Source organism: Caballeronia sp. EK (assembly GCF_014384845.1).
Lineage (GTDB): Bacteria > Pseudomonadota > Gammaproteobacteria > Burkholderiales > Burkholderiaceae > Caballeronia > Caballeronia jiangsuensis.
Genome location: NZ_JACSUE010000010.1, coordinates 114,251 through 171,921, shown reverse-complemented (window position 1 = coordinate 171,921; position 57,671 = coordinate 114,251). Strand labels below are relative to the sequence as shown.

The following is a 57,671-nucleotide window of genomic DNA, read 5'->3' as shown; positions in this document are numbered from 1 at the left end:
TTGGACTATGCGCAGTCGAGCGGTGTCGCGATTGAATTCGGCCCGGATTGGGTGCTTGAGTCATCGCTTTAGAAGTCGAACAAAAAGAACGATTCGATGACAGGACCCAGGTGGGTATGCCTGCGAGAATAGGGACCTAAAAACCTGTGGCACCGTCCTGGCAAGGCCGCGGAACCGCTAACTATGCCCAACCAACTTGGAGCGCCCCCTGCGCTGGTTCTCGAGGTTGCTGATCGCTGTTTCGGCGACTGGTAAGTGGTCGGTGCATCGCGGGATAGATCGATCTGTCAATCAGACTGGAGCGCAGACGTTTAAGCGTCGGCTCGCATGCGACACCGGAGATTCGCACATTGATTGTCGCAGGCAGAAGATCTTCTGAATTAAGGTATTCATGTAGCACGAGTGTACTGACCCTGGGAGGTCAACTTCTCACCAGGTCGCCGGCGCGTCCCGATCAGTATTCGCCAAGTTACGAAAGGGCGCTGCGTTATTCAGATACTTCAAAGTTCCCATCGCCACGTGCTTGTCCACACTTTCCCGAGGCGGGCGCCAGAGCGCGTGACAAGGCGCGCTGACTCGCGGATGATGAAGCCGAATGGACAGCAGAGATTCAGCGATGACTGACGATCTGGCGACATGGTTGGCGCAGATTGGCCTCGGCGCTCATGCTGCGAAGTTCATCTCGCAAGGGATCGACTGGGATGTGCTTGGGGATCTTTCCGAGTGCGACCTGAGGGAACTCGGCCTTACGCTCGGCGATCGCAAGCGGCTCGCGAAAGGGCTTGCGAGTCTGACGGACATCCACGCGCATGCGCCCGGAAAGGTCAAGGAGTGCGCACGCTCATCCGGTTCTGCGGAACGTAAGGCCATCCAGGCTGAGAGACGGCAGGTCACAGTGATGTTCGTCGATCTCATCGACTCGACGGCGCTCGCCGAGCGCTTCGATCCCGAGGACCTGCGACGCCTTCTGGGCGCTTACCATCAAGCCTGTGCGCGCGCAATCGAAGCTCATGAAGGCCATATCGCGCTGTATATCGGCGATGGCCTGCTCGTCTATTTCGGTTACCCGAATGCGCACGAGGACGATTCCGTGCGCGCGGTGCTCGCCGCGCTCGCCGCCATAGCGGCGCTGCGCGAGGCGAACGATCGCATCGAGAGCGAGTGTGGCGTTCGCCTGCGGGTGCGGATCGGAATTGAAGCAGGGCTGGTCGTCGCTGGTGCGGTGGGCGCGGGATCGTCGTTGGATCAGCAGGCGATCGTCGGAGAAGCGCCTATCATCGCCGCAAGGCTGCAGGCCATCGCTCCGCCCGATGCGATCGTCGTGGGGCCGACCGCGCAACACCTGATAGAAGGATCGTTCAAGCTCGAAGACCTGGGCTGCCGGGAATTGAAAGGGATCACCGGGCCGGTCCGGGTCCAGCGCATTCTCGCGCAGGCCGACGCAATCGATCGCTTCGAAATCAGGGCGGTCCACGGCATCACCCCGCTAATCGGCCGGGCTGCAGAACTCGACATGATCCGGCAGCGCTGGAAGCAGGGCGTCGAAGGCGAAATGCGCTCCCTGCTGCTAACTGGCGAGCCGGGAATCGGAAAATCCCGCGTGCTTCGGGCGCTTTGCGACAGCATCAGTGACGAGTCGCATGCGATCGTCTCGCTTCACTGCTCTGCTTACTATCGCAACAGTCCTTTCTGGCCCGTGCTGCGCTGGCTGCAGCGCACGTTCGGCGTCGGCCCGGATGTGGCGCATCGGTCGAGCGCTATGGATAGTGAACGGCTCAAGGCAGGAATCGCAAGCCTCGGAGTCGATGCGGACGAGGCACTTCTCGTTCTTGCGAACTTGCTCGGCATACCCGCAGCCACGTGCGATCCGGCCGTTGACACCTCGTCGTCTTCCTTCAAGCGGCGGACGTTGGACGTGCTCGTTTCCATGCTCGAAGCCTCAACGCGCGTTCAGCCGGTGCTCTTCGTTGTCGAAGATGCGCACTGGATCGACCCCTCGTCATTCGAATTCGTTCGACTGGTGGTCGAACGGCTGATTTCCTCGAGACTTCTCGTCCTGCTCACGGCACGTCCGGAGTTCGAATCGGGACGGATGTTTCCGCATCTCGTACAGATCAATCTCGATCGGCTGTCGCGCCGCGACTGCGTGGCGATGATCGAACGGCTGACGGGCGGCAAGCGCTTTCCCGCGCTCGTGCTCGATCAGATCGTCTCCAAGACGGACGGCGTGCCGCTCTTCGTGGAAGAACTGACCAAGGCCGTTCTTCAGGGCGATCTGTTGCGGGATGCCGGAATGAGCTACGAGTTGAAAGGCGCGGCGCAAGCGATCGCGATTCCCGACACGCTGCAGGGCTCGCTGCTGTCGCGACTCGACCGGCTCGACCCAGCCGTCAAGGAAACCGCGCAGCTCGCGGCCACAGTAGGACGGGAGTTCGACGCAAAGCTGCTGGGCCTGATCGCGTCTACGTCGGAGAACGAACTGCAGGAAGAGCTCGATCGCCTGATTGCAGCCGAAATCATCGTTCCAGCCCCGGGCAAACGCGCTGACGACGATGCCTATATGTTTCGACACGCATTGATCCAGGAGATCGCATACCAGTCGCTCCTGCTCGCGCGCCGGCGACACTATCACGCGCGCATTGCCGCCGCTCTCGAGGAACATTATCCGGACGTCGCCGAGCGGCAACCCGAACTGATCGCGCAGAACTTCGCCGCGAGCGATCTGCCGGAGCGCGCGATCGGCTACTGGCAGCGTGCCGGCGAGCGTGCGCTCGCAGGCGCGGCCTACGACGAGGCCATCGCCCATGCGCAGCGCGGACTCGAACTCGTCGAGCGATGCTCTTGCGACGAGCCTGACCGGGCAACCCGCATCCTGCCATTACTGCTGACAAGAGGCAGGGCAGAACTCCGGTTGGCACAACGCGAGGCGATTGCGACCTTCCGCGAAGCGGCTCGAATTGCCCGCGAACAGAAGCTGACGTCATATCTCGTGCAGGCAGCATTGGAGTTCGACACCGCCGAGACGTTCCTCGAAGGCTCCGGAAATGCCTCGCTTGCGTTGCTGGAGGAGGCGCTCGCCGAGACTGGCGCCGAGGAATCGGTCGAGCGCTGCCGCCTGTTGAGTCGGCTCGTACGCACCGTTCATATGACAGGAGCAGGCGGACAAAGCGGCGAATTCGCACTGCAGGCGGTCGCGTTCGCCCGACGCCTGAACGATCTGCCGAGCCTTTTCGACGCATTGGCGTGCGAGTTGATGCATGTCGGCGCGCTACCGTTGTCTGCGGACAGCTTTGTGCAGCGCGCAAACGTGTTGCTGGAACTGAGGCACATTGCGGAGACGCTGGGCGATGTGCACACCATCGGCCATGCATGCGCTCGATGTCTTGCCGGGTATCTGGAGATCGGCGAGGTCGAACAGTTCGAAAGCGCGCTGGAGCGGTATCGGGAAATTGCCGCTAGTGGGCAGCACTTCGTCGACAAGTGGTGCGTGACCGGGGCGCAGGCGATGCGGGCTATTCTTGTCGGTGATTTCGCCGAGGCGGAACGAAAGACGCGCGTCTCGCTGCAGATGGCGCAGAGCGCCGACGCGAATCTGGCAACCGGCGTCTACGGCATGCAGATGTTCTCGATTCGCCGTGAACAGGGCCGGCTCGCGGAGGTAGCGCCGATCTTCAAGCGCTTTATCGACGATGCGGATTCCGAGGATGCGACTTGGCGGCCAGGTTTCATGTTGATATGCAGCGATCTCGGCTTCGAAGCGCAGGCACGCGACAATCTCGACCGGCTTTCGGAATCGGCATACGGTGTCCCTATGGACAGCAAGCGGCTGGTCACGCTCGCTTATTTGGCAGAAGTGGCCGCACGCCTGCGCGATGTCGGGCATGCCGAACGGATCTACGCTCTTCTCCTGCCATTCCGCGACCAGGCCGTCACGGTTCCAGTCTTTACGCTTTGCTGCGGCTCGGCGGCACGGTTTCTTGGCATGCTGGCCCACGCGCTCGGCGACTGGTCGAGCGCCGAGCAGCATTTCGACTATGCGCTGCACATGGACGAACGCTTGCATGCGTGGCCTTGGCTCGCGCATAGCAGGCACGAATACGCACTCATGCTGACGGCGCGCAATCGCATCGAAGACAAGGCACGAGCGCAAGAGCTGCTTGCGCTTGCGGCGGCCGAAGCCAGGAGACTAAGAATGTTCGCTCTCGTCGAGCGCATTGGCGGGGCGAAGACCGGCGCAGGGACCAGAAACTAGCGCGGGATAGCGCGCGGTTCGACGTGCGAGGCGCTGTCTTATATCGAGGAGGATGCCATGCCACGGTTCATGATTGAACGCAATTTTGCGGAGCAACTCGAGGTGACGAGCGACAGCGCAGCCACTGTGAAGCGAATCAACGACGAGGAAGGCGTCGAGTGGCTCTTTTCGTTTCTCAGCGCGGACAAGAAAAAGACTTATTGCCTGTATGAGGCACCCAATCCCGAGGCCATCCGCGCCGCGGCACGCCGGGCAAATCTGCCGGCTGATGTGATCATCGAGGTCAGCGACTTGCGGCCGGAAATGTTCAACTAGGCGTCTACTGAATTGCTGCAAGAAGTCGTCAGGCCGCTGGAGCGCTTGCGCCTCGAATAACGGACGTGCGGGCGGGTTCAATGCTGGAGGTCGCGGACAACTTCCGCGCCCGCGGGCCCACGTGGCGATGCGCAGTAGCGTTGGCCTGGGGACCCTGCGACCGGACACCCCTTATCCCGTGCCAAAGCGTAACCGATGAATCCTAGGATCAGCGACGCAAGTAAGAGCCGAGACAGGACTGCAACGGACAAAAGCAGCATTTCTGCGACTGATGAATGCATGATTGCTCGCCGAAGACGTTGGCGTGAGGCAAACAATGGTGCTGAAAAGCAGCATGTCAGCCGAACAGCATCACCCTTTGCTTGCCGTTGGCCCAGCTTCGCTAATAGGCGGCGCACGCTCAGTTGAGTGGAAACAGCAGGCGGACCGTGACGCTCGTGTAGCGATACGACGAGCCGCCGACCGCGAAGCCGGACGCGCGGTTGTTGGTCGTTTCGAAGGCGACTTGCCACTGGACGGTCCGGCTGCGGTGATTCTGTACGCCGCCACGTACACTCCAGATGTTGCTTGCAGTGTCTGGTAAATTCTGGCACCCGGCGTCAGCGTTCACGAAAAAGATGGCCTTTTCGCCGATCGCAGTCCGCCACGAGACACCACCCGAAGCCTCATTCAGCCAGCGCGGAGAGAAATAGCTGCCCTGATCGGGGTTGCTGTCGTAATAAATCCGAGTTTGATGTATGCGTTAAGCCCGCTGTTTGCCACCACTTCGTAGTTCCATCGTGTGCGTAAGAGGGGACGTGTGTTGTCGTCCGAGAACCACAGCGCGCCAACCGCGATTCCGACGCTGAACCGTGACGTGAACTGGTGATCGAACACGAGCAGCAGGCTGTTGTAGGTCAGGCCTTTCTCGATTCCGGGTGCCGAATCGACAACGTCGCGCCACGCGCTCACGCCTAGCCCCGTGTCGGTAGTGATGTGCCGCAGGTAGTCCAATTGCCCGGCCCCTCGTCAGATTGAGCGCGTGCGGGCGCGAGCGCGCTAAGCGCGAGTGCGCCGGCGATAGCGAGCACGAGGTCGTCCGCGCAGCGAGGTACATGCATCAAAAGTTCCTTTTTACGTGTTCGGGTTATTTCGTGCCCCAGCGCTTGGTACGCGTCACGAACTCTTGCACATACCCAACCACGCAGGCTGGCTGTAGCACCAACCCATAGAACAGGCTATAGCCGATGAAGCCGAGCCAGTTTCGGCGTACCTTCAGATTCTGTGCGGTGAACATGCGGGACTGGATGCGGTACATGACTCCGTTGATGACCAACGCCATCGGCAGAACGAACAGTGTCATCGGCCCGGCGATCCAATAGATACCGAACAGCGCCAAAACAAGGCCTGGGACGAAAGCGAGTGTGTAGACGACATCCATGAACGGGAACAGCAGATTCCACCAGATGAAGACCGTCGTCATGCGCAGTTGGAACAGCATCTGCCAATGTTCCTTGAACGCTTCGATCAGTCCACGTGACCACCGCTGACGCTGAGGGATGAACTGCCGCATCGTGGTTGGCGCGTTGGTGAACAGGCAGGCGTTTTCGGCAAAACCAACGCGATATCCCGCTTTCAGGATCGCCCACGTGAGAACGATGTCTTCGCCGACCGAGTGAGGCCAACCACCGACGTGACGCACCACTTCGGTGTCGTAGACGGAGAAGGCGTCCTGCGCGACCAGCGTTCCCTGTTAGAGACTCTGCACCCGCTTGATGGCAGCGATGCCATGGAAGTAGTCCCACTCCTGAATCTGCGTGACCAGATTGGTCCGCGAGTTACGCAGCAGCACCGCGCCCGCAACCGCTTTCGTATTCGGCGGATCGCTCAGGTAGCGGCGCGTGAGATTTTCCAGTGCGTGGCAATACAGGTAGGAGTCGCCGTCCACGGTTATGGTCAGCTTGTGACGCACCCGCTTCAGGCCCTCGTTGAGCGCGCCCGCCTTGCCCATGTTGCGGGGAAGGTGGATGACCTCGAGCCACAGATAGTGCAAGCGATCTAGCTTTTAGCATCAAGAGTCGTCAGCTAGGGCCGGTGGCCCTTGATTAGTCGAAACCTAATCAGACAAAGACAAGACTGGATCCGCCAGGGCTCGCGGCGAAGGAACGTTGACTCGCGATCAGGTCAAGGTCGTGTTCGCGTCCGAGGCACTACGCGCGTCTGTGTAGCGCAGGTGCAACGGCCGGTATATCTTGAAGGTGACAGTTTCGGAAGGTCGGTCCCGCGAGCCGTGCTTCTCGATGACGCCGGCGTGTTCGTGCTTAAGAACGCTTTCGCAGATACCGCGCCAGTCGACGAGGCGACTCGCATCTTTGAAGAGATAATCCGGCAGGAACGCGAATCCGGGACGCAGGCCGCGGACCATTTCGCGAACGCGGGTGCGAACGACCGCATCTGGAACGCTCAAGAAAAACTCTGTCTGCAGGCGCCGTCCGTATTTGCGCGCTATTTTTCAAACGCATTCATCACATACGTTGCGCAGGCATGGCTCGGCCCTGGCTTTCAGATGACTACCCAAGTCAATGTGGTTCGTCCCGGCGGAGCCGCACAACAAGCGCACCGTGATTTCCATCTTGGTTCCAGGCAGTAGAAGAGGTGCAGCGCTTCCCGGCGCACGTTCATACAATGTCGCCGTTTTTGACGCTTCAAGGTGCCGTCGCGCACAGCGACATGCCAATCGAAAGTGGTCCCACGAAGCTACTTCCGTTCTCGCAGCGCTATGCGAAGGGTTACCTTGCGTGGCAACGTCCCGACTTTCGCAACTACTTCGAAGCGCATTGCGCGCAGTTGCCACTGTCGAAAGGCGATGCCTTGTTTTTCAATCCAGCGCTATTTCATGCGGCCGGGGCGAACCGCACGCCGGGACGTGCAGCGCATGGTGAATCTGTTGCAAGTGTCTTCAGCCCACGGGCGCGCAATGGAAGCGGTCAATCGGATGCGCATGTGCGAGACCGTCTATCCCTTGCTGCTCGAATACAAGGCCAGCGGCCGACTAAGCGCGACCGAAATCGAACTCTGTCATCGCATCGACAGCGGAAGGATACGCGTTTCCGACCAATCTCGATCGCGATCCACCCGTAGGCGGCCTGGCGCCTGCAAGTCAGCAAACTCTTCTGCTTTGCGCACTTGAACAAGCGTGGCCCCAAGCGACCTTGCGCGAGGCGCTTCAACTTCAGGCGTGGAAACGGACGAGCTGAACTGCCGTCGAGGTTTGAAGCTTAGGCGCCGTCCAAAGGCGCGTGGAGGCGGCCAAGCATCTCCTGCTGAAAGGTCAACCGTTGCGGCACGTGGCGGCGCCGGCCGCGCCCGAGGTCCGTTGCCGTCTCCATGCGAGGATTAATCATAGATTCTTCGGCCAGCAATGACTGATTTGCTCGGACGGCGCTTGCGCCTAGGAATCGTCGGGGGCGGCCCGGGGTCGCTCATCGGCGAAACACATCGAATCGCCGCGCGCCTGGACGGAAACAGCGCGGCATCACGCAGGTGGTGGTGGGCTTGCTGGCGAATACCTGCATCGAGGTCACGGCGCGATATGCAACGGAACTTAGGTACCACGTAACGCTCGTCAAGGACGCCACGGCGGCGTTCAGCAGCGAGATGATGCACGCGGCCCATGAACTGAACGGGCCGACGTACGCGCACAGCATCGTTGATACACGTGAACTCGTTGAGGCGCTGTCAAAGACCTGAGCAGTCGCGCCGGGTGAACGTCAGCCATGCTCTTTGCGGCATAACCTACGCCGATGTTCATCCGCAGACTGTTATCGAAAGAATAAATAATGTAGTGACGAAATTGTTATCCACCGAGATAACCCGGGGCGGCACTCGCCGGCAGGTCTTCCTGATGGCTGCCAATTGCGCGCTTGCCGTCTCGGCGATTTACTACCGCCAGCGGTTGTTGCTGCAGACCGCGTCGACGTTCGGCGTAACAGCGACGCATGAGAACCTTATTGCCACGCTGATTCAGCTCGGGTATGCAGCGGACCTGCTGCTCGTCGTGCTGCTCGTCGTGCTGCTCGTCGTGCTGCTCGTCGTGCTGCTCGTCGTGCCGCTCGCTGACGCCGGGCAGCCGCGCAAACTGGCTTGTATCGCGATTTTCGCAAATGCGGTTGCGCTAATCGCATGCGCAGCAGCACCGACTCTTCCTGTCGCCCGTCTACTTTCTCACTTCCAAGGCCCGTGCAAGACGAATCGCGGAATGCCAAGTAGGACGTCGGTGCGTTGACATTCCAAATGACGTTGCGACCGAATCTGAGCATTCGATCGAAGGACAAACCTGTCGCCCGTGACGGATGATGAGCCTACGCCCCAAGGTACGAAAGTCACACGAGAGAAAGCGCGCCGCAACTAAAAAGCGTACATGCGGAGTAGTCGTCAGCGAAGCGGCCATCGTAGCTGCCCCCGTGAATAGGTGGAGGGGGTCGGCAACTGCCCGATCTGCTATTTCTGACGTTGGAAACGGATGGCTCGCGCGGCAGAAACGTCAGAATTAAGTGAGCCAGACCGCCGATAGTTCAAAGTCCAGCGAATCGCAGATCAGCGTTGAATGAGCAACCGTCCGCAATTCCTCTGTACGACAGGCCCATTCGGCTCAGGGTTATGTGAATCTTAACCGTCGAGGATTGCTCAACTTTGAACCTTGTTCGTCAACTCTCAACTCACCGCGTGGTAGTCCCGTTGCTCGGTCGGGCGAAACATTGAAAGGCGAAGAGAAAGGACAAAGAGCGTCAGAGGTCGGATGAGCGCTCAGTCGCGGCGACGCTGGTTGCGGTCGGCGGGCGGCTCAGGACCCCAATGCCATTGACCGTCGCGCCAAATTCGCGATTGGCGCCCTTCAGTTTCTCGGCGGCCTCCGGCGTTCTCCGATAGGCCGCTCGAATCGAGAAAGGCTCAAAATCTTATACGAGACGCGGGGTTTAGCTCTACTTCGGGCCGCGCTACGGGGCTGCGGCATAGTGGGCTAGCCACAAAAGAGCATCGCGGGAGAAAGACGGTGGTACGGTATCGGGGCCGATTATCATCAGATTACGAGCTTGATTTCGTCATAGCCGAATCGGTCACAACCCTCTAAGATGCGCGATGCTCGTGATAGCGGCCGGTCGCGGTGTCGAACTCCGGCTCCGTCACCGTGCCGATCGCGTCACCCAGCAGATCCGACTTCCGGTCCCACATCACGATTCGCGAAATGAGCTACCAGAGCGTCGACGAAGACCCTTACTTTCGCCGAAAGGCTGCGGTGGCTCGGATAAAGTGCATGCGCATCCACCGATGGCGTTGTCCAGCGCGGCAGCAGTCGAGCCAGCCTCCCGTCGGTCACGGCCTCGGATGCGTGGAAATCCGGTAGGAGTCCGATGCCGATGCCAGCGATCAGCATCGTCTTCATGACTTCGGGCTCCGGGATGACGATGCCAGGTGGCACCTCGACCTCCCGAACGGTCCCATTGGTGCCGCAGAATGCGAAGGCCTGCCTTCGATCGGCATGCGAAATCCATCGGTGATTCGCGAGGTCCTCCGGCCGCGCGATCTCGGCATGGTGTGCGAGATAGGCGGGGCTGGCACAAGGCCACAACGAGAACGTCGCGAGCCGGCGCGCTATCAGCTCGGAGTCTTGCAGCGGTCCGATGCGAATCACGACGTCCATCTGCTCGAGTTGGACGTCGATCGGCTTGTTGTTGACGGAGAGGACGACGCGGATGTCCGGATAACTGCGGACGAAGGTCGGCAGCATCGAGGCAAGCGGACCCGTAGCGAATGTGAAGGGCGCATCGACGTGCAAATCGCCGACCGGCACGCCCACCAAACCAGCCATGGCATTCTCGGCTTCGCCCACCTCGTCGAGGATACGGCGAACGTGGCGCCTTAGGAGCAGGCCGGCGTCGGTGAGGCGAAGATGACGTGTGGAGCGTTCCACGAGCGCCATGCCCATGTTCTCCTCCAGGCGCACCAGCAACCGGCTCACCGACGACTTGGGCATCTTGAGGTGTCTCGCGGCGCCAGAGATGCTGCCCAGCTCAGCGATGTAAGAGAACACCGTTAGTTCGGTGATATCAAGCATGTCCCGTTCGTTCCAAAACTGGAACATCGAGTCTGTCACTCCGTGACTAATCGGACGGGGTGGAACGGGCTAGAGTGGGTCTCATCTCATCTTCTGAGGTCCCCCCATGAAGCAGACCATCCTCGTCGCCGGTGCCACCGGCATGCTCGGCAGCCGGATCGCGCATCACTTACTAGAACGTGAAGACGCCATCGTTCGCCTGCTTTTCCGCCCAGGCCTAGAGCGGAAAAAGCGACTCGCAGCCGATCAGTTCGCGGCCCGGGGTGCAGAAGTCGTCGAAGCCGACTTGGCGGACCACGCATCACTGGACAGGGCGTCCCGGGGCGTGGACGTGATCATCTCGGCCGTGCAGGGTGGTACCGACGTGATCGTGGACGGCCAAGTCGCGCTTGCGCAAGCAGGCAAGCGCAACGGTGTGCGGCGCATTCTTCCTTCGGACTTCGGCCTCGATCTGTTCAAGGCCACGCCGGACGAGCACTTCGCGTTCAACGCCCGCGCCAAGGCCGACAAGGCCATCGAGGCGCTCGGGATCGAACACATCCACATGTTGCAGGGTGCGTTCATGAGCATGCTACAGCCGGGTTCTCCGTTGATTGATTACGACAAGGGAACAGTGATTTTCTGGGGCGACGGCAAGCAGCCGATCGAATTGACGACCGTGGAAGACACCGCCCGTATGACGGCGCGCGTCGCCCTCGATCGCGACGTGCCGAGCGGCAAATTTGCCTTTGCCGGCGATCGCCTTTCGTTCCAGCAGGTCGCCGATATCGCGGAAACGCAGACGGGCAAGCCGTTCAAGCGTCATTCCCGAGGCAACGAACAGCAGCTTCGCAGCACGATGAAAGAGATAGCGGTGAGTGATCCTGGGCAGGCGGTCATGTTGGCGTACCAACTCTACATGCTCAACGGGCAGACCTCGCTGGATGATCTCCAATCGGATCGCTATCCCGACTTGCGTTTGCAGAACTACACATCGTTCCTCATGGAGCAGCTTAGCGACTGAACTCAGCCGCAGAAGAATCCGATGCCTGTCCGCATGATGAAGGCAATCGATTTCGCGAGTTCGGCGGGCCGGAGGTACTTCGGTACGAGGACGCACCGAAGCCCGAGTTGAAGCTAGGCGAGGTGCTGGTGCGCGTTCATGCCGTAGGCGTGAATCCACCCGATTGGTACCTGCGTGAAGGTAATAGGATGCTTCCACCCGAATGGCGGCCACCAATCGAGTTGCGGGCCATTCCGTGATCGGACATGTCGGGCGTCGTCGGAGCCGTCGCTGCTGATGCATCGGGATTCTTCGTGGGTAACGAAGTATTCGGGATGATTCGCTTCCCGAGCTTCACGCGCGCCGACGTCGGTCCACCCCTGCTCGACGGAACCGAGCCTTACCTCACGGTTCGTCTAGGGCGGACGGGTTTTGAGAGCCGGGTCGAATCCAGTCGCCCTGCCGGTCCTCCGGCAGGGGATAGCTCTGGGAGGTCGGCCGAAGCGGCTGGGAGGTCCACGCACGGATCGTTTCGCTGGAGACATCGCGTTATCGCCGACGATGCCGTCTGCGTCGGCGGATTATGCACGGCATGCACCCACACTAGCCGACATGAGTCCGGTTTTCCGGCGCAGGCCGAGTGGAACTGAGCGCGACTCGACTGGAGACGGACCGAGGCTTGGTTTGCACGCATTCGGAGGATGCCGACGCGTGGGGCAATCGCGCGCGCTGCTGACGAAACTCCCCCGGTGTCACCACCACCATGGACGCGAAGTACCGCCGTCTCTTGAATCGGTGCGGTCACCGCGCCCCCCTCCATCCCGGCGGTGGCGCTCCTCGTCTCGTTCTTCACAGTGGTGCCCGGTTTTCGGCAGGCCGCTTACCTTTCGAATGTACCCGGTGCTCCCCGCAGCTTCCGAAAAAAACAAATCGCCCTCGGGCCCAAACGCGAGTCCCCTTGGACCGCCCATGATGCCAGCTTGAGTCGAAGGGCCGCCGTCGCCGCTATGACCATCCAGGCCACTGCCGGCAATGGTCGTGATGATGCCGGTATGCCTATTGACCTGGCGCACGCGAAAGTTGAAGGTATCGCTGATCGTCAGGTTGCCCGCGCAATCGAATGTGATGTGCGTCGGAAAGTTCAAGAACGCGTCGGTCGCCAAAATGCCATCTCCGTTGTAGCACGCCGAGCCGCCCACCTGCTGGCACGTGACTCCTGTGCCGGCTACTTTGGTGACCGTACCGGTCGATGCCTCAAACCGGATGACGTTCGGCGGAGCAGGATCCACCACGTAAAGGACGCCGTGCGGATCGAATGCCACGGTGACGATGTACGTGGCGCCCAACTCGACAACGGTCGAAATAATGCCTGTTCGATGGTCCACGCGCCGAATCCTGCCCGCCGCTGAATCGGCAAGGTAGAGATCGCCATCCCGGTTCACCGCGACATCGTTGGCAAATACGGCTGCTTGCGTGGCGGGACCGCCATCACCGCGGTTGGGCACATTGGGCGTACCCGGGCCAGCCACCGTGGTTATGATGCCCGTGTCACGATCGACCCTCCGAACGACTCTCGCACTACCCGAATCGCCAATGAAGACGTTACCGGTGCGGTCAAGCGCCACCCCTGTCGGATAGTCGAGCAGGGCCTGCGTGGCAGGGCCGCCGTCGCCGCTATAGCCTGCCTGCCCGGTGCCGGCAGTGATCGTCACCGTGCCGTTTGCGTGGTCAATGCGCCGAACAACGTGATGTGTCGGTTCGGCTGTATAGATGTTTCCCCATCGGTCCGCCGCGATGGCTTCGGCCTGAATTCCCTGAGCGCCGTCGCCGCCTGCAAAGGTAGTGATGGTCTGCGCTTGGGTGAGGTGCGCGATCGCGACTAGCAGCAATCCGTAAAAGGCTCGCAACGTGACAGCGAGGCTTTGGCCCATCCGTGTTCCGTGCCACATACGTCCTCCCTTCGGCGTCATCGAATGCACGACCATTCAAAAGTCGATGTCGCGGAATGTAGGATGTTGTGGCCAAGGGGAAGCAAGCCCGAAAGCGTCCAAACCGCCCGACACTTTTATTCTAGTGGTGCGCTTCGAAAAGCGAATGATTGTTTGAAGAGAATGCGCCCGTCATCGGTAAGCGCGAGCCCCCGCGCGCCGTCGGACGTTGTTGCGGATACAGCCGTGACCTGCGCCGCTGCGCTCGCGGAGCCTCCATTTGCATTCGCGTAACGGGTGCCCAGCGCCCGCGTTGAGCCCAATTCGGTATCTATCTCAAGCCCGGAAATTTCGGTCGCTGCGCTGACGACCGCCGCGATTCAACGACATATGTTTGCACGCGTTATTCGGTGGGGAAGCACCGCCGACTCCTAATATGAAGTATTTCAGCACGCGACTCGTTTATTGAGCGATCGCAAACGATAACGACCGAGCTGCAAATGGCGTCGCACTGCTCAACGGTAGTATCTACGCGTGCCCGGCAGCGGATGCAAGAGTAGAAGCGCAAAGGGACGGCGGTGCTTACTCTGGGGTCATTCTGCACCCGCTGCCGACCGCAGCTGGTATCCGCCCTACAAGGACCGAACGAGTCAAGCCGGTCATGAGCCGTCGGGCGAGGTCGTCGTCGAGTTCGGCTAACGACGGCTCTCGCCGCTCACGTTCAATGGCCGTTGTTCGGCAAGCTGGTTGCGCCGGGACTGCCGCAATCCGCCCACTTGCCGCCGGTCGCTCATCCGACGAAGCTGTCGCTCGAATGGCCGGTTCGCTCGGATAGCTGCCGGACAACCAATCAATGCATTCGGCCATTGCCGATGGTCGAGGAGGTCCGTTGCAATGTCAGCAATGTGACGAATAAGACTTTCGACCCGTCGCCGACGGTCGATCCGCAAGGCGTGCAACGGCGTGTGTCAGTGCCTAACGGTCGCTCTACGCTTGCTACTCATTTGCGGGCGTTTGCTCAACCAGTTGTGGCCTCATCGAAACTGACTTGGTGGTGGGGGTCCTGACATGCGGAGGGGGCTACCGAAGTGGCCCCCAACAGACTGTTCGGATCAGAAAGGCAACATGCCCTTGGCGCCCGGCGCGTTGTCATCGTCGTGCGAATCGTGGCCGTGGCCGTCATCGTGACGTTGGTCGTGATCGAATCGGAACGATTGGAACAAATCGCCTATTGCGGGCGCATTGACCGGAACGTATGGGTTATCGGGCTGCTGAACGGGGTTCGGCAGATTGTCGCGGCTTCGCGATGTGATCGGCGAGAGCTTCCAGTTGCGGTCGATGAATTTGACGATGGACGCATGATCCGCATACTCGTGAACCACACGCCCGCCGCGCGAGTATGGCGACACCACGATCAACGGAATGCGCGGGCCGTCGCCGAAGAAATCGACCGGCTGGATATAGCCCGAGTCATAGTAGCCGCCGCCTTCGTCTGTCGTGATGAAAATCGCCGTCGATGCCCACAGTGTCGGATTGTTCTTCACGGCATCGACGAGCTCGCGCGTGAATGCCTCGAACAGACCGAATTTCGACGATTCGGGATGGCCGTCGAGCAGGCCACCGGGTTTCACGAACGACACCGCGGGCAAGGCGCCGCTCGCTATGTCCGCATAGAGATCGCTCGTGTCCTGGAGGTGCGCCTTCACGATATCCGGCTTCGTCATGATGGCCGTTTCGTACAGGAACGGATTGCAGATGTTGCAATACACGCTGGTGGGAGATTGCGCGACGAACGTCTGCTATCCTTCACCGTAGTACTTCCACGAGATGTTCTTTTCGAGCAAGGTATCGCCGATCGTGCGGACCGGCGAAGGCGGAATCGTGAAATCGGTCGTGTTCACGCTGCCGTTGCCGTTATAGCCCGGGTTGTAATTGTTGAGCAGATACCACGTGCCCGGCGCGCAATTCGCATCCGGATGATACGGCAGCGAATCCAGATATCGACGCACCGCGCCGACCCCCGGCTGGCTCGTGTCCGAGCAGTTGCTGTACGTGCCGCCGGAATAGCCGTCTTGCATGTACCAGTTGTTGGTATTCGCCTGCGGACGCGGATTTTCAATTTGAAGCTGCGGGGGCTGAGTCGCATTCCCTTTTCCGTCGGTGTAGTAGAGCGCGTCGGCCGTGCCGATCATGATGCTGTTCGCACCCGTGCCGCCCATCACCGGTTGATGATAGTTGTCGCTGATCGTGTATTCCCGCGCCAGTTGATAGAAGTACGGCATGTCGCCCGTATTCACGTTGTAGTAGCCGAGCGCGGTAGAGCCTTCGCCCGTCGACTGATCCGTGAAATTGGCCGGTATCGGGCCGCCGTTTGATCCGGCGCCGACCGACGTCTCGACCCATGCGAAGAGATCCATCTTGCATCCGCTTGGGTTGTCGCTGGTGGCATGAGCGACGTTGCAATCGGACTGCTGCCAGTTCTGATAGAAACGGTGAACGGGGCTGTTCATGTACTGGTTGTAATCGGGACCGACACGGGAGATCTGATAGGGACCGTTCGGGAGATCGTAGGTGTTCGCACCGAAACGCGTGTCCGGAACCTTCTGCGGCAAACCCGTGCCGCCGTAGGTCAATTGCCTGATGTCCTCCGGATAGGGCACGGCACCTTCGGCCTTTTGCGCCACCGTGTAGGTCGCGAAGGGCGGCGGGCTCGTGTCGGTCGTGGTGGGCGTATCGCTTCCCTTGGTCGCCGTCGAGCCCGTGTTCGGCGCGGGCAACACGGTGTATAGGTGCTTCTCGTTCGGACTGAGATCGAAGCGCTTCGGGTTCTTCGCAACCGCCGTGTATTGCGCGGCCAGCGAGAAGTTGGAACCGGGCTTGCCGTCTTCCGTGACAATGCCCTTAGACAGCAGATTCGACACGTTCTGACCGCGACGCGGCTTGTAGACGCCGAATACATGGTCGAACGTTCGGTTCTCTCCGACGATGATGATCACGTCCTTGATCGGCGATGCCGTGTCCATCGACACACTGGGCGTCTTAGACTGACTGTCCGCGAGGTCCGGATAGATCGCGCTCGCGATCGTCAAGGCAAGGCCAGCCACGCTCAATGCGCAGCGGCCCAAAGGAAGCCTGCTTCTGTCCACGTTCATGAGAGCTCCTGACGAAGTTGCAGTTTCATTACGTTTGTAATACGGCTTTCATTCGTTACCGCGCATTACAGGGAGCACCTTAGGAACGAACCGTGACGGTTGGTGGAACGTTCAGTTGCGAAGTGCCTGCACTTTGCTGACGCGCACAAACGATTTGTGTTCAGGCCTTCGGCCGGGAGGAACGCGCCCAAGCTCGCGCAGGCGGTAAGCAATTCTTAAGAATCGCTTAGGCTCAGTGAAATGGATAATGACCCTGCGTGATCAGATCGGATTGAACATCGAATGCGATCGGAAACCGTGCGCTTCCCGTCAGCAATTACGCGATTCGATGTCAGGTTCGACTGCGCAGAAATCCTTGTCCTGATCACTGGCGGCTTTCTTTTCGTCGAAAATATTGGGAGCTTTCGAACGTCCTGCGTGGACTTGGAGGCCTAACAGGACCAGCTATGGATCTGCTGCCGTCCCGAATCGGGGGATACTGCGCGTTGAGCGGCGCGACAATCCGACGTGACGAGCTAATCTACCGGCCGCGAGCACGTAGAACGACTGCGATCAAATGGCGGCGCGATGGTTTTGGCATCCGTAATCGAACGTACGCTTCTTATTGCCCCGACAGGCGACGCGGACTAGCCGACCTTATTAGCCGGACATGCAATCGTTGCTAAACGGCGGTGCTCGCTTCCGATGCGGCTAAATTCAAACTTTCTCTAGCCATCTCGATCAGTGGGTGAATTCAACCCATCTCGGCCGTTGCACGCCCGGTAGGCCGGAGGACAGTCAACGGCGCGCGCCTCTTGCCGGGTCGTCGCCAGCGGCAGCGAGGTACTTTATCGACCGAAAAATTCAACTCGCAAACGCCGTTCGACAGTAACCGGACTAAATGACGGGTCACCAACTAGCGATCGACCGTTCGAAGTTTGCGCCTGGGTCGCGAAACGGCTCACAGAATTGTTCGTTCGACAGCAAGCTGGCCAACTTCACGGCTCGCCTCCGCACGAGAGTATGCTTCCCGGTCCTCTTGCGCGGTTCGTTTTGCAAACACGGCAAGTGTCAGGCGGCGTAAGTGGGAGTTTGTCATTTTCCAACGCTCGCTCTCGGCGTAGCAACGAACTTGTTTCGGGTGATTGCGTCTCGACCGCCGACCGTGCCCTTCGATGCGTTCGATCACGCGTCGGCGGATCCGCTATGCCATGTTTAACCGCCGCGTGTCACCGGATGACTGGACTATCGGAAACCGAACACCGAGACCTTTTTCCCCTCAAAGCTTTCTTGCACGCCTTGCTGGCAATTGGGTGGACACTTTACGGCGCCGTCTGCGCTAGAGCCCGCCACAGTGACCGCTCGGTAGACTACCGATTCGATGAGCGTGCCGTCCGATGCGACAACGATGTTCAGATCGGTCTCGACACCGGCTGGCACGGCTCCGCCGGCGGTATAAATGATCTTCATGGAGCCGGTGCAGTCGTGGTGCACCGTATATGCGCCCATTTGGTACGGGTTGAACGTGTTCTGCCCACCCTTCGGCAGGCCGCCGATAATGCCGAAGTCCGTGCGCGTGAAATGTCCCACACCGTCGAACGTCACTAAGGCGACGTCATCGAGGATTGATGGCGTCGCATACGGATGCACCGTACCGTCATCACCTATCAACCCAAGAATCGTTCCGTGGCCGATAAACCCAAACGCTCCCCTTAGCGTTGCGTTCGAACAGTGACCACCGTCGTGGTCACCGTCGGCGTGCGCCGCACCACTGAGCGAGAGAAGCGCAACGGCTGCTGCCGAAGCGATGGTTGAATGCTTTATCTTCACGGTCATCTCCTTGCCAGCGAATCGGGCGCTTAAGATCGCGACGCGGAGGCATATTGCCGGGCCGGTCTGGCGCCCAGTTCAAAGTGAATTGACGAATCCCGCAGTGAATCCTGGCTACCACCGTTCGCGGAGGAGGCGATGAGAGAACGAATGGCCGATCAGCGGCCGGATGTTCCGAAGTTGAGGCGAGGAGCCGAGGTGGGGGCCAAGGTATTTAAGACGAAACAATTCACCGAGCTCAGGTTCACTCGGCGCAGGCGGACACGTGCGCAAGCGATGCACGAAAGTCCGCGCTAGTGTGACTTTGTGAGTCATGCCATGCACGAAGGCGCATAGCATGAACAGTGTAATCCACGATGTCCAGAGGTTCCAGATAGTTTTCGGTATGCTACAGATGTCTCACAAGCCACGTGATGGTTTAATGTATGGAGTACTGATGACGTGACGGACTCAAAATTCATCCGAAAAGGACGAGTCTGATCGGCCGCCGCTCAGTGAAATGATATGCGCAGACAATATGGCGTGGGAGTGTGCCGCCCTGGCACGTCCGGGGCGTTGTCCACTACCAGCGCGCGTGGGAAATCGCTTCAATCTCGGCCGGTTCCGTTGCGGGGTACGGGTCGTGAGGTCCGTGGCAGGCGGATTTGAGTGTCCCGCTATGATCAATGCCCCCGGGCTATTCGGGGCGATCGTCGGGCGGAATCTCCACAAGCGTATGTGCTCACGCTCAATTTCCGGCGGGTCATGCGCCGCACGCAGGCTTATTACCAGTGGGGCGTACCGCCTTTCATGCTTGGAGCACGCGGCACGGTCGCACAACATCGTGGCACGCGAGACGCCGGTCGATGGTGCGCAGGTGGCTGCGGCGCATTAGGAGCGTCGATATGTGGCGATGCATGCCGGGCGCACCGGTCTGCGTTGCGCCGCGTGACGGGGGACTTTTGCGAGAGAGCCGCCAACTCCCCGTAACGCTTTCCGTACGGCGTGGGCGGGGATTTTGCCCATCTGTCGGCGAACGCACAAGGAGGGGTAACGTGACGCTCACTGACATCGACCGATTCCTCAATCAACTGGGCGATGAAGCGCGCGCTATCGCAATGCAGGACTTTCGCACGGAGATCGTACGCGTCACCCGCTTCAGCACGGATTGTTACGGCTATGCGATGCTCGCTTCGGGTCATGTCGACCTTGTTATAGAAGACGGTCTGAAGATCCACGATGTCATGGCGATCGTCCCTGTGATCCTTGGCGCGGGTGGCATCCTCACGACTTGGTCTGGCGGCACCATCGATGAGGCTTTCGAAAACGATATTATTGCGGCCGCGACGCAGACGCTGCACGATGAGGCGTCCCGGTGACTCGGCCATCCGCGATTTTGAAGCAACTCCGGTGGCACCGGCGAAGCGTCGCTTTCTGCTCGATCCTGTAGATTCGAGCTCACGCTCGCGCGACATTCAAACTGCCCCTACTGTATCAATTCGTATCTTCGCGCCTGCACGCCCAGTGATATACGTGCGGCGGCCCCTCTGCTGGACAGTCGACGCGTCTTGCGCAGCTATGAGATCTTAGGGGCCGACATCGGCGGTGAGCGATTAAGCGCACGCTGGCACCGGCTCGTTTATCAGTTGTATGGGAGTTTGGTGGCGCTGCTGTAATCGCTTAATACGGAGTGCAGGATTAAGTGGAAAACCAAGGAGTGTCGAGATAACTCAATGCAGTGTCGCCCGGACGCGAGCGGATTGATCTGAGTGAATGCTGTGAATAATTCCGGCCATACGGGCATACCAGTTGCGACGGGTGTTTGAAAGAGGTTGTAGGCGACTGAAATCTTGATGCATTTGCGGTCGTACAGCAACATGAAAAGCGCAAACCTAATTATCGGATTGTTCTCGTCGTGCAGCGAAGCAGATCGAGCCCTTCAAGATCTCCAGGCACGGGGTCTCCAATGTGACGACGGTCACCTGTATGCGCGGGCAGGTCATCATCATACTGATTCAAGCTGCGTTCGACCGCTTCCTGAAATGCGCGCCCGCGATCGGGCAGAGTACGCGGCTCACGGAGAGCACCTTGGAGTTGTGAGCGGCGCGCGGCGGCTAAGCGGACCGAGTCCGCAACTCGCCACTCCCGATTTTGCCGCCGTCCCGCTAAATGCTAATCCCCGTGAACGAACGTTGTTAGTTGCCAGGTTGGTCGACACGCTGCCGTGCGACGTTGCGATCACGGTGATGCGCGACCACGGCGCGCTCGCGGTAAAAGACACTGCTGGTCACTGGCACTTTTCTTTTCACAGACGGGGCGGCGACCAGGGCGATGGCACGTGAACAGAAAGTGCGGTGATATCTTTGCCTGTAGTGTGAACCTTAAAGTACTGACTGTTCTATCGGGGTCGCGATAGGTGAGCCAAGGGCTGGCCACATAGTTGTTTTATGCCGTAATGGCTTGGCCAGTGAAAGTTAGCGATTCTATCCGTTTCGACCGTCTGAAGGAAAGCAGAGTGTCCATTCGCGGGGCGGAAGGTGTAGGCCGCTCTTCTCGAACCAAGAAGCAAAGCAGCTAAAAGCAGGCATAAAATTAAAAAGACCCGCGTAAGGATGGGCGGGTCGTAACAGAACAATATCACTTTCTGCGGCTAAGTAATTTCGCGTTATACGTCAAGTGAGTCACCAGCTCCGGACAAAGGTCTCGATGCCGTCGACCAATAGGGCGTACGGTTATAGTACTCATGCAGCGACGAGCCCCAACCGATGTCCGCCATCGCCGGCCAATGGTCTTTGTCAAATCCGGGTTCGCTCCTAATGCGCTCTGCCGTCGTGTCAACCCGGAAGACCTTCTGGTCAGTGTCGAGTGTGAGAGCGCTCCAAGGTATCGCGCGAAGCGTGTCACCCATGCCAAGAAATCCGCCGCTCGACAGCACCGCATACGCGATGCGCCCGCTCCGCACGTCCAGCATGACCTCCTTTATTTTCCCGACGTCCTCGGCGTCCGAGGTTATGACCGTCGTATCTTCAAGCGTAGATGCTGCCATCACATCCGGACCGGGACCGTCTCCCACGCCGCTGCCTACAATATTTGCACCGCCCTGCGCTGCAGAACCGGAATTTGTTAGGTTACTTGTCGCCATGATTGCCACCCCATTGTTAGGCCCGCGACTTCCTCTGCGCTGGAGAGGTTTTAAACGCTCGCCGTCCTTCTCGCGCGCGGGCAACGCGAACGCTAGGTTCTAAGCCAAGCGCAACGAGCGTGCCTCGAAACTGAGATGTTCCCACCGTTTCATTTGATTTAACTGAGCGGTCAGTCCGTAGTTAGCACGCTCTCGATGACATTAGATGACTCCTCGAATTCCGTGTTTGCAGATGCGTTCTTGTCGCTGGTCCTCAGTTGCGTCGCCCTTTATAACCGCGGCCTCGTTCAGTCCCCTCCAGGCTCTCGTTCACCTCGCCAGCCGGCCTCCGCCTCCTAATTGCTAATTTAGATGTGGGCCTGATTCACTCCAGGGTGAAGGGTTTTTTATCCCCTAATTGCCTCGCTGCGTCCATTGCGTTGGCAATCGAACGTTTAAGTCGAGGTCCGGACTTACTTGCCTTCGTTGCTTCATGCATCATGGAATTTATTTCAAAGTGGCAAGCGAGCTTCCTAATTGAGAACGGTTCAGACATGCAGCATTTCGCTATGCGTGCCAGTAGGGGCCGGGACAGGATCCGCGGCAACTTGCAAGGATCCGAAGGTTTCGAAAAGGATCGAGCTTTTGACCTAAGGCACGCGATGCACGTACAACAGGAAAATTGGACGCACCGTCAACTCGACTCGTTGACTCGGGTCTTGGTCGTCGACGATTATCGGGCAGCGGCTATCGCGGTCGCGGATTACTTGTCACTGTCAGGATTTCAGACCCGCGTCGCCGGAGGATGTGGCGACGCCCTTGAAATAATTCGAAACTGGGTCCCGGACGTGGTCCTGCTCGACCTGATGATGCCTCAGCGCGACGGTTTCATCACCGCTCGTGCAATCCGAGAATATTTGCCGACGTCAAGAACGTTCATCTGCGCGTACACAGGAAGAGACGGGGTCGTTATTACAAGATGCGTTGAAGGCAGAGTGTTCGATGGCTACTTTAGAAAGGGTGCTTCTCCACCTGACCTTATCCTCTATCTCAACGGACTGAAGCGCACGGACCACTTTGTCCCGGAGGGAGGAAGCGGCTAGTGCACTGCACAAGACAGATGTCTTAAGGGAGACTTCAGGCCCCCAAGGGAACGACTAGAGATGAACCGGTCGTTGAACTTCCGGCTGGCGTCGTTCTGTCACCGTCGCTAGATTCGCACTTCAAAATACAATCCTCAACTTCGCGACGGCGTTGTGGTACTTGGAAAAAGCCTCCGCTAACTAGACATGAAGGTATGCGGTGGCGTCCGTACGCGTCAGTGAATGGTCGCTGGTAAGATCAGGCAGCGATGCAATCTGGGCTAAGCACATTGCATTTCGTTTTCCCGGGATCGCTGAGCTTCATTGCTGGTGAGCCTGACCGCCGCGCCTGTTCGCAGGTTGTTATACACAGGAGATCAAGTAGGACGGTCAAGCGTTGACGATCGCGGGCCGATAGTCCTGGAAGCAAGAGAAGTTTTTCGGTCTGTGCTGTCCAGTATTCGGGGCGGATTAGCGTCGGTCGACAAACCAACGTGTTGATGGACTGCTCGAGCTGCCTAATGTCGTTTTCAAGAATCACACCCGATCTCCTTCTGTTTGCAATAAAGCCGAAGCTGCAGCCTGCGAACATGTGACGAAGCGTCCTTTTGCCGTGTGGGAACGGGACTTGAGTCAAAGACCCAATCGTCTTCAATCTGCGATCACACGTCGCTTGCCGAGCACGGCGAGCGGACAAGCCGGTTTTGCGCAAACGTTAGCTTTCCCGCGTGCTATTTAGACTAATTGCTGTGGATAGCGGCATCCGCTCGCTATGGCTTGATAGGGGTTTACGACTATTCCGCGACATAGAAGGCGCGCGCCGCGCCAATTATTCTTCTAGGCGAAAGGGTCAACGCGCTATTGCAGCCGAAATCCCGGCAACGTGGTGGCTTCGTTCAACGCCGCGCTGCCGCGATTGGTCCGGACCTCGTGCAGCGCGGTGATACGGCAATCAATGCCGATTTTAAAAGCGAAGAAGTAATTGATACCTGTTTGCCCGACTTATTGAGCCGCAAATCAGGCGCGTTCGTCGAGGGAAATCAGATGCGTCGCCGCCGTCAGCATCGCTTAATGCGTATTGAGATAGCATCGCGCGCGAAGGTAAAACGCGCGATCTAACCGCAGCCAGGTGCGGTTCAAGAGCAAGACCACAAGGGGATCCTATGAACACCGTATCGGAAGAGGCAAACACGCTGACGGACGGCGAAGTCCAACTCATGCTGCAGACTGTCGCCGCCTTGCGGGAAGGCGAACCCGTTCGTAGATTGCCTGCCGATTGGACCGGTGCAAAAGGACAGCTAGCCGTCGAACTGAACATGCTCGCCGACCAATGTCTGCGTCAAGGGCTGGCGCTCGGACGCGCAACCGGAAACTCCGCGGCAAGCCTGGGCGGTGCAGGCCGCGTAGATGAAGAAGGGCTGAGCGGTTTCTGGCTGCAACAGGCGCGTGAAAGCAACGCGCTGTTAGAGGCGACCGATACCGCGCACGCGCGTACCCGGGACATTCACACGGCGCTCATCGCGCTAAGGAAGGGAGAGGGGGCGTCGCTTGCCGCTGACTGGACCGGCTTGCACGGCAAACTTGCGGACGTCTTCAATGATGTCGTCGACCAGAACATCCGGATGTCGGATGAGCTCGCGCGCTTAAGCCAGGCAGTCGGCAAGGAAGGCCGCATCTACGAACGCGCCACGCTGCCCGATCCCAGGGGCTTCTGGCGCCGGTCGATTGACTCGGTGAATTCCCTGATCGTCGATCTCGTCCACCCCACGAGCGAGGTGGCGCGCGTGATCGGCGCCGTAGCGCAAGGCGATCTCAGCAAAAGCATGGCCCTCGAAGCCGACGGGCGTGCGCTCGAAGGCGAGTTCCTGCGCACGGCCAAGATCATCAATCGGATGGTCGAGCAGCTCGGCACCTTTGCCGCAGAGGTCACGCGCGTCGCGCGAGAGGTCGGCACGGAAGGCAAGCTCGGCGGTCAGGCCGACGTGCAGGACGTGGCCGGGACATGGAAAGACCTGACCGATTCCGTTAACTTCATGGCCGGCAATCTGACGAGCCAGGTCAGAAACATCGCGGAAGTCACCAAGGCTGTGGCTGCCGGCGACTTGTCGAAGAAGATCACCGTGGACGTCAAGGGCGAGATTCTCGAACTGAAGAACACCATCAACACGATGGTCGATCAGTTGCGGTCCTTTGCCTCCGAAGTGACGCGCGTGGCGCGCGAGGTCGGCACCGAAGGGAAGCTCGGCGGTCAGGCGGATGTAAAGGGCGTCGCGGGAACGTGGAAAGACCTGACCGACAACGTCAACTTCATGGCGGGCAACCTGACGAGTCAGGTTCGCAATATTGCAGAAGTCACGACGGCCGTGGCGGCCGGCGACTTGTCGAAGAAGATCACCGTGGACGTCAAGGGCGAAATTCTCGAACTGAAGAACACGATCAACACGATGGTCGATCAGTTGCGGTCCTTCGCTTCCGAAGTGACACGCGTGGCGCGCGAGGTCGGCACCGAAGGCAAGCTCGGGGGTCAGGCCGACGTGAAAGGGGTCGCCGGAACGTGGAAGGATCTCACCGACTCGGTGAACTCGATGGGCAGCAACCTGACCGCGCAGGTGCGCAACATTGCGGACGTGACCACGGCAGTCGCGGCGGGCGATCTTTCGAAGAAGATCACCGTCGACGTGAAGGGCGAAATCCTCGAACTCAAGAACACGATCAATACCATGGTCGATCAATTGAGTTCCTTCGCCTCGGAGGTGACGCGCGTGGCTCGCGAAGTCGGGACCGAAGGCAAGCTGGGTGGCCAGGCCGACGTGCAGGGTGTCGCGGGAACGTGGAAAGACCTGACTGACTCGGTGAATTCGATGGGCAGCAATCTGACGGCACAGGTGCGCAACATCGCAGAGGTGACAACGGCGGTTGCCGCGGGCGATCTCTCGAAGAAAATCACCGTGGATGTCAAGGGCGAGATTCTCGAACTGAAGAACACCATCAACACGATGGTCGATCAGTTGCGTTCGTTCGCCTCGGAGGTCACGCGCGTTGCACGCGAGGTCGGCACCGAAGGCAAACTCGGCGGTCAGGCCGACGTGCAAGGCGTTGCGGGAACGTGGAAGGATCTGACCGACTCGGTCAACTCGATGGGCAGCAACCTGACCGCGCAGGTGCGCAACATCGCCGATGTGACGACAGCAGTGGCGGCAGGCGACCTGTCCAAGAAGATCACCGTCGATGTGAAGGGCGAAATCCTCGAGCTCAAGAACACGATCAACACCATGGTCGACCAATTGCGCTCGTTTGCCTCGGAAGTTACGCGAGTGGCGCGCGAGGTCGGCACTGAAGGCAAGCTGGGAGGACAGGCCGACGTGCAGGGGGTCGCCGGAACCTGGAAAGATCTCACCGACAACGTCAATTTCATGGCGGGCAACCTGACCAGTCAGGTACGTAACATCGCGGACGTGACGAAGGCGGTCGCCGCGGGTGATCTGTCGAAGAAGATCACTGTGGATGTCAAGGGCGAGATTCTCGAGCTGAAGAACACGATCAACACCATGGTCGATCAGCTCAGCTCCTTTGCATCCGAAGTGACGCGAGTCGCACGCGAAGTCGGTACATTGGGCAAGCTCGGCGGCCAGGCGGATGTCCAGGGCGTCGCCGGCACATGGAAGGATTTGACCGATTCGGTCAACTTCATGGCCGGCAACCTGACGAGCCAGGTACGCAACATCGCGGACGTGACGAAGGCGGTAGCGGCAGGCGATCTGTCCAAGAAGATCACCGTGGACGTCAAGGGCGAGATCCTCGAACTGAAGAACACCATCAACACGATGGTCGATCAGTTGCGTTCGTTTGCGTCGGAGGTGACGCGTGTGGCACGCGAGGTCGGCACCGAAGGAAAGCTCGGCGGTCAGGCGGACGTTCAGGGCGTCGCGGGCACGTGGAAGGACCTGACTGACAACGTCAACTTCATGGCGGGCAACCTGACGAGCCAGGTTCGCGGCATCGCGCGAGTCGTGACCGCGGTCGCGAACGGCGACTTGGGCCGCAAGCTCACGGTGGAGGCAAAAGGTGAAATCGCGGCGCTCGCCGACACGATCAACAGCATGACGGACACGCTGGCCACGTTTGCCGATCAGGTGACGACCGTCGCACGCGAAGTGGGTGTCGAAGGGAAGCTCGGCGGACAGGCCAAGGTGCCGGGCGCGGCGGGCACGTGGAAGGGGTTGACGGAAAACGTGAATCAGCTTGCGGCGAATCTGACGACCCAGGTCCGCGCGATCGCCGAGGTGGCGACGGCGGTGACGCAAGGTGACCTGACGCGTTCGATCACCGTCGAGGCGCTTGGCGAAGTCGCGGCGCTCAAGGACACCATCAACGAGATGATTCGTAACTTGAAGGACACGACCGAGCTCAACACCGAGCAGGACTGGCTCAAGACGAATCTGGCGAAGTTCAGCCGCATGCTGCAGGGACAGAAGGACCTGGTTACGGTCGGCCAGCTCATTCTGTCCGAGCTTGCGCCAGTCGTCGGCGTGCAACAAGCCGAGTTCTTCGTATTCGACATGGTCGATGAGGCCGCTTCGCTGAGGCTCGTGGCGAGCTACGCGTCCGAAGGCCATCGTTCGCACGGCAAGCAGGTTCAGCTTGGTGAGGGGCTCGTCGGTCAGTGTGCGTTCGAGAAGCGCAAGATTCTGCTCGCGCCATCGGCGTCAACCGGCTACCGGATCGAATCGGGTCTGCTGAGCGCCGTGCCGCAAAACGTGTTGGTGATGCCGATCGTTTTCGAAGGCCAGGTCAAAGGCGTGATCGAACTAGCCTCGCTCGAATGCTTCAACTCGACTCACCTGGCGTTTCTCGACCAGTTGACCGAAAGTATCGGTATTGTCATCAATACGATCGAAGCGAACACGCGTACGGAAGACCTGCTCAAGCAGTCTCAATCGCTTGCACAAGAACTGCAGAGCCGGCAGGAAGAACTCCAGCAGACAAACCAGGAGCTTCAGGAAAAAGCGCGGCTGCTTGCGCATCAGAACCAGGAAGTCGAGCGCAAGAATTCGGAGGTCGAACAGGCACGTCAGGCACTCGAGGATAAAGCGAAGCAGCTCGCCCTCACGTCGAAGTACAAGTCGGAGTTTCTGGCCAACATGTCGCACGAACTGCGCACGCCGCTCAATAGCCTGCTCATCTTGTCCGACCATCTCTGCAAGAATCCCGACGGCAACCTGTCTACCAGGCAGATCGAATACTCGCGGACCATTCATTCCTCGGGGAACGACCTGCTGATGCTCATCAACGACATTCTGGATCTTTCGAAAATCGAATCTGGCACCGTCGTTCTGGACGTTGCTGAACACCGCCTCGTCGACATGACGACGTATGTCGAGCGCACGTTCCGGCACGTCGCTGAAGCCCGCCGCGTCGAGTTCGTCATTCATCTCGGCGACGATGTACCTGCCTCCATCGTGACGGACCTCAAGCGCCTGCAGCAGGTTCTGAAGAATCTCCTCTCCAATGCCTTCAAATTCACGCATCACGGACACGTGTCACTGTCGATCGAGCGTGCGCGTGGCGGATGGAGCGAGGACAACCAGGCGCTGAACAGCGCGGGCGGTGTGATCGCTTTTGCAGTTCAGGACACCGGCATCGGCATTTCGGCGGACAAGCAGCAGATCGTATTCGAGGCTTTTCAGCAGGCCGATGGCAGCACCAGCCGAAAATACGGCGGCACTGGCTTGGGGCTCGCGATCAGTCGCGAACTGTCCAAACTGCTAGGTGGCGAGATCCGCCTTACCAGCACGCCGAATGAGGGCAGCACGTTCACGCTGTTCTTGCCGCGCACGAGCGATCTCGGCAGAAGTGGGCGAAGAAAACTGATGCGGCAAGAAGAGGAACGCGAACCCGTTCCGAGCGGCTCGCCCCCGGCGAGCCTTGCGGTCGTGGAACGGGCGGAGCAGTCAGAGATGGCTATCGAGGTTGCGCACGAGGTATCGACTGCCCACGTGATCGATGATCGTGAGAGTATCGTTCAGGGTGATCGGGTTGCGCTTATAGTCGAGAACGATCCGGCTTTCGCGGGCGTGATGGTCGAAGCGGCACGGCAGCGCGGATTCAAGGCGGTCACGACCGCATTCGGCGCCTACGCCTTGACGCTGACCGACCAGTTCAAGCCCGACCTCATCACGCTCGACCTGTTTCTGCCGGATATGGAAGGATGGCAGGTGCTCGCGCGACTCAAGAACGACATGGCCACGCGGCACATTCCGGTGTGGGTGATCTCGACCGACGAATCGCGCGATCGCGCGCTACGTTCCGGCGCGCTCGCCTTTCTGCCCAAACCGGTCGCGTCACAGGCGATCCTGGATGATGCGCTCGCTGCGATGGCCCGATACATCGAAGCAGAACGACGCGTCGTTCTCGTGGCGCTTCCTTCGGCGAATGACCGGGAGTTGCTTTCTGGTGCATTGCAGCCCTTGCGGGCCGCGGTAGTCTTTGCGAGCTCCCGCGAGACGTTGCTGCAGCAACTCGCGTCTCAAACCATTGACGCGCTGGTGCTCACTGACGACATCCCCGGCCTCTCACCCGAAGACATCGAAGCGGCGGTCGCCTCGCGCGACGGCCTTTCGCCACTGCCGGTCATCGTGAGCGTGCCGGCGGGCCAGCTCCCGCCGGCACGCTGGCAGCATGTCAGGGAAGGGTTTGTCGCCCTGCACGCGGCGGGCCGCGATCAATTGCTCGATCTGAGCATCGCCGCGCTGCACGTCGATGTGAAGCGGCTCGGCCAGGAGCACTGCGCCATGCTGCAGGCGTTGCGCGCGTCACAGAACGCGTTGAAGGGCGTCAAGGCACTGATCGTCGACGACGACATGCGCAACATCTTTGCGCTCGCGACGATCATGGAGGACCTCGGCATGCGGCAAGTCTGGGCCGATAACGGGCGCGATGCCATACGGCAGGTGGAATCCGATCCCGAGATCCAGATAGTCATGATGGATATCATGATGCCCGAGATGGACGGCCTGGCCACGATGCGGGAGATTCGCAAGCGGCCGGTAGGCAAGGCATTGCCGATCATCGCAGTCACGGCCAAAGCGATGAAGGGCGACCGCGAAAAGTGTATCGAGGCGGGAGCGTGGGATTACCTCTCGAAGCCGGTCAATCGTGACGACCTGCTTGCCGTGCTGCACGCGTGGCTGCATCGTTAGGAGCGCAAGCCATGGCCGTGTTCGAATCATCTCCGGAAGACAAGGTGAGCATCCTCGTGGTGGATGACCTACCGAGCCAGCACGTCGTTTTGCGCACGGTGCTCGAGGGACCGGATCAGGAAGTGGTCGCGGTGTCGTCCGGGCGGCAGGCGTTGAAGGCGGTGTTGCAACAGGACTTCGCCGTCATACTGCTCGACGTGAACATGCCCGATATGGATGGCTTCGAGACGGCCAGCATGCTGCGTTCCTACCGTCGGACGGCATCGACACCGATCATCTTCGTCACAGCGTATGTGGACGATGCCGAAATGGCGCGAGGCTATTCGCTGGGGGCGGTGGACTATATCTCGTCACCCGTGGTGCCGGAGATCCTCAGCGCGAAGGTACGTGTGTTCGTGCAGATGTACAGGATGAACCGCGAACTGCGTGCCCGGGCAGCACAGCGCGAGGAACTCGCGCGGGCGGAAGCGCAACGCGCGTCTGCCGACCAGGCTCGCCAGCGCGCTGATTTTCTGGCGCACGTGAGTCATCTTTTTACGCGCTCGCTGGATTTGCAGACGACCCTTTCCCGCATCCTGCATACGTCGGTGCCTGCATTGGCCGACGTCGCCTGCGTCTATCTCGAACTGGAAGGCGAACAGGTCCCACGGACGTCGTTGCACTGCGGTCCTGCCGTGCACGCGCTGATCGAACCGGGTAGCGGTCATGCGATCGAGGCTATCGCTCCGATGGAGCAATTTTTTCAGCTCGCGAAGCAGACTGTGGACAAGGGCGAGAGTCTCGTGTGCCGGGCCGGGGCGGATCGCATCTTCGAGTTTCAAAGCGATAAAGCGCAAAGGAAGAACCCGGCCAGGTTCGAGGAAGTCAGATTTCACCCGCTGTTGAGCGGCGCGGCGCGAAAGGCGGCCATCGCATTCGGGGCCGTCCACTGCGAGAGCGATCATCAGCGGGCGCCGATCGTCACGGAGTTTGTGAGTCGTGCGTCCATCGCGCTCGAGAACGCCTTCTTGTTCTCCGCCCTGCGGGACGAGGACCGGCGCAAGAACGAATTTCTCGCCATGCTGGCCCACGAACTCCGAAATCCGCTCGCACCCATCTCCAACGCGGTGAGCGTGATGAAGAACACGGAGCCGGGCGATGCGAAGGTCATGACGTGGGCGACAGGAATCATCGGTACACAGCTCGATCACATGGTGCGCATTGTCGACGATCTGCTTGACGTATCGCGGATCGCGCGCGGCGCGGTGGCGTTGCAACGCAAGCCGCTATCGCTGCGGGTCGTGCTCGATCGTGCAATCGAAACCAGCCGGCCACACTTTGCCGCGCGCTCGCAAGCGTTCTCCTGCGAAACCTGCGCGAACGATTTGATCGTCGAGGGCGATGTCGTTCGTCTCACACAGGTCATTGCGAATCTGTTGAACAACGCCTCGAAGTTCACCCCGCCCGGTGGCCACATCAATCTTGCGACGGCTTTTGCGAAGGGGATCGCGGTGATTACGGTCACCGACGACGGCGAGGGCATAGATTCGAAGCTGCTCCCGCGCGTCTTCGAACTCTTTGCGCAAGGTGATAGCGCACTGGATCGCGCACAGGGCGGCTTGGGAATCGGGCTGACGCTTGCCCGCCACCTGACGGAGCTGCATGGCGGTTCGATTCACTGCTGGAGTGCCGGTCGCGGACGGGGCGCCAAGTTCACGGTGGAGTTGCCGGCATCGATTGCAACCGACAAACCGGCTCCTGTCGCCGATATTCTTCCGATGCGTCGCAGGCGTGGCGCACGGGTGCTCGTCGTGGATGATTCCGTTGCTTCCACGGAGAGCCTTAAAGTCTTCCTCGAAATGCATGGGCATCAAGTGCAATGCACGCACGACGGCGTCTCCGCGCTCGCACTTGCCAAAAAATTCGCACCCCAGGTTGCCGTTCTGGACATTGGCCTTCCAGGCATGAATGGGTACGAGGTTGCAAAAGCCATTCGTGCCGACACCGTTCTTGGGGACTGCCTGCTAATTGCGTTGAGCGGTTATGGCCAAGACGATGATCGTCTCAAGTCGAAGTCGGCCGGCATCGATCATCATTTTATAAAGCCCGCGGATCTAGCCTCGCTAGTCGACCTGATTGCGACACACGTAATGGACGGCGGTACGGGGGCCGAAAGTGAAGGGCGGCCAGCCTAGGATCAATAACGGTCGTTAACAGTCCCACAGTCGCGCCACGAACTGGACGCCATCGAGTTGCCCGGTTCGCCCTTCGAACCGCCGCGGCGCGCACGAACCGGCGTTCGCGGGGCATGGCTTCAACACCGGACACATACCGACACGCTTGTTCGAGAAGGTGCTATAAACTTGCAACTAATCGTCTCGGCCGTCCTTTACCTCGAAAGCTGCGCCAAATCCAACCGCCAGCAATGCAGTGGATTTGGCTGCTCTCGTCAGTTGCGAGAGAAGTCAGTCGTTGTCAGTTCTAGGCGTGCCGCAGGGTGCGCAAGCAGCTTGCGATAAGCGACGGCGTGGATACGGTTGGCGCCATTGTGAAAAGTTTTCAGCATCTTGGCGTCATCTGCATCGAGCGGCAGCCAGAAAAAGGCCTCCAGCGCGGCGCGCACGATCACGCACTCGACCGCGCCATGCTTTCCCGCTAGGACGAAGGTCACGCCGCGTCGGTTAGTCGAAATCTGTGGTTCAAAGTCGAGTGCTTCCATAGCGAGTTCATCGTGTTGCGCGGTCAAAGCAAATTTGACACGCCATCGCGCGATTTGTGAGACGTCTCGCTCGATTGCCTACGACACCGTCGTACTTCCAAGGTCGGTTACCAACCGATGCGATGTTTCTCGTCGGTATCCCGACGGCGTCGGCCGTCATCGACGTGAAGGTAGAGGCTTGTCGTCGTCAGCGATGCGTGTCCGGGGTTGTCACGCACGAGTCGTAGATCGACCTGCTGATCTGCCATATGCGAGCCCGCGCTGTACCGCAGCCCGGTGAACGGAGGCTTTTTCCAGCGGGTCAACGCTTGCTGCAGAGGACGGGGCGTGCTCGCGGAGTCGCGCCGCTGCGCCTGCGAGCACAGCTTTGACGATCGCGTGCAGGGCGCCACGGGTCAAAGCCGAGCAGGTCGAAGGCGCCCTGATCGGCTGCCGTGGCGCCAATCGGCAGGACGAGTGGCGTATCCTCATCTGGCGAGGGGAGCACGCTCAAGTCAAGGTTTGTCGATAGCGAGCGAGCTCCGTCATCAGTTCCCGGGTGCCGGAATTAGCTGTTCCTTGTCGCCTTTACCGTGCACAGTGAGCCACCAGCGCATTGCTCCATCCGCATCGCGCCGAAGGAAGAATTGGCCATAGTGCTGGTCCCAACTTCCTCGATGCGCAGGCCACCGAGATAGAGCAGGGTGACGAGCCAACGCACGCGGATTGCATAAGCGATCTGGCAGTTGGTCTCTCGCGGCATGGCGGCGATGGTGCCCTTGACCACCTGCCAGATGGTGCGCTCAAGATAGCGGGTTAATGCGCGGAGTGGGATACCGGGCGCGGTTCTGTTGCAGTAAGTGTTGGGTTTCATGAGCCATCACAATGCGAATGATCGGACGCTTGATGACGACTCTGAATCCCCTTGGCACGGGTGCTCAAGCGTTGCACTATCCGCTCGATGTGATCCTGATGGGCGTGCGCTGCTATGTGGCGTATCCGCTGAGCCTTCGAGACCTGGAGGAGATGATGGCGAGCGCGGAATCTCGTTCGACCATTCAACTGTGCACCGTTGGCCCATCAAGGTGTTGCCGGTCCTGGAGAAGGCCCTCGTCGCCACGAGAAAGCCGTCGGTCGGAGCTGGCAAATGGACGAAACGTATATCAAGGTCCGAGACCAGTGGGAGTATTTGTACCGCGCAGTCGACAAGGAGGGCACCACGGTGGGTTTTCTGCTGCGTGCCCATCGTGACAAGGCCGCGGCGCGGCGCTACTTCAAAAGTCAATCGCGCAAAACGGCCAGCCCAAGACGGTGACAATCGATAAAAGCGGTGCGAACCTGGCCGCGCTGGATGCCCTCAACGCGGAGCGCGAAACATCGGTCGAGATTCGCCAGAACGAGTATCTGAATAATGTTGTCGACCAAGATCATCGGGCGATCAAGCGACGTACGCGGCCTATGCTCGGCAAGAGTTTTCGTTGCGCCCGGATCCTGTTGAGCGGCATCGAGCTCACGCACATGATTGCCAAAGGCCAAATGCAGGACCGTGGCGTCGGATACACTCACGCCCAGCAGCTTTACGCACTGAAATAATAAGCACTCCCACTTATATTGCCGCTTGTTTACCGTCATATCCTTACCGCGACAGAACCCATACCAGCGCACGCACGTCAGGGATCACCTCGAGCAGATAGTGCAGACGCATGAGCACTCGCGCCAAGACTGGTTTCAGAGTCGTCGTCAAACGTCCGATCGTTGGCATTGTCAGGTCACATGATACCCAGCGCTTATTGCGACAAAGCCCGCAAGGCTGCTCCATAGTTGAGAGATTGCCCGGGGTCAACGGCGGCGCCTACGCGGATCGCGCGTCGATTAAATCAGTCGGAGCACAATTCGGTGGAGAAGGGCTTGCAGATCGCGTCGAGCGTCGCAGACGAGGTGAATGTATAAGACGTCCTCGCGCACCTGATAGATAATCCGATTCTTGCCGGAAAGGGCCTGCCGAAACGTTTCATCAACGAAACCTTCGAGCTCGCCGGGAACATGGCCGCTCCCAGGGAATTGGCGGATCTGCGTGATCGTTTCTTGCAAGTGCGCGGAGGTCTGACGCCATGTCTCCCATCCGAATGTGCGGACGATATAGCTTCTCAGTTCATCGATGCCGATCCGGGCTGTCGGCAAGATGCGGTACTTCAACAGCGCTGGCATTAACGGACTTTTTGCTGGCGGTCGAGTTCGCCGAGTTCCGAAAAGAATTCGTCGCCGTCGACGTAATCCTCGCAGTCAATTTGCTTCTGTCCGATCGCCAGGATCTTCAACAGCGCGATCATCTGTTGCGTGGCTTCATAAGTCCGTACATCCTGGACCACGAGTTTCGCTTCGCCGTTCTGCGTGATGATCAGCGGCTCGCCGGAGTCGGTCAAGTCTTTAACAATTTGTGCCGCTTCGCTCTTGAGGTAGCTGATGGGCTTCACATGATCCGCGATGTGCATAGGCGCTCCGTTGCAGGTTCGGTAAGACTAAATATAGACCATTATCAGTCCGATGACAACTGGCCTCTCGCCGACAATCAAGAACTCTCGGCGTCTTCAGGAACACTTGATTCACGGTGTCCCGTCGCCCGCGGAGTTGCACGTCTTCTGATGCAGGCCGCCGGCTGATCGTGTTTCGAATGTAGGTGGGTTTGCTGCGCCAGAGTTTCAAGTCGACGTGCAAGGTCTCACCAACGCGACGCGCTGACACGCTCGGGGCGTGATCTTCAGGGTCACGCAGCGAATCCCCCAAGAATCGAGCGAAACTTGCGTCCACGCTGGGTTGTGGTAAGAGTTCATGGGACGCTCCGCACAATATATGCACAATTGTGGCTTAATCTGAAGAGATGGGCTGGTCGCACACGGCCAGAGCCACAGGAGAGCTTGAGCGCGCAAATTATTAGGTTCCGGGCGCAGCGCGGGCCAGTCGTCGTTCGAGGGGGGGCGGACACGGCTGCGGGCGTGCTTCGCCAACTGCCCTTCGGGCAAGCCGGCTACATGTATGCAGGCCGTTTCAATCCGGTATCGACGTGAACCCACTCGCGCGTAGTGCGTCGACGGTCGTCAACAAGGTACGTGTCAAAGAGATGGTGCCTCGCTTTTGCGATTTGTGTCACTGCGACCGAGGCGGTGCATGCGGTCAACGGGGTGGACAGTAACGGTATGTCATCGCAATGCCGGCTTTCAGCGACGATCTGACGAACCGCGTTTTGACCTCGCAGATATTCCAGTACTTCTTTTCTCATGTGCGTGGTTCATGCTAACCGCCGACTATCTCTCCAAACTAAATCTCGTTCCAGAGAGCGAACGCGTCGCTCGGCTACCCGAACGGGTCGGCAATTCGATTGCTGATCTCGACGTGGTTGTGTTCAACGTGCCCGACGATGCATCGGATACCGACGCATGCATGACTCGTTAAAATATTCTGGTTGAAGACAATGCCAATACCATCATTGTGCGATTCAAGAAGAATGGCGCTGCGCACCTGGCCGCGATCGTTGCGCTCGCGGACAAACGAATCGACATCAATGGCGCTGCCCGGAGAGCGCTAGAGGCAAGCCGCGTATCGTTAGCTTCTCGCGACGAAGCTGTTAGCGCGTCTTGAATGGAATACGGCGGTATCACGGCGTTCGGCCTGCCTTTCGGCTGGCGAATACTGGTGGATACGGCTGATGCGTCCTGAGATGAGCACTCAGATCAGAACGTCCGAGAACGAGGGCGAAGCGGAGACGTGTTTTCATCGAGCCATTGCGATATCGCAACGTCAAGACGCCAAATCGTACGAGCAATGCTCAATGCGACTATCGATCGGTGCGTAGTTGACCGTTTTTTGGCGCCGCGAATACTCAACCACTGCAATCCGCTTCTTTCCAACGTTCGGCTGCGTCCGGGAGCGGGTCACTCGAACGGCTAACCACTTCAAAGCCTATTCGACGCATGACGCGAGGATGAGCAAAAGGCAGCGTTTGAGAAAGTTGGCTTGTACGTCAGGAAGGTGGCGGATCTACGAAGGTGAAGGTATTGGGCATTCTCGCCGTGCTGGCCGAACTGGGCTCGGCGAGTTGCAATGTGATCGGCAAAACGCCTATAATTGGAGGGCATTTTGCCAAAGGGACGGTCATGACAACAATCGCCTTCACACCGACCGGCACCGGAAACGCACGACGAGCGGAATACGCGCTGCTCGGTGAACTGCTTGACGCGCGCGTTCGGGATGATGCCGATCTCGCTGGACTGGCGCAGGATCGCATCAACGTCGACGTAATCGATCGACTCTCCGCTCAGGGGCTGAAGGCCGACGAACTGGCTTTCATCATTCCGCGGCGAACACTCACGCATCGTCGGCAGCTACACGAACGCTTGTCGACGGAGGAATCCGATCGAGCCATTCGGTTGGCGCGCATCGTCGCGCAGGCGAACGCCGCATTTGGAAGCAACGAAAAGGCCTTGGTTTGGTTGCGCGGTCGGCAGAAGCGCTTCGATGGCCTCAGCGCCCTTGGAATGGCTGCAACCGAGCATGGGGCGCGACTGGTCGAGGACGCGCTCGTACAGATTGACGAGGGATATTTCGCCTGATGGTTCTGTGGAGGATCAGCAACTACGCCGACCTGAAAGGCGTCGGTGGCCTGCGCGCTCCCGGTCGATGGCACTTTGCAGGACGGCCGGTGGTCTATCTGGCCGAGCACCCGGCCGGTGCTCTGCTCGAGACGCTCGTTCATCAAGAAGTTCGATCCACCGCCGATTTGCCCGACACATATCGTCTCCTGCGCGTGGCGATCGGTGACCAAGTGACGATTGCCGAATTAAGCGAGGGCGTTTTGCCGGAAAATTGGAGGGAGGATGCGTCCTACACGCAGTCCGCCGGCAGCGAATGGCTTGAGGGCGGATCAACAGCGTTGCTCAAAGTCCCCAGCGCGGTGATGCCTTTTGCCTACAACTACATTCTCAACCCCGTACATGCGGACGTCGCCCATATCAAGATAGAGATGGTGATCGACGTCCGGCATGATCCGCGCATCGTTCGCCTACTGACGCGCCCGTGAGGGGAGGACAGCCGATGAAAATATCGATCGAGCAAGCCAAGACCATCTATCGCGAAGCAATCGACCCCATGGCGAGCGACGGCGAATCAGCGAGTTGGTGGGAAGAGGTTACGGCGGAGGTGGAGGAGGTTGCCAGCGCGAGGACCGAGCGAGATGCCGCAGCGGTGATCGCGTGGTGGCATCACGATTGGTCTTTAGTTTCGGATACGCCTGCTGCCACAGTCAGACGCATCCGGCGCGCCGCGCGGGCAGCGAGGTGATCAGCTTAACCCTATCGAGAAGCTATTGCGGCGCATGCTACGCAACTATTCAATCGACGCTTCCTCGACCCGGGACCAGGTGCTGCAGTTCCTGAACGGACTCGGCATTCCTGCACGTTATGAGGTCGGGCCTACCGGTTTTTCGGACGGGTGCCGCATCGACCAAGGCACCTTGGTTATCGATCCCGAGTGTCGGATATCAACCGTGCTTCACGAAGCGGGCCATCTGGCGATCACACCGCGCTGCTTCCGATCTTTGATGGACGGCAACCTGTATGCAGGGCAGCGCGAGATGCTCAGATGCATTGACGAAAAGGGCGTGCACCCGGATGCGCCACTGTATCGGGCCGTCATTCAATGCTCGGACCCGGAGGCCACAGCATGGGCGTGGGCCGCCGGCGTGAGCCTTGGTCTTCCAGACAGGGAGACTATTCGCGACGATGAATACGCGTCACATCGACGATCGCGAGATCGGCGATGATCCGGTTCACGACGCTCGCGCCGGTGAGTGGCAATGAACAGCGAAGCGCCTTTTACGTACGGACTGGCCGTTTTCGCGTTGACCGTGATCTTTGTCGGTACCTGCTGGGCGAAAGGCGAAAAGCCGAAATCGCGGTGGCGAAGCGAAGAATGAGCCGCCCCGCAGTCTGAGTGACCATGTTATTAACTACGAGGTGTGTGAACGTCATAACAGCGGGGAGGTTCGCCGGAGCTTCTGGCCATGCGGCCCGAACGGGCCTCGGAAAGGCCGGCAAAGTCCCGTTGCCACGGTGATAAGAACCGCGACGAAGTCATCAACCTTGGGCTAAGGTGAACAGCAAAATCCGAAGGTTTCCTGCAATGGATCGTCTCTGCAATGCGAGCACGCGTATGGCGAATACATTATCGTTCGCTCTAGGCACCGCCTCTGAATGACGTCGTCGCAGTCACGGCATCATAGATCGAGAGCGCTCTCATGCCGGTACTCGTCTGGACTGTTCAGACGCGTCAAGTGTTTTCCCGCGAGCAGGGAAAGCCACCAGCAATAGAGCAGCGCCAGCCAGAAGAACGATCCCTAGCCCGATCAGCCCGTACTCGGCGTTGCCTGTTTGGGTCTTCACCCAGCCGACGAATGCCGGACTGACAAATCCACCTGTTCCACCGAGGCTCGTGATCATCGCAATACCTCCGGCTGCGGATGATCGCGGCAAGAACGTCTGCGGGATGGTCCAGAACACGACGAAGCCGCCATACGAGGCGGCGGCCGCGAGCGCGAGCAGGCCGATGCCCAGCGGCACGTTGTGACCCGCCAGCGGCAACAGAGCGAAAGCCAGTGCCGTGACCGCCGCGCTCGCAGCGACATGCCAGCGACGTTCCATGGTGCGGTCCGAGTGCGAACCGACGACATACGTTCCCAGCGCAGCCGCGACGAACACGAGCGACGAAAGCAGACCGACATCCAGCAGGTTCGTCACGCCCAGATCGCGAATGACCGTGGGCGCCCAGAAGCCGATGGCGTTGAACGGCATCATCACCGCGAAGTACACGAGCGCCGCGAGGTACACGCGCGGGTTGGCGAGCGCGCCGCGCAAACCGTTGAGATGGCCAGTATGCTTCGTCTTTTCTTCGGCGAGCAATTCGCCCTTGACGAGCGCCTTTTCGTTGTCGGTCAGCCAGTGAACGTCCGAAGGTGCATCGCCGAGCGCGAAGTACACGATGAAGCCGAGCATCACCGCCGGAATCCCTTCGAGCAGGAATAACCATTGCCAGCCGGGCAGACCGGCGATGCCCGTGAGGCGCGTCATGATGAAGCCCGATACCGGGCCGCCGACGATGCCCGCGACGGCCGTCGCCATCATGAAGAACGCGGTGACGCGCGCACGCCGCGCGCCGGGAAACCAGGACGCGAGATAGAAGATGATCCCCGGAAAGAAGCCCGCTTCCGTCACGCCAAGCAGGAAGCGCATGACGTAAAACTGCGTCGGCGTGCGCACGAACATCATGAGGCTGGACATCACACCCCACGCGAACATGATGCGCAAAAGCGTGCGGCGCGCGCCGATGCGCTGCATCCAGAGATTGCTCGGCACCTCGAAGAGCACGTAGCCGATGAAAAAGAGTCCCGCACCCAGGCCGTAAGTCGCCTCGGAGAAGCCGAGATCGTGCATGAACTGCAGTTTCGCGAAGCTGATGTTGACGCGGTCGATGTAGCTCACGACGTAGCAAAGAAACAGCAGCGGTAGGAGCCGGAAAAAGATCTTGCGGTACGTGCGCTCGACTTGGCCGGGAGAAAGCTCACTCTCGGCCCGCGTGTCAGTGGAGGAAAGGTCGTGCATGATCGGATCGTCTCGCGGAAATTGGCCGGAATCGAAAATCGAAAAGGCGCGTCATCGTCCGCGCCTGCGGAAAGAGCGAGGCGTCGCCTCACTATCCATCCATGGCTGCGCTTGCGCAATGCTCGTCTTCATTCGCGTCTCCTGCGCGCGCATCCGCCTGCTGCTTCGGCCGTGCAAGTGCATCGCCGGCGCGCACGCCCTGTCCTTGCGGCAGCACGAAGAGCGGATTGATGTCGAGTTCGCTCAGGCAGTCTTCCAGATCGAGCGCCATGTCCGACAGGGCGACGATCGTATCGGCGAGCGCATCGATGTCGGCGGCGGGTTTCCCGCGTGCGCCCTTCAGGATCGCGTAGGCGCGCAGCTCGCGGATCATCGCATGTGCTTCATCGCGCGTGACGGGCGCCAGACGAAAGGCCACGTCCTTGAGCACTTCGGCATAGATGCCACCGAGGCCGCACATCACGGCCGGCCCGAACGACGGATCGTTCTCGATGCCAACGATGATCTCCACCGCGTCACGAATCTCTTCCTGCAGCAACACCCCCTCGATGCGCGCGCCCGGCACATGATGCCGCGCGCTGGCGAGAATGGCGTCATGGGCTTCGACGAGCATCGCTTCGTCGCGAACGCCGATACGCACGGCACCCGCTTCGGTCTTGTGCGCAATGTCGGGCGACTGCACTTTGATGACGAGCGGAAAGCCGATCGAACGGGCTGCAACGCGTGCTTCGTCACAATCGCCGGCGAGCGCGCTTTTCGGGGCATCGATGCCATAGGCGCAAAGGAGGTCTTGCGCCGCGTGCTCGGTCAGATCGCTGCCGCTTTGCGAAAGAAGGGCGCGTGCGTGCGGCACGAAGCGGTGCGCAGGCCGGAGCACATGTCGCCGCACATCGTGCTCGCGTCTGGCTTGCGCATACGCGGACAACGCGGCGAGCGCGCGGGCGCAGCGCACGGGTGTTGGAAAGAGCGGCACGCCGGCGGCTTCGAGCACGCCGTATGCATCGTTTGCCATTTCGCGCCGCGCGTTCCACGAGACGATCAGCGGTTTGGTCGTCGCGCCATTCACGCGCGCGATCGCCTTGGCCATTGCGTGGGCGACGTCGCCGCTCGCAGCGGCCGCCATGATCGCGATGGAATCGATGTTCGGATCGTCCGCGATGATCTGCAGCGTATCGGCGAAGATGCGCGGATCGGCGAGAATGCCCGCCGTCAGATCGATGGGGTTGTTGAGCGACGCGAACGCGGGCACGAGCGGACGCAGACGTTCGAGCGTGTCGCATGCGAGCGACGGCAGCGACATGCCGTTCTGCACGCACACGTCCGTTGCGAGAATACCGGCACCACCCGACAGCGTCACGACGGCCACACGCCCGCCGCGCGGCAGACGCCGCATGCCAAAGGCCTTCGCGTAGTCGCCGAGATCGGCCACGTCGCTCACTTCGATCACGCCCGCCTGACGAAATGCCGTCCGGTACAGCGCCGACGCGCCGCCGAGATTCGCCGTGTGCGAAGCCGCCGCTTTCGCGCCATCGATTGTGTTGCCTACTTTCCAGGCAAGGATCGGCTTGCCGGCGTCGAGTGCGCGCCGGGCCACGTCGACGAGTCGCCGCGCGTCCTTGAGGCCCTCGATGTAAGCGGCGATCAGCGAAGTGTGCGGATCGTCGATGCACGCGTCGACGAGATCGAGCAGACTGACATCGGCTTCATTGCCGGTCGTGATGAAATGGCGCAGGCCGATACCGAGCTCGTCGGCCATCAGCAGCAGCGCACAGCCGAAGCCGCCGCTCTGCGAGATCAGCGAAAGATTGCCGCTGCGGTACGGCACGCCGAAGGGCGCGCCAAATCCCGCATACACAGGCCCGCTCGTGCTGACCAGCCCCTGACAGTTCGGTCCGATCACGCGCAGGCCGAAGCGCTTTGCGATATCCGCGCACTCCTGCTGCAGGGCCGCTCCCGCATCGCCCGCTTCGGCGAATCCCGAGCTGTAGACGATCGCGTATGGAATGCCGCGCTCGCCGCATTTGCGCAGCATCTGCGGCACGCGTTTCGCCGCGACGAGAATCAGCGCGAGATCGGGCGTGTCCGGCAGCGCGGCGATGCTCGGGCTGCATGCGACACCATCGATTTCCGCGTACTTCGGATTGACGGGGAAGAGCGTGCCGCGGTACCCGTGTTGCATGAGAAAGCGCATCGGCTGGCCGCTGATCGAGCGGGCGTCGTTCGATGCACCGACGATGGCGATCGAGCGCGGATTCACGAGACGTTCGATCGAGAGTTTCGGACTGTGGTTCATGGCGGCTCCCTTCACGCGACGCAGGCGGCATCGTTTCCGACGCGCTCGTCCCGCGCCGACGCGGCACGCTTCAGCGTGATCTTCGCGATGTTCAGCTGGTGTATCTGTGTCGTGCCTTCATAGATGCGAAATGCACGCACGTCGCGAAAAAAGCGTTCCACCGCATTGCCCGACAGATAACCCCGGCCGCCCAGCATCTGCACCGCGCGGTCCGCAACGCGCCCGCACATCTCCGACGCGAACATCTTGCACATCGAGGCTTCCAGCGTGACGTCCTCGCCGGCGTCGCGCTTGCGTGCGGCGGCGAGAATCATCGAGCGGGCCGCAAAGATTTCCGTCTGCGATTCGGCAATGAGCGCCTGAATGAGCTGAAACTCGGCGATGGGCCTGCCGAACTGCTCGCGCGTCATCGTGTAGGCGACGGCTTCCTCGAGCATGCGCATGGCCGGCCCCGTGCAGAGCGCCGCAAGATGAATGCGCTGCTTGTTGAGCACCTTCATGGCCGTGCGAAAACCTTGCCCTTCCACACCGCCGATGAGGTTCGCTGCAGGCACGTGGCACTCGCGCAGGTAGACATCACCCACGGGCGAGCCAGCCTGCCCCATTTTCTCGTAGGGTTCGCTTGTCGAAACACCAGGCATTGAGCGCTCGACGATGAACGCCGAAATGCCCGCCGCGCCGGGCTTCGACCAGTCCGTGCGCGCCATCACCGTGAACGCGTCCGCAATCGGCGCGTTGGTGATGAAGCACTTGCTGCCGTTCAGGATGTAATGGTCGCCGTCGCGACGGGCGGTCGTGGCAAGCGCCGTGGCATCGGATCCGGCCTCCGGCTCGGTGAGCGCGAACGCACCCGTCATTTCGCCAGACGCGAGACGCGGCAGATAGCGGCGCTTCTGATCGGGCGTGCCGTCGGCGACGAGCGCTTCCGAGCCGATGCCCGTGTTCGTGCCGACGCGCGCGCGGAACGCGACCGAAGCCTGCGACAGCACCATCGCGCCACGCACCAGTTGTTCGGTCGTGAGGCCGGCGCCGCCGAATTCGCGAGGAATGCTCCAGCCGAAATAGCCGAGGGCGCGCATCCGCTCGACGAGATCGGGCGGCACCTCATTCGTCTTTTCGACTTCGTTTTCGCGCGGTATCGCCTCGTCCCGCACGAAGCGTTCGACGCCCGCGAGCAGTGCGTCGAAAGTTGAATCGTTCTGCGTCATCTCTGTCTCCGCCATGTGGATCAATGTGTGAAGGCACTATCGGACAGAGCGCCCAACCAAAGCGGGTTTGTTCGACTATGCTGAACGGAGTTTGGATATGCGGAACGGCTTGGGCAAAATGGCTCTAAAAGTTGAGGAGAAACCCGAATATGTCCCGCCATGCGTCCGACACGCCCCCGCCGATCGGCGACTATGCCGATTCGAAAGTCCGTTACGAACCCGACGATTTCGAAGGCGATCGCCAGTTCGCGACGACGCTCGCGCGCGGGCTCGACATCCTGCAGTGCTTCACGCCGCGCGAATCGCAGCTCGGCAACGCGGAGCTAACCGCGCGCACAGGCATGACCAAGGCCACGATTTCGCGCTTCACTTACACGCTCACTCGGCTCGGCTATCTGCGCGTGAATCGACTCAACAACAAGTTTCAGCTCGGCTCGGCCGTGCTCTCGCTCGGCTATCCACTGCTTGCGAGTCTCACAGTCCGGCAGATCGCGCGGCCTTCGATGCGGGAACTCGCCGATCAGGTCCGCGGTTCCGTGTCGCTCGGCATGCGCGACCGGTTGAACGTCGTGTATCTGGAAAGCAGCCGCAGTGCGACGCCGCTCGGGCTGCCCGCGGATATCGGCCTGAGCTACCCGATCGTGCGCACGGCAATGGGGCGGGCGCTGCTCGCGGCTATGCCGCTCGAGCGGCGCGAGGCGGTGTGCAACGAGATTTCCGTCAAGACGTCCGGGGACTGGACGACATTTCGCGATCGTGTCATCGCGAGCATCGAATCATTTCACCAGCGCGGATTTTGTGCATCGTACGGTGATCTGCGGCGCGAAGTGCATGCGGTCGCGGTGCCGATGAAGCCTGCCGCCGACGGCGAGATACTCGTATTCAATTGCGGCGTGCCGTCGTATCTCCTGAAAGAAGGGCAACTGGAGGGCGATATCGGGCCACGCCTCGTTTCAATGGTTCGTGCGCTCGAGGTTGCAATGGGAATTTTCTAGTTTGAGCGTTGAGGTCCCACCCTCAAGCAATGATTCAATTGCCTTCAGATCGGCGATAGAACTCCATCGTTGCCGCATGTCGGCGTCGCCCAGACCACGCGACACGAGCCACCGATTCAGGTCTGCTGCGAGGCTCGTGAAGGGCAGCGGCAGCCCGACCGATCGGCCGAGATCTTGCGCGTTTTGCATATCCTTGAGCATGTTTGCGATTCGGCCCGTTGGCGTGTAGTCCCGGTTCGCAAACTTGGCGAAAAATTCCCGGAAGATCACGGAGTCGGCACGGCCGCCAGTCAGCGCCTCGACCACGCGCTGCGGATCAAGATTCGCCGCGCCGGCAAGCGACGCCGACTCGGACATTGCGAACAGTCCAATGCCGACCAGAACTTGGTTGATGATCTTGACCGTCTGACCGGAGCCCGCCGGACCGAGGTTCGTCATGCGGTTCGAAATGCTCGAGAAGATTCCTTCCGCTTGTTCAACATGCTCTTCGACGTTGCCGCCGATACCGCCATTCGGCACCTGGGCGTGCCCTCGCCGACGCGGCCCGAGTTCTGCGCCCATATTGCTCCGCTAATCAAGCGTGCCGGCACGGCTATCTGGACTAGCCAGAGCGCTCTAGACAAAGTGGCTTGCCAGATGACCTATCGATTGTGTGTGACGATACTTTTAATCTACTGCCGATACTGACGATTTCAATTATCGGTCGGAGGCGGGTAAGCCCTTTGACGGAGCCATTTGCGAAAAATGGTCATCGCCTTGATCAAGCGCGAGTCGGTCACCCCTCTCGAACATACCGCTTATTCATTCCTCTGCGCCTGAGGTTTCGAATGACAACATTCGTGGACTACCCGGCTGTTTTGTTCGTCGTTATTCTCGCGTTGCTTGTAGGCGCAGTGGCGTTCGGTGCATTCGCTTTACGTCCTCTCGTGGTACTACCGCCAGAAGACCGCGACGACTTTCATATCATTCAGACATCGACGCTGACACTGCTTGCGCTCCTGATCGGATTCAGCCTTTCGATGGCCGTGAACCGCTACGATCTTCGCAAGACCCTTGAGGAGAGTGAAGCCAACGCCATTGGTACCGAATATTCGCGAGCGGATCTCGTCCATCCGGTTCCAGGAGCAAAAATCAAGGCGGCACTGATTCAGTATACAAAGCTGAGACTGTCTAACTACAGGACACGGGGTCGCGACGAACTTGCACAAATCAATCGCGATTCGGCGGAGGTGCAAGCGGAGTTATGGCAACTGGCGACGCAAGTGGCGGAGGAGCAGGCGACACCCATTGGTGCACTTGTTGTCTCCGGCATGAACGATGTCCTGAACTCCCAAGACTACGCGGAAGCCGCGCGAATCAATCACATTCCAATTGGCGCGTGGTATCTGATGATCATCATCGCGCTTGTCGGCTGTGTCGTGCAGGGTTACGGAGCGAAAGGCAACCTCCGTAAAGGACTGCTCATCACGATTCTCCCGGCCACGGTCGCGCTGTCACTCGCACTCATCGCAGATATTGATAGCCCAAAAGGTGGGCTCATCCGGGTTGAGCCAAAAGATCTGACAAGGCTTGCGAATTCCCTTGAAAGATAAGCTGGCTGAACTACCTGTCGTATGAGATGGCAGGCGACCGAAGCTGCCCCTATGACCCCTATGACTATCGGATGGACGTGACGGGGCCGAAAAAGAAAAAGCTTGCCAAGCGCTCGTTGAAGTTATATCGATGAAGCGCTATAAGTGTCCGGCGTTGGAAGCTTTTTGCGACCGATAATCGCACTTGCATGTGTGCCGTTTCCGTGGAATACCGTTTGGATCGACATCTAGGGGAAAAAATGAACCTTGGTGATTGCTTCTCGACGCTGGCGCAGCCGACTAAACGCGCGCCTTTCGCCTTGGTTGCGGCCGGCATACTGAGCGTTGCGATCAACGTGCAGGCCCAGACCAGCTCACAGCAGACCACGAAACCAAACATCGTATTGATTGTAGGCGACGATGTTGGCTGGGGCGATCTCGGTGTCTATGGCGGTGGTGAAGGACGTGGAATTCCGACGCCCAATCTTGACCGGATGGCGGACGAAGGAATGACCTTCTTCGATTTCTACGGTCAACCGAGTTGCACGCCAGGCCGCGCCGCGCTTCAGACTGGACGCAATCCGAATCGCAGCGGCATGACGACCGTTGCGTTTCAGGGCCAGGGCGGTGGGCTTCCACGCGCCGAGTGGACCTTGGCGTCCGTCTTGAAGCTTGCCAACTACAAGACGTATTTCACGGGTAAATGGCACCTGGGCGAGGCAGATTACGCGCTACCCAACGCTCAGGGCTACGACGACATGAAATATGTCGGCTTGTATCACCTGAACGCTTATACGTATGCCGATCCAAAATGGTTTCCGGAAATGGATCAGCAAACCCGCGACATGTTCACCAAGGTGACCACGGGCATGCTTTCCGGGAAGGCAGGTGAGAAGGCTCACGAAGAGTTCAAGCTAAACGGTCAGTACCAGAACGAGCCGGACAAACGGATCGTCGGCATCCCGTTCGTCGATCGCTACATCGAGAAAGCCGCGCTCGACGATATAGACGAGGCTGCGCAAAGCGGCCAGCCGTTCTTTATCAATGTGAACTTCATGAAGGTTCACCAGCCCAACATGCCCGATCCCGACTACATCGGCAAATCGCTGGCGAAGTCCAAGTACGCGGACTCGCTCGTCGAACTCGATGCGCGGGTAGGCCACATACTCGACAAGCTGCGTGAGAAAGGTCTCGACAAGAACACGCTGGTGTTGTTCACAACCGATAACGGCGCCTGGCAGGACGTCTATCCGGACGCTGGCTATACCCCGTTCCGAGGCACGAAAGGAACCGATCGTGAGGGCGGCACGCGCGTGCCGGCCATCGCTTGGTGGCCGGGCAAGATCAAGCCCCACTCACGAAACTACGACATTGTGGGCGGTCTCGACTGCATGGCGACGTTCGCCGCGGTGGCGGGAGTCGACCTGCCGAAGAACGATCGCGAAGGTAAGCCGATTATTTTCGACAGCTACGACATGTCGCCCGTGCTTTTTGGCACAGGCAAGAGCAAGCGCACTGCATGGTTCTATTTCACCGAGAACGAATTGACGCCGGGTGCAGTGCGAGTCGGTCAGTTCAAGGCGGTGTTCAACCTGCGCGGCGACGCAGGCGTGAAGACCGGTGGACTGGCGGTGGACTCGAACCTCGGGTGGAAGGGCCCCGAGAGCTACGTCGCGACAGTGCCGCAGGTATTCGACCTGTACCAGGACCCGCAGGAGCGCTACGACATCTTCATGAACAACTATACCGAACACACCTGGACGCTCCCGGCCTTGAGCGGCGCGGTGAAAGAGGAGATGAAGACATACGTGAAGTACCCGCCGCGCAAGGCGCAGAGCGAAGCGTACGCTGGCCCCATTACGCTCAGTCAATACGAGCGGCTGAAGTACGTGCGCGAAGAACTGGAGAAAAATGGATTCAGCATTCCGCTGCCGACGGGGAATTGATTTGCCCAAGGATCAAGATCAAGCAAGGTCCTGCTGCTGAATAAGAGGCGACGAGTTGCCAGCGTATGGCGCGAAATGAGGAGGGAAGATGCGCTTCGCAGCCGATTCTGCGCGTGGAGGACATGCGCCTGGCATTCTGGTGGGGTGGCTCGTCTGTCTGTGCGTCGCGCTGACAGGGTGCGGCACTACAAATACGGTTGAGCAAAGTCATAGCAACGCGCCGCCGGCAGTATCGGTTACTCCGTCCGCTGCGGTACTCCCATCGTGGCAGGACGGCGCAGCGCGCGCGGCGATTCTGAAGTTCATCTCCGACGTGACGCGTGAGGGTGCATCAAGCTACGTGCCTCCGGAAGCACGCATTGCCGTGTTCGACAACGACGGCACGCTATGGAGCGAGCAACCGATGCCCTTCCAGCTACTTTTCATGATCGACCAAGTGAAGGCGGCCGCGCCGCGCCATCCGGAATGGCAGAACAATCCTGCCTATAAGGCCTTGCTCGCACACGACGCTGCGGCACTCGAGCAAAACAAGAAGGCTCTGCTGCAATTGCTCGCGACCGCTAACAGCGGCATGACGACGGACGAGTACGATCGCGCAATAAGTACGTGGCTTTCCGCCACCCGACATCCCACACTTCAGCGACCCTTCACCGAACTCATCTACCAGCCGCAACTCGAATTGCTGGACCTTTTGCGAACTAATGGCTTCAAAATCTGGATCGTCTCGGGCGGCACGGCCGAATTCATGCGCGTCTGGGCGAGCCAGGCTTACGGCATCCCTCCGGAGCAGATCGTGGGCACGGAAGAGAAGCTCAGGTATCAGTTGCGTGAGGGCAAGCCCGCGTTGGTGCGTGAACCCGGTTTTGCTTTCGTCGACGACGGCCCTGGTAAGCCAGTGGGAATTTTTCGCGTGATCGGGCGGCGTCCGATCCTCGCGTTTGGCAATTCGGACGGCGACAGGGAAATGCTCGAGTACACCGCCGGCGGCCCGGGTGAAACGCTGGCGCTATTGCTGCACCACGACGATGCCGAAAGGGAGTTCGCCTATGATCGGCAATCCGCGCTCGCCCGACTCGACAAGGCGTGGGACCAGGCGCTGGCGCGCGGATGGGTCGTCGTCAGCATGAAGCAAGACTGGAAGACCGTGTATCCCGCGCCAAAATCCTAGCGGGAAGCGCCGGTAGTGTCGAAGCTGCGACTAAACCAGCAGGAGCCGAGATGGATGAGATCAGCGGCAGTACATTAGTGCAGCCGATTTTCTTTCACGCGACGCGACCGCTCGCGCCGGAACCGGCCGCGCCAGCGCAGAAGGGACGATTCCATACGATGGCCAAGGCCATTGGCTCGACCTGCAACATCGACTGTACCTACTGCTATTACCTGCACAAGGAACACCTGCTCGATCAGCGTCGCGGCCGGCGGATGGAAGTGTCGATGCTGGAACGCTACATCCGCCAGTACATCGAGGCGCAAAACGGCGACGAGATCATCTTCTCGTGGCAGGGCGGCGAGCCGACGATGCTCGGCGTCGATTTCTTCCGCGATATCGTTGAAATTCAGAAGAAGCATGCCCCGGCCGGGCGTCACATTTCGAACGATCTTCAGACGAACGCGACCCTGCTGGACGACGAATGGTGCAGGTTTCTGAAGGAACATGATTTTCTGGTTGGCGTCAGTATCGACGGGCCACGTGAGTTGCATGACGCGTTCCGCCGCGATCGCAAGGGCCAGCCCACATTCGACAAGGTGATGGAGGGCGTTGGCTATCTGAGGAAGCACGGCGTGAAGTTCAACACGCTCACGGTCGTCAACCGCATCAACGCCAAGAAGCCTCTCGACGTATACCGTTTCCTGCGTAATGAATTGGATTCCCGATACATCCAGTTCATCCCGTGCGTGGAGCCGAAGGACTTTCGCAGCGTTGCGCCCCAGCATTGGCCGCCCGACGCGATGCCGATGCTGGGAAGCAGCGCCGCCAGACCGGGCAACGCGGACTCGGTCGTGACGGAGTGGTCGGTCGATCCCGACGACTGGGGCTACTTCCTGTCGCGAACCTTCGACGAATGGCATAGAAAAGACGTGGGTCGCGTGCTGGTGAACCTGTTCGAGACGGCCGTCGTGCAGACGATGGGGCGTCCCGCGCAGACGTGTGTGACCGCCGAGTTCTGTGGCAAGGCGCTTGCAATTGAACATGACGGCGAAGTCTATGCCTGCGATCACTATGTGTACCCGGCCTTTTCGCTTGGCAATATCCGGACGACGCATCTGGGCGAGATGGCGTTCTCGCCACAGCAGCAACGCTTCGGCTACGCAAAGCGGGACACGCTTCCTGAATATTGCCGTCAATGCCGGCATCTGAGGGTGTGCTGGGGAGAGTGTCCCAAGAATCGCTTCATCCGCAGTCCGGACGGTCAGGCCGGACTGAATTATCTCTGCAGTGGCATCAGACGATTTCACGATCACGCCGGGCCTGCGCTCAGACAAATTGCGAAGCAATGCGTGTGAGCGATCTTAACGCCCGTGTAGCGTGATGATGTTTGGAGTGCCTGTCGACCCGTTACATCGCTTGTTCCAATGCCCGTTGTTCTTCATCAAGAGACGGCCGGCCCACCGAGTGTCGAACGGCCGCAGCGGGTCGAAGATCGCCCACTCCACCAAGTGCACAATCAATCTCCCTTCGTGGAAGAGGAGATTGTCATGGAAACGCTTACTTCTTCCGGCGCTCGCCGGGTGCCATGGAATAAGGGGAGGCTGACCGGCCAGAAACCTCCGTTGAAGCTTCGGGAAATATGGGCGATTCGAACGAGGCTGCAGATGTCTTCCAACGCACGCGAGTTGGCGATGTTCAACCTTGCCATCGACAGCAAGCTTCGGGCGTGCGATTTAACGCGCTTGCAGGTTCAAGACGTCTGCATGGGAGGTCACGTGGTCTCGCGAGCGACTTTCATGCAGCAGAAGACGCAGCGACCAGTCCAGTTCGAAATCACGGAGCAAACCCGGCAGAGTGTCGCGGCCTGGATCTCGGCTCGGGGGCTGAAGCCCGCCGACTGTCTGTTTCCCAGTCGACTGCACGCGTCAGCGCACGTGTCCACGCGCCAGTATGCACGCATCGTACATCGTTGGGTCGCATCAATCGGGCTGGATGACGCCGCGTATGGCACCCACACGATGCGCCGCACGAAGGCAGCCCTGATATATCGACGCACTAAGAACCTGCGCGCGGTTCAGTTGCTCTTGGGCCATACCAAGCTTGAGAGCACGGTTCGATACCTCGGTATCGAGGTGGACGACGCGCTTGAGATGGCCGAACAAACCGAAGTCTGATAACTGTTGGCCGGTGAGCGGGCGCTTGCCGGCCATAAGGCGACGATCGCGCATCACGATCGAACGCCCGCTCCCGGTTGTACATCGGTCGGGCGAAGCCGGTCACAATCGTCGGCCGCGATAGGTTGCGGAGGATCAACTTGTATGTTGAGCGTACCGGCTCGGCCCTATGTCGTCACTTTTTGACGTAACCGCTCAGCGACCAACCGTGCGATGGCCGCAGGTGCTTGATCCGGGATGGCGAAAACCGAGCTCACGTTGATCTCGCAAAGAACGAAGGTATCCTTGCCAGCCTCAGTGCGCGGACCATAGAGAAAGTCAGCGTCCCAGATAACTGGCAGCGATTTGACGTCGATGTTGAGCAGCGCCATCAACTGTGGTGTCCACTCCCGCTCCATCTGGTTCCTGAGATCCTGAAAGGCTTCAGCCGTTGCCGCGTGCATGATGCGTGGGCCGGGTTGCGCGGATACTGAGTCCGGTCCCTTGGGCGGAGGCGGCATGAGGGCCTTGATGAATTGATGTCCGTATCCGACCACCCTATCGGCGCCCATGTAACAGCGAATCATGCCGTCGGCGAGACGAGGCTGAAAGGGTTGATCGACAATACAGCCTCCCGAGTCGAGGAAGGGTTCGCATCGAGCGATGAATTCGCTAAGCGGCATTTCCTCTGGCACGCTGCCCTTTCGCGCGTGCAGCACGCGTACCCTTGAAGGTGCGCCGACAGTCGAAGGAGAAATTTCGACTCGCCACACACCCAGCCCGCCATTTCCTCTGTTCTGTTTGAGCACGCGCGGCCCGTCCCTGCTCAGCCGATCGGGAAATTCGTTCGAGAAGTCGTCCATGCTCGAATAGAGATAGGTATCGGTTCCCCATCCAAAGTGGCGGGTGCGATACAGCACTTCCTTTACGCCCATTTTCGAGATCACGTCCGGATGGGCGCTGACCCAAGGTCCACGCGATGCAACGTCACACAGAAGTGCATTGAGCGCCGTCCGATCTCGACCATCGTGGATAGGATCGACCCATACCAACACGCCATCGACATTGAGTAATTGAGCGCGGATATCTTCCGTCATCTCTTCCGAATAGACGGCAGGTTCAGCCGCTATGCCGAGCGAGGCGAGCTCCTCGAAAACACGAAAGAACCGGTTGTTGTTCGCTGTTGCCTTTTCCCGCGCTTCGGCGTCGCCGCGCCAGAGTATCGCGACCTTTCCCGTTGTCGTGTTCATTTTGGCGTCGTCTACTCCTGCAGTGGTTGAGGTTGCAAAGGCCGCCTGCGTAGGCCGGACGCTTTACGGCCGTACCGGATACCACGCGCCATTCAGCCCATCGCCTTGGTGGTCCCCCGGCTTTTTGTCCATTCTCCCGTGATGAAGCGAACGGCCTTGATAAGCCCACTGGCGTTCTCCCTTCGCCGTCTTTATGATCGACAAGCGGCCTGTTGGCTCATCGTTCGAGTCGGCAATGGCCGGAGGAAAATTCTGTTCGCAGTCGCCTTCACAAGCGGTTGAATCAGGATGTCCATGTCCGGCAAAGGCATACAACGTCATGCCGTGGTCGTCGACCATCAATCCGTCGATCATATGCGGCGGGGCTGCATTGGCCTGAGTTGCAAGCAGCGCTGCGAGTAAAGCAACGAGTGTTTGTGTCATGGCCTTCTCTCGTTTGTGTACGTGATCGACAGGTGAACAGGGCGTCGATTATTGCGTCGCTTCGAACACGCTCAAAGCAGTATGACCATCAAGGTTTTCCAGTGGAAAGTAAGCTCGATTTGTCGACTGATCGACTCCCACGACATGCGCATTCGGCCCGGCGACAAATTCACCGAGCTTGGTGACGCTGCTCGATGCAACTCGAAATATCGTTGCCGGCCCGGATTCGCTCGCGACATAAAGGTAGTTATACGCTTCGTCATAAGCGAGCACATCGGGCCCCGCGCCAACTCTAAAGGAGGCCGTCACTCGCTTCGTTCGCATGTCGAAGACAAGAAGTGCGGCGTTACCCTCGCAAGCAATGAAGGCAAGACGATGTCCCGAATCGATCAGCAAACCGTGATTGCCCTTCGCGCCGCGCAGGTCGTAACGCGCGATGACCGTGTCCGACGATGGGTCGATCTCGACAAGCTGCGTGCGTGTCTGCAAATTTACGAAAACGTGGCGGGAAACGGGATCGTATTGCGTATTGCCCGCTTCCCCGCCTAACGCAATCGTGGCGACTTTTGTGTTGGACCGGACATCGACGACCGTTTCATCGCCGCCTCGTTCGTCGGAAACGTACAGCTTGTGAACTTCGGGCGCGTAGGCAAGCCCGTCGGGATAGCCGCCGGTCGCAATTCGAGCAGTGACAGTCATGGTGGCTGGATCAATGGCTACGACTTCCTTGGTTCCGGTCGCCGTTGCATAAGCGCGTCCTAGCTCGGGAATCGCCAATACGCCGTGGACCGAACTCACATCGCTGATTCGTCCGACGACCCGCGATGCGTTCACATCGAAGACGATGACCTCGCTGTCGCCGAGATGTGCCATGTAGAGCAAACGCCGGCCAGGGTCGAAGCTCACGTAATCGAGCCGGGTGGGGCGACCGCCGAGCGGTATATCGGCCACCTTATGCAGTGGTACTGCGCGGGTATCCGAAGCGCAAACCGAGTTGATCGACAGGCCGAACGATATCCATCCAACGAACAGGACCATACATGCCGACGCGCCGGAAGACGTCGCCCGGCGTCCCGTGCTCTTCACGTCGCTGACCGCACAGAAACGACCGAATTCAGCCGGAGCGCAGCGTTATCCCAGTTGAGCAGCCCAGCGATCTGGCGTAGGTATTCCGGCCGTCGATTCTGGTACTTGAGATAGTACGCATGCTCGAATACGTCGAGAACGAGAATCGGTTGAATCCCCCATGCCGTCAGCTTCTGATGATTTTCGCATTGAAGGATCATCAGCTTCGAGGTCGAGGGATGGTAGCCGACAATGCCCCATCCCGATGCCTCGACAGCAACCGTCGCCGCGATGAGTTACGCCTGAGACTTCTCGTACGAACCGAAATCCCGGTTGATCGCTTTCGCCAGATCGTCCTTGGGCGGTTCGCCCTTGCCCGAGATGCTGGTCCAGTAAATCGTGTGCAGGATATGGCTCGACAGTTGAAAGGCCAGTTCTTTTTCGTCGTACTTCGCGAGCGCGAAGTCGTTAGCGTCACGCGCTTTGGCCAAGGCTTCTTCCGCCTTGTTTGCCGCCGTCACAGCGGGCTTGTGATGAAAGTTGTAGTGCAGCTCGACCGTTTTGGCATCAATGGAAGGTTCAAGCGCATCGTAAGCGAACGGCAGTGGCGCTGCGGCGTACTTGCCGCTCGCATCGACCAGCCTGTCGCTGTACTGGTCGTGCGCGCCGTCCGCCCCGAGCGCGCGACCGGATGCGAATAACAGCCCCGCACCTGCCAGCGTCGTGTTCTGCATGAAGTCTCTTCGTGTTGCCATATGTACGCTTCGTTCTGTTTGCCGGACGCGACCCTTGTACGAGTGAATCGGGGCGTTCGTCCGAAACTTCGTTGGCGACTGAGACCAATGCTATGCCGCGATCCAGGCGAACGCAAATATATTTGTGTCGGTCGTAACAACTATGTAGAGTTTGTTGCATGAAAAAAATTTCCGATTGGCTATTGCTCATTCTTACTCTGCCGACCGATAACGCCACGGCGCGCATGCGCTACTGGCGTGCGCTGAAGGCGAAAGGTTGTGCCGTTCTGCGGGATGGCGCGTATTTGCTTCCGCTCATTGCCGATGACGGCATGGCGGAAATGTGCGATAGCATCGGCGCGGCAGGAGGGACGGCGTATCTGGTGCGCTTCTCCAGCGCGGATCAGGCGCAGGACGACGAATTCCGAAACCTGTTCGACCGGACGGATGACTACGCGAGTCTTCGGCGGTCGATCGAGAGCACTCAGAGGACGCTCGCCGGGCTAAGCCCTGCGGACATCACCAAGCTTGTGCGCAGAACCCGCAAGGAATTCGAAGCCCTCGCGGCGATCGATTTTTTCCCGAATGAGGCGTCGGTGCGGGCTCGATCCGCATGGGAAGACTTCGTTCAAGCAGCAGAGGCAGTGTTGTCGCCGGGCGAACCTCATTCGAATGAAGGCTACATCCCACTGCTGGATCGCGCTTTCTTCCAGGGCCGCGTCTGGGCTACGCGCCGTCATATGTGGGTGGACCGGGTGGCCAGCGCATGGCTCATCAAACGCTTTATCGACGGCGACGCTCGATTCGTCTGGCTCGCCTCGCCTGATAAATGCCCAAAGCACGCGGTTGGTTTCGATTTCGACGGCGCGACGTTTTCACACGTCAATGATCGGGTGACCTTTGAAGTCCTCGCTGTCAGCTTCGCCGTGGACAGCGAACCCGGCATGACCGGACTTGCGAACATGGTGCATTCGCTCGATGTTCGCGGTCGTGTCGTGCCGGAAGCTGCCGGCTTCGAGGCTGTCATGACGGGTGCGAGAGAGCGCGGCCTGAGCGACGACGAACTCCTTGCAGAGATGAGCGGCGTGCTGGATTCGCTGCTTGCACATTTTGCCGCGACGAGCAAGTCCGCGGAAAAGCTATTAACACCATAGCCAATAGCACCGCATTGCGCGGATGAACACGGTCGATTCGGAGTTGCAGATGGAGCACAGCCAGTTACCGCGGGACGACGTAGTCACACCTGTGTCAGAACTATCGACCGAGCCGATCAGCTTCCGGGAGGCAGTCTGGTATTGGCTTCGACTCGGTTTCATCAGTTTTGGCGGACCGGCGGGCCAGATCGCGATCATGCATCAGGATCTCGTCGAGCGGAAACACTGGATCTCCGAGAAGCGCTTTTTGCACGCGTTGAATTACTGCATGGTCTTGCCCGGCCCCGAGGCTCAGCAACTGGCGACCTACATCGGATGGCTCATGCATCGCACGCGCGGCGGCATCGTAGCCGGGGGACTCTTTGTACTGCCTTCGCTTTTCATTCTTATCGCACTGTCGTGGATCTACATGGCGTTTGGCAGTGTTCCGGCAGTTGCTGGCGTCCTCTACGGGATCAAGCCGGCCGTCACCGCGATCGTCATATTTGCGGCTTACCGCATTGGCTCGCGGGCGCTGAAAAATGCATGGTTGTGGGCTATAGCGGCTGCGGCATTCGTGGCGATTTTTGCGGCGAACGTGCCGTTCCCGTTGATCGTTCTTATCGCAGGCGTCATCGGGCACGTTGGTGGCAAATGCGCGCCGTCCAAGTTCGCGATCGGGGGGAGCCATAAAGCAGGCGGCAAGGCGCTTGGACCTGCCATCCTCGACGATGACACGCCGACGCCGCGTCACGCGCTCTTTACATGGAAGCGTTTTTCGTCTGTGCTTGCTATCTTTCTTCTGATCTGGCTTGCCGTCATCGGGTTATTGATCGCGACGTTTGGATGGACAGGAACACTCACTCAAATGGCGTGGTTCTTCACGAAGGCCGCGCTGCTCACGTTCGGCGGGGCGTACGCGGTGCTTCCTTATGTCTATCAGGGCGCGGTCGAACATTACCATTGGCTGACGGGACTACAGATGATCGATGGCCTCGCGCTTGGCGAGACTACTCCGGGCCCGCTCATCATGGTCGTTTCGTTCGTGGGATTCGCGGGCGGATGGACCAAGGCGGTCTTCGGTACCGATGCTCTGCTCGTATCGGCAATCGCCGCCTCTGTGGTCGTGACGTTCTTCACATTCCTACCATCGTTTCTGTTCATTTTGCTCGGCGGCCCCTTCATCGAGACGACTCACAACAATCTCCGGTTCACGGCCCCTCTAACGGGCATCACGGCGGCGGTCGTGGGCGTCATCGTCAATCTTGCTGTGTTTTTCGCTCTACATGTTCTTTGGCCACGCGGGCCAAACAACGGTTTCGACTGGCTGTCACTTGTGATCGGTCTAGGCGCGGGATTGGCGCTTTTCCGATTCAAGGGTGGCGTGATTCCAGTCGTCCTGGCGTGCGGTATGGCCGGTCTGTTGGTGCGATTGATCTTCGCGTGAATTCAACGATTGTGATGTAGATCAACAGTGACAGCGCAGAAGAGAGGTGTCTTAATGAATGGAG

Annotated in this window: 44 protein-coding genes and 3 pseudogenes; 25 read left to right on the top strand and 22 right to left on the bottom strand. The window is 59.6% G+C overall.

Annotation, left to right across the window (positions count from 1 at the left end; translation table 11 throughout):
- The first annotated feature begins 616 nt into the window (after window positions 1–616).
- Window positions 617–4,252, top strand: coding sequence for an AAA family ATPase (locus IAG25_RS28145; protein ID WP_187607735.1), 3,636 nt, complete (start codon window positions 617–619; stop codon window positions 4,250–4,252).
- Window positions 4,253–4,309: 57 nt separating this feature from the next.
- Window positions 4,310–4,567 carry a DUF4242 domain-containing protein gene (locus IAG25_RS28140; protein ID WP_187607734.1) on the top strand — a complete coding sequence of 86 codons (258 nt, stop codon included), beginning with the start codon at window positions 4,310–4,312 and terminating at the stop codon, window positions 4,565–4,567.
- A 669-nt stretch (window positions 4,568–5,236) separates the two neighbouring features.
- Here IAG25_RS28140 and IAG25_RS28135 read toward each other — a convergent pair.
- The 3 genes from IAG25_RS28135 to IAG25_RS41220 form a co-directional block, all read right to left on the bottom strand.
- On the bottom strand, window positions 5,237–5,560 hold the full coding sequence (locus IAG25_RS28135) for a hypothetical protein (RefSeq protein WP_187607733.1): 324 nt from the start codon (window positions 5,558–5,560) through the stop codon (window positions 5,237–5,239).
- Window positions 5,561–5,693: 133 nt separating this feature from the next.
- Window positions 5,694–6,290: a glycosyltransferase gene (locus IAG25_RS41225; RefSeq protein WP_255504009.1), complete on the bottom strand. Its 597-nt coding sequence runs from the start codon at window positions 6,288–6,290 to the stop codon at window positions 5,694–5,696.
- Between the two features lie 9 nt (window positions 6,291–6,299).
- The gene (locus tag IAG25_RS41220; protein WP_222946676.1) at window positions 6,300–6,599 is read right to left on the bottom strand and encodes a glycosyltransferase; all 300 of its coding nucleotides are present in this window, start codon (window positions 6,597–6,599) and stop codon (window positions 6,300–6,302) included.
- Window positions 6,600–6,833: 234 nt separating this feature from the next.
- Between IAG25_RS41220 and IAG25_RS28125 the strand changes: the two are divergent.
- From IAG25_RS28125 to IAG25_RS28115, 3 genes and pseudogenes are all read left to right on the top strand, one after another.
- Window positions 6,834–7,803 (top strand): annotated as a pseudogene (locus tag IAG25_RS28125) (phytanoyl-CoA dioxygenase family protein); the annotation flags it as partial.
- Between the two features lie 298 nt (window positions 7,804–8,101).
- Window positions 8,102–8,296, top strand: a complete 195-nt coding sequence (locus IAG25_RS28120) for an isochorismatase family protein (protein ID WP_222946675.1) — start codon at window positions 8,102–8,104, stop codon at window positions 8,294–8,296.
- Window positions 8,297–8,309: 13 nt separating this feature from the next.
- Window positions 8,310–8,831 (top strand): hypothetical protein, encoded by a 522-nt coding sequence (locus IAG25_RS28115; RefSeq protein ID WP_187607732.1) that lies wholly within the window; start codon window positions 8,310–8,312, stop codon window positions 8,829–8,831.
- A 915-nt stretch (window positions 8,832–9,746) separates the two neighbouring features.
- Here IAG25_RS28115 and IAG25_RS28110 read toward each other — a convergent pair.
- Window positions 9,747–10,661, bottom strand: coding sequence for a LysR family transcriptional regulator (locus tag IAG25_RS28110; protein WP_187607731.1), 915 nt, complete (start codon window positions 10,659–10,661; stop codon window positions 9,747–9,749).
- Between the two features lie 106 nt (window positions 10,662–10,767).
- Here IAG25_RS28110 and IAG25_RS28105 point away from each other — a divergent pair, with 106 nt between their 5' ends.
- On the top strand, window positions 10,768–11,664 hold the full coding sequence (locus IAG25_RS28105) for an NmrA family NAD(P)-binding protein (protein ID WP_187607730.1): 897 nt from the start codon (window positions 10,768–10,770) through the stop codon (window positions 11,662–11,664).
- Between the two features lie 731 nt (window positions 11,665–12,395).
- On the opposite strand, the gene IAG25_RS28100 is transcribed toward IAG25_RS28105, so the two are convergent.
- On the bottom strand, window positions 12,396–13,574 hold the full coding sequence (locus tag IAG25_RS28100) for an NHL domain-containing protein (protein ID WP_255503981.1): 1,179 nt from the start codon (window positions 13,572–13,574) through the stop codon (window positions 12,396–12,398).
- A 1,109-nt stretch (window positions 13,575–14,683) separates the two neighbouring features.
- A pseudogene (locus IAG25_RS28095) lies at window positions 14,684–16,594 on the bottom strand (alkaline phosphatase family protein).
- A 575-nt stretch (window positions 16,595–17,169) separates the two neighbouring features.
- On the opposite strand from IAG25_RS28095, the gene IAG25_RS28090 reads away from it, so the two are divergent.
- Entirely contained in the window at window positions 17,170–17,388 is a 219-nt protein-coding gene (locus IAG25_RS28090; protein ID WP_255503980.1) for a DUF3331 domain-containing protein, read from the top strand.
- A 559-nt stretch (window positions 17,389–17,947) separates the two neighbouring features.
- Here IAG25_RS28090 and IAG25_RS28085 read toward each other — a convergent pair.
- On the bottom strand, window positions 17,948–18,532 hold the full coding sequence (locus tag IAG25_RS28085; protein WP_187607729.1) for a hypothetical protein: 585 nt from the start codon (window positions 18,530–18,532) through the stop codon (window positions 17,948–17,950).
- Between the two features lie 1,034 nt (window positions 18,533–19,566).
- Here IAG25_RS28085 and IAG25_RS41580 point away from each other — a divergent pair.
- Window positions 19,567–19,890 (top strand): inositol monophosphatase family protein, encoded by a 324-nt coding sequence (locus tag IAG25_RS41580; protein ID WP_309243976.1) that lies wholly within the window; start codon window positions 19,567–19,569, stop codon window positions 19,888–19,890.
- A gap of 1,286 nt (window positions 19,891–21,176) precedes the next feature.
- On the opposite strand, the gene IAG25_RS28075 is transcribed toward IAG25_RS41580, so the two are convergent.
- Entirely contained in the window at window positions 21,177–21,653 is a 477-nt protein-coding gene (locus IAG25_RS28075; RefSeq protein WP_187607727.1) for a PRC-barrel domain-containing protein, read from the bottom strand.
- Between the two features lie 479 nt (window positions 21,654–22,132).
- On the opposite strand from IAG25_RS28075, the gene IAG25_RS28070 reads away from it, so the two are divergent.
- The 4 genes from IAG25_RS28070 to IAG25_RS28055 all read left to right on the top strand — a co-directional run bounded on the left by IAG25_RS28070 (window position 22,133) and on the right by IAG25_RS28055 (window position 32,087).
- Entirely contained in the window at window positions 22,133–22,735 is a 603-nt protein-coding gene (locus IAG25_RS28070; RefSeq protein WP_309243981.1) for a response regulator, read from the top strand.
- 840 nt (window positions 22,736–23,575) lie between these two features.
- Window positions 23,576–23,833, top strand: a complete 258-nt coding sequence (locus IAG25_RS28065; protein ID WP_187607726.1) for a hypothetical protein — start codon at window positions 23,576–23,578, stop codon at window positions 23,831–23,833.
- A 44-nt stretch (window positions 23,834–23,877) separates the two neighbouring features.
- On the top strand, window positions 23,878–29,913 hold the full coding sequence (locus IAG25_RS28060) for a HAMP domain-containing protein (RefSeq protein ID WP_222946673.1): 6,036 nt from the start codon (window positions 23,878–23,880) through the stop codon (window positions 29,911–29,913).
- 11 nt (window positions 29,914–29,924) lie between these two features.
- Window positions 29,925–32,087, top strand: coding sequence for a response regulator (locus IAG25_RS28055; protein WP_187607725.1), 2,163 nt, complete (start codon window positions 29,925–29,927; stop codon window positions 32,085–32,087).
- A 254-nt stretch (window positions 32,088–32,341) separates the two neighbouring features.
- Here the strand turns inward: IAG25_RS28055 and IAG25_RS28050 are convergent, their stop codons facing one another.
- The 3 genes from IAG25_RS28050 to IAG25_RS42275 all read right to left on the bottom strand — a co-directional run bounded on the left by IAG25_RS28050 (window position 32,342) and on the right by IAG25_RS42275 (window position 33,464).
- Complete coding sequence (locus tag IAG25_RS28050) at window positions 32,342–32,611, bottom strand: DUF1488 family protein (RefSeq protein WP_187607724.1); 270 nt, start codon at window positions 32,609–32,611, stop codon at window positions 32,342–32,344.
- Window positions 32,612–32,718: 107 nt separating this feature from the next.
- On the bottom strand, window positions 32,719–32,859 hold the full coding sequence (locus tag IAG25_RS42280; RefSeq protein WP_309296249.1) for a hypothetical protein: 141 nt from the start codon (window positions 32,857–32,859) through the stop codon (window positions 32,719–32,721).
- 299 nt (window positions 32,860–33,158) lie between these two features.
- Window positions 33,159–33,464, bottom strand: a complete 306-nt coding sequence (locus IAG25_RS42275; RefSeq protein ID WP_375336545.1) for a hypothetical protein — start codon at window positions 33,462–33,464, stop codon at window positions 33,159–33,161.
- 32 nt (window positions 33,465–33,496) lie between these two features.
- On the opposite strand from IAG25_RS42275, the pseudogene IAG25_RS28040 reads away from it, so the two are divergent.
- A pseudogene (locus tag IAG25_RS28040) lies at window positions 33,497–34,183 on the top strand (IS6 family transposase).
- A 279-nt stretch (window positions 34,184–34,462) separates the two neighbouring features.
- Here IAG25_RS28040 and IAG25_RS28035 read toward each other — a convergent pair.
- Window positions 34,463–34,798 carry a type II toxin-antitoxin system RelE/ParE family toxin gene (locus tag IAG25_RS28035; protein WP_255503979.1) on the bottom strand — a complete coding sequence of 112 codons (336 nt, stop codon included), beginning with the start codon at window positions 34,796–34,798 and terminating at the stop codon, window positions 34,463–34,465.
- Window positions 34,798–35,082 carry a type II toxin-antitoxin system Phd/YefM family antitoxin gene (locus IAG25_RS28030; protein ID WP_187607723.1) on the bottom strand — a complete coding sequence of 95 codons (285 nt, stop codon included), beginning with the start codon at window positions 35,080–35,082 and terminating at the stop codon, window positions 34,798–34,800. Before IAG25_RS28030 ends, IAG25_RS28035 begins: the two co-directional genes overlap by 1 nt.
- A 1,659-nt stretch (window positions 35,083–36,741) precedes the next feature.
- On the opposite strand from IAG25_RS28030, the gene IAG25_RS28025 reads away from it, so the two are divergent.
- Genes IAG25_RS28025 through IAG25_RS28010 form a run of 4 tightly spaced genes read left to right on the top strand, consistent with a single transcriptional unit; the run spans window position 36,742 to window position 38,405 of the window.
- A complete protein-coding gene (locus IAG25_RS28025) occupies window positions 36,742–37,197 on the top strand; it encodes an antitoxin Xre/MbcA/ParS toxin-binding domain-containing protein (RefSeq protein ID WP_187607868.1) in 456 nt (151 codons plus the stop codon).
- Window positions 37,194–37,664 carry an RES family NAD+ phosphorylase gene (locus tag IAG25_RS28020; RefSeq protein WP_187607867.1) on the top strand — a complete coding sequence of 157 codons (471 nt, stop codon included), beginning with the start codon at window positions 37,194–37,196 and terminating at the stop codon, window positions 37,662–37,664. The genes IAG25_RS28025 and IAG25_RS28020 overlap by 4 nt, the downstream gene beginning before the upstream one ends.
- A 14-nt stretch (window positions 37,665–37,678) precedes the next feature.
- Window positions 37,679–37,924, top strand: coding sequence for a hypothetical protein (locus IAG25_RS28015; protein WP_187607722.1), 246 nt, complete (start codon window positions 37,679–37,681; stop codon window positions 37,922–37,924).
- Window positions 37,925–37,958: 34 nt separating this feature from the next.
- On the top strand, window positions 37,959–38,405 hold the full coding sequence (locus tag IAG25_RS28010) for a hypothetical protein (protein ID WP_187607721.1): 447 nt from the start codon (window positions 37,959–37,961) through the stop codon (window positions 38,403–38,405).
- 472 nt (window positions 38,406–38,877) lie between these two features.
- On the opposite strand, the gene IAG25_RS28005 is transcribed toward IAG25_RS28010, so the two are convergent.
- The 3 genes from IAG25_RS28005 to IAG25_RS27995 form a co-directional block, all read right to left on the bottom strand.
- Window positions 38,878–40,239, bottom strand: a complete 1,362-nt coding sequence (locus tag IAG25_RS28005; protein WP_187607720.1) for an MFS transporter — start codon at window positions 40,237–40,239, stop codon at window positions 38,878–38,880.
- A gap of 91 nt (window positions 40,240–40,330) precedes the next feature.
- Window positions 40,331–42,532: an acetate--CoA ligase family protein gene (locus IAG25_RS28000; protein WP_222946672.1), complete on the bottom strand. Its 2,202-nt coding sequence runs from the start codon at window positions 42,530–42,532 to the stop codon at window positions 40,331–40,333.
- Window positions 42,533–42,543: 11 nt separating this feature from the next.
- A complete protein-coding gene (locus IAG25_RS27995; RefSeq protein ID WP_187607718.1) occupies window positions 42,544–43,740 on the bottom strand; it encodes an acyl-CoA dehydrogenase family protein in 1,197 nt (398 codons plus the stop codon).
- A gap of 149 nt (window positions 43,741–43,889) precedes the next feature.
- On the opposite strand from IAG25_RS27995, the gene IAG25_RS27990 reads away from it, so the two are divergent.
- Window positions 43,890–44,735 carry an IclR family transcriptional regulator gene (locus IAG25_RS27990; RefSeq protein ID WP_187607717.1) on the top strand — a complete coding sequence of 282 codons (846 nt, stop codon included), beginning with the start codon at window positions 43,890–43,892 and terminating at the stop codon, window positions 44,733–44,735.
- Here IAG25_RS27990 and IAG25_RS27985 read toward each other — a convergent pair.
- Window positions 44,694–45,296, bottom strand: coding sequence for an NAD(P)-dependent oxidoreductase (locus IAG25_RS27985; RefSeq protein WP_187607716.1), 603 nt, complete (start codon window positions 45,294–45,296; stop codon window positions 44,694–44,696). The genes IAG25_RS27990 and IAG25_RS27985 overlap by 42 nt on opposite strands.
- A 266-nt stretch (window positions 45,297–45,562) precedes the next feature.
- Here IAG25_RS27985 and IAG25_RS27980 point away from each other — a divergent pair, with 266 nt between their 5' ends.
- The 5 genes from IAG25_RS27980 (at window position 45,563) to IAG25_RS27960 (ending at window position 51,576) form a co-directional block, all read left to right on the top strand.
- Window positions 45,563–46,327, top strand: coding sequence for a bestrophin-like domain (locus tag IAG25_RS27980; RefSeq protein WP_187607715.1), 765 nt, complete (start codon window positions 45,563–45,565; stop codon window positions 46,325–46,327).
- 239 nt (window positions 46,328–46,566) lie between these two features.
- A complete protein-coding gene (locus IAG25_RS27975) occupies window positions 46,567–48,252 on the top strand; it encodes an arylsulfatase (RefSeq protein WP_187607714.1) in 1,686 nt (561 codons plus the stop codon).
- A gap of 88 nt (window positions 48,253–48,340) precedes the next feature.
- The gene (locus IAG25_RS27970) at window positions 48,341–49,420 is read left to right on the top strand and encodes an HAD family hydrolase (RefSeq protein ID WP_187607713.1); all 1,080 of its coding nucleotides are present in this window, start codon (window positions 48,341–48,343) and stop codon (window positions 49,418–49,420) included.
- A gap of 50 nt (window positions 49,421–49,470) precedes the next feature.
- Entirely contained in the window at window positions 49,471–50,757 is a 1,287-nt protein-coding gene (locus IAG25_RS27965) for an anaerobic sulfatase maturase (protein ID WP_222946671.1), read from the top strand.
- Window positions 50,758–50,949: 192 nt separating this feature from the next.
- Entirely contained in the window at window positions 50,950–51,576 is a 627-nt protein-coding gene (locus IAG25_RS27960; RefSeq protein WP_187607712.1) for a tyrosine-type recombinase/integrase, read from the top strand.
- A 167-nt stretch (window positions 51,577–51,743) separates the two neighbouring features.
- Here IAG25_RS27960 and IAG25_RS27955 read toward each other — a convergent pair whose 3' ends face one another.
- The 5 genes from IAG25_RS27955 to IAG25_RS41570 all read right to left on the bottom strand — a co-directional run bounded on the left by IAG25_RS27955 (window position 51,744) and on the right by IAG25_RS41570 (window position 55,048).
- Window positions 51,744–52,805 (bottom strand): Cj0069 family protein, encoded by a 1,062-nt coding sequence (locus tag IAG25_RS27955; RefSeq protein ID WP_187607711.1) that lies wholly within the window; start codon window positions 52,803–52,805, stop codon window positions 51,744–51,746.
- A gap of 63 nt (window positions 52,806–52,868) precedes the next feature.
- Complete coding sequence (locus IAG25_RS27950; protein WP_187607710.1) at window positions 52,869–53,228, bottom strand: COG4315 family predicted lipoprotein; 360 nt, start codon at window positions 53,226–53,228, stop codon at window positions 52,869–52,871.
- A 48-nt stretch (window positions 53,229–53,276) separates the two neighbouring features.
- On the bottom strand, window positions 53,277–54,266 hold the full coding sequence (locus tag IAG25_RS27945) for a YncE family protein (protein WP_255503978.1): 990 nt from the start codon (window positions 54,264–54,266) through the stop codon (window positions 53,277–53,279).
- Window positions 54,267–54,310: 44 nt separating this feature from the next.
- On the bottom strand, window positions 54,311–54,586 hold the full coding sequence (locus tag IAG25_RS41575) for a Fe-Mn family superoxide dismutase (RefSeq protein WP_309243980.1): 276 nt from the start codon (window positions 54,584–54,586) through the stop codon (window positions 54,311–54,313).
- Between the two features lie 3 nt (window positions 54,587–54,589).
- Window positions 54,590–55,048, bottom strand: coding sequence for a superoxide dismutase (locus tag IAG25_RS41570; protein WP_255503977.1), 459 nt, complete (start codon window positions 55,046–55,048; stop codon window positions 54,590–54,592).
- A 158-nt stretch (window positions 55,049–55,206) separates the two neighbouring features.
- Between IAG25_RS41570 and IAG25_RS27935 the strand changes: the two genes are divergently transcribed.
- Window positions 55,207–56,181, top strand: a complete 975-nt coding sequence (locus IAG25_RS27935) for a chromate resistance protein ChrB domain-containing protein (RefSeq protein WP_187607709.1) — start codon at window positions 55,207–55,209, stop codon at window positions 56,179–56,181.
- A 22-nt stretch (window positions 56,182–56,203) separates the two neighbouring features.
- Window positions 56,204–57,607, top strand: a complete 1,404-nt coding sequence (gene chrA / locus IAG25_RS27930; protein WP_375336544.1) for a chromate efflux transporter — start codon at window positions 56,204–56,206, stop codon at window positions 57,605–57,607.
- Window positions 57,608–57,671: the final 64 nt, after the last annotated feature.

What these genes read in the sequence shown, in the direction of transcription:
- IAG25_RS28145 (WP_187607735.1), top strand. Translation starts at nt 617, where the DNA reads ATGACTGACGATCTGGCGACATGGTTGGCGCAGATTGGCCTCGGCGCT.
- IAG25_RS28140 (WP_187607734.1), top strand. Translation starts at nt 4,310, where the DNA reads ATGCCACGGTTCATGATTGAACGCAATTTTGCGGAGCAACTCGAGGTG.
- IAG25_RS28110 (WP_187607731.1), bottom strand. Translation starts at nt 10,661, where the DNA reads ATGCTTGATATCACCGAACTAACGGTGTTCTCTTACATCGCTGAGCTG.
- IAG25_RS28105 (WP_187607730.1), top strand. Translation starts at nt 10,768, where the DNA reads ATGAAGCAGACCATCCTCGTCGCCGGTGCCACCGGCATGCTCGGCAGC.
- IAG25_RS28100 (WP_255503981.1), bottom strand. Translation starts at nt 13,574, where the DNA reads ATGGGCCAAAGCCTCGCTGTCACGTTGCGAGCCTTTTACGGATTGCTG.
- IAG25_RS28090 (WP_255503980.1), top strand. Translation starts at nt 17,170, where the DNA reads ATGGATCTGCTGCCGTCCCGAATCGGGGGATACTGCGCGTTGAGCGGC.
- IAG25_RS28075 (WP_187607727.1), bottom strand. Translation starts at nt 21,653, where the DNA reads ATGGCGACAAGTAACCTAACAAATTCCGGTTCTGCAGCGCAGGGCGGT.
- IAG25_RS28070 (WP_309243981.1), top strand. Translation starts at nt 22,133, where the DNA reads ATGGAATTTATTTCAAAGTGGCAAGCGAGCTTCCTAATTGAGAACGGT.
- IAG25_RS28060 (WP_222946673.1), top strand. Translation starts at nt 23,878, where the DNA reads ATGAACACCGTATCGGAAGAGGCAAACACGCTGACGGACGGCGAAGTC.
- IAG25_RS28055 (WP_187607725.1), top strand. Translation starts at nt 29,925, where the DNA reads ATGGCCGTGTTCGAATCATCTCCGGAAGACAAGGTGAGCATCCTCGTG.
- IAG25_RS28050 (WP_187607724.1), bottom strand. Translation starts at nt 32,611, where the DNA reads ATGGAAGCACTCGACTTTGAACCACAGATTTCGACTAACCGACGCGGC.
- IAG25_RS42280 (WP_309296249.1), bottom strand. Translation starts at nt 32,859, where the DNA reads ATGGCAGATCAGCAGGTCGATCTACGACTCGTGCGTGACAACCCCGGA.
- IAG25_RS42275 (WP_375336545.1), bottom strand. Translation starts at nt 33,464, where the DNA reads ATGAAACCCAACACTTACTGCAACAGAACCGCGCCCGGTATCCCACTC.
- IAG25_RS28035 (WP_255503979.1), bottom strand. Translation starts at nt 34,798, where the DNA reads ATGCCAGCGCTGTTGAAGTACCGCATCTTGCCGACAGCCCGGATCGGC.
- IAG25_RS28030 (WP_187607723.1), bottom strand. Translation starts at nt 35,082, where the DNA reads ATGCACATCGCGGATCATGTGAAGCCCATCAGCTACCTCAAGAGCGAA.
- IAG25_RS28025 (WP_187607868.1), top strand. Translation starts at nt 36,742, where the DNA reads ATGACAACAATCGCCTTCACACCGACCGGCACCGGAAACGCACGACGA.
- IAG25_RS28015 (WP_187607722.1), top strand. Translation starts at nt 37,679, where the DNA reads ATGAAAATATCGATCGAGCAAGCCAAGACCATCTATCGCGAAGCAATC.
- IAG25_RS28010 (WP_187607721.1), top strand. Translation starts at nt 37,959, where the DNA reads ATGCTACGCAACTATTCAATCGACGCTTCCTCGACCCGGGACCAGGTG.
- IAG25_RS28005 (WP_187607720.1), bottom strand. Translation starts at nt 40,239, where the DNA reads ATGCACGACCTTTCCTCCACTGACACGCGGGCCGAGAGTGAGCTTTCT.
- IAG25_RS28000 (WP_222946672.1), bottom strand. Translation starts at nt 42,532, where the DNA reads ATGAACCACAGTCCGAAACTCTCGATCGAACGTCTCGTGAATCCGCGC.
- IAG25_RS27995 (WP_187607718.1), bottom strand. Translation starts at nt 43,740, where the DNA reads ATGACGCAGAACGATTCAACTTTCGACGCACTGCTCGCGGGCGTCGAA.
- IAG25_RS27990 (WP_187607717.1), top strand. Translation starts at nt 43,890, where the DNA reads ATGTCCCGCCATGCGTCCGACACGCCCCCGCCGATCGGCGACTATGCC.
- IAG25_RS27985 (WP_187607716.1), bottom strand. Translation starts at nt 45,296, where the DNA reads ATGGGCGCAGAACTCGGGCCGCGTCGGCGAGGGCACGCCCAGGTGCCG.
- IAG25_RS27980 (WP_187607715.1), top strand. Translation starts at nt 45,563, where the DNA reads ATGACAACATTCGTGGACTACCCGGCTGTTTTGTTCGTCGTTATTCTC.
- IAG25_RS27975 (WP_187607714.1), top strand. Translation starts at nt 46,567, where the DNA reads ATGAACCTTGGTGATTGCTTCTCGACGCTGGCGCAGCCGACTAAACGC.
- IAG25_RS27970 (WP_187607713.1), top strand. Translation starts at nt 48,341, where the DNA reads ATGCGCTTCGCAGCCGATTCTGCGCGTGGAGGACATGCGCCTGGCATT.
- IAG25_RS27965 (WP_222946671.1), top strand. Translation starts at nt 49,471, where the DNA reads ATGGATGAGATCAGCGGCAGTACATTAGTGCAGCCGATTTTCTTTCAC.
- IAG25_RS27960 (WP_187607712.1), top strand. Translation starts at nt 50,950, where the DNA reads ATGGAAACGCTTACTTCTTCCGGCGCTCGCCGGGTGCCATGGAATAAG.
- IAG25_RS27955 (WP_187607711.1), bottom strand. Translation starts at nt 52,805, where the DNA reads ATGAACACGACAACGGGAAAGGTCGCGATACTCTGGCGCGGCGACGCC.
- IAG25_RS27950 (WP_187607710.1), bottom strand. Translation starts at nt 53,228, where the DNA reads ATGACACAAACACTCGTTGCTTTACTCGCAGCGCTGCTTGCAACTCAG.
- IAG25_RS27945 (WP_255503978.1), bottom strand. Translation starts at nt 54,266, where the DNA reads ATGGTCCTGTTCGTTGGATGGATATCGTTCGGCCTGTCGATCAACTCG.
- IAG25_RS41570 (WP_255503977.1), bottom strand. Translation starts at nt 55,048, where the DNA reads ATGGCAACACGAAGAGACTTCATGCAGAACACGACGCTGGCAGGTGCG.
- IAG25_RS27935 (WP_187607709.1), top strand. Translation starts at nt 55,207, where the DNA reads ATGAAAAAAATTTCCGATTGGCTATTGCTCATTCTTACTCTGCCGACC.
- chrA (WP_375336544.1), top strand. Translation starts at nt 56,204, where the DNA reads ATGAACACGGTCGATTCGGAGTTGCAGATGGAGCACAGCCAGTTACCG.